Raw genomic sequence first — 57,457 nt, 5'->3', positions numbered from 1 at the left:
AGACTGTTAGAGCAAAGTTATCAATCTAATACGCGGCCTTTCAAAGAGGTTATTGATGCCTACATCCATGAGCAGAACCTGACTTTAGAATATCAACAACTGTATTTCGATGGCCTGAAAAGCCTGTCTAACATCCGTTATTTCCAGGCCCTTTAATAGGAAAATATTATGCGTTACTTTTTAGTTTTAATGGTTGGTTTAGTGGTGGGGATTGTCGCGGCCAATAATCAGCAAATCAATAGCTTGTTTACTACAACAGAAAAAACAGCAGAGCCGGATATTTTGTATTGGGTTGCCCCGATGGATGCCAATTATCAGCGAGACAAACCGGGAAAATCACCGATGGGCATGGATTTAGTGCCTGTTTATGCACAAAAAAGTGCCCAAGCTGAAAAAGCCGAACCTAAAATTTTATATTGGGTGGCGCCGATGGATGCCAATTATCAACGTGACAAACCGGGTAAATCGCCAATGGGCATGGATTTAGTCGCTGTTTATGAGGAAGTCGGTGGCGAGTCTGAAACGGGCGTAGTTAAAATCTCACCGACGGTTGAAAATAATCTTGGCGTGCGTACCGGAAAGGTGGTTAATGCGCCATTAAATATTGCAATTAAGACATTAGGCACAGTACAGGCCAATGAGAATGCGCTGTGGCAAATCAATAGCCGCGTATCGGGATGGATTGAAAAACTATATGTTAAATCCGTGGGCGTTGAAGTTAAAAAAGGGCAGCCACTGTTTGATCTTTATTCCCCGGAGTTGGTCAAAGCACAGGAATCATTATTTAATGCGATTAGCTTAAATCGCAGCAATTTAATTAGTTCGTCAAAAGCGCGTTTACAGGCATTAGGAGTAAGTAAGGATCAAATTGAAAATATCATAAAAAATAAAAAAGTATTACAAAATATCACCGTCTTCGCGCCGCAAAAAGGCACTATTTCCGAGCTTAAATTAAATGAAGGCGCGTTTATTTCGCCTTCTACCGTGGTGATCACCGCGGTTAATTTAGATACAGTTTGGGTGGACGTTGAAGTGTTTGCCGGACAAGTATCATTAGTTAAGCTCGGCGATTTAGCCTTCATGACCTTAGATTATTTTCCGGGGCAGAAATGGGAGGGGCAGGTTGATTTTATCTACCCGGAAATGAACGCCAGTAATCGTACCCTGCGGGTTCGTCTGCAATTTGATAATCCCACTGCGTTATTAAAACCGAATATGTTTGCCAGTGTCACGCTGATCCCGCAAATGAAGCAAAGCACACTGCAGATTCCTCGGGAAGCGGTCATTTATGCCGGTAACATGAATCGCGTCGTATTAGCCTTAGGTGAGGGTAAGTTTAAATCTGTGCTGGTTAATTTAGGGCTGGAAAACAAAAAATCGGTGGAAGTTTTGTCGGGTTTAAGTGAAGGGCAGGAAATAGTCACCTCGGCGCAATTTTTATTGGATTCTGAGTCCAGCATCAGTGCCGATTTTGGGCGTATGTTAGAGATTGATAAAAACAAACAGGCACAGCCTGAGTTAGATTCGAGCAACGAAGATGAGGATCTGGATTGGCTCGATTTGAGTGACCAGTCTGATTTCGGCTTGCCGGGACAAAATGCTTCAGGACCCGCTGCTAGTAAGGTGACCTTATGATTGCAAAAGTGATAAATTGGTCAATTAAAAACCGTATTCTGGTTTTGTTGATAACCTTTGTGATTGTCGCTTACGGAGTGTTCTCTGTTCAGAAAACACCGATTGACGCCATTCCGGATCTCAGTGATGTGCAGGTTATTATTAAAACCAGCTATCCCGGACAAGCGCCACAGGTGGTTGAGGATCAGGTCACTTACCCCTTAACCACTGCGATGTTATCGGTGCCGGGCGCAAAAACCGTGCGTGGTTATTCGTTTTTTGGTGACTCCTACGTGTATATCATCTTTGATGATAATACCGACATGTATTGGGCGCGTTCCCGTGTTTTGGAATATTTATCGCAAGTTGCCCCAGATTTACCCGAGGCGGCACGCTCGGCGTTAGGGCCCGATGCAACGGGCGTAGGCTGGATCTTTAGTTACGCACTGGTGGACAAAAGCGGAAAACATGATTTAAGTGAACTAACCAGTTTACAGAATTGGTTTTTAAAGTTTGAACTGCAGACTGTCCCGGGAGTCTCGGAAGTGGCGACCGTCGGTGGTATGGTCAAGCAGTATCAAGTGCGTGTTGATCCTAACAAATTACGTGCTTATAACCTGCCACTTAACAAAATCACTAATGCCATTCAACAAGCCAATCAGGAGAGTGGCGCCAGCGTGATTGAGATGGGGGAAGCTGAGTATATGGTGCGCACTTCCGGTTATATTTCATCCATTGCTGATCTCAAAGCTATTCCATTACAAGTCAATGCACAAGGTACACCGCTTTTATTAGGGGATGTGGCGACCATCAATTTAGGTCCGCAAATGCGCCGCGGTATTACCGAGCTGAACGGTGAAGGTGAAGTGGTCAGTGGCGTGATCGTAATGCGCTTTGGCGAGAATGCACAGGGCGTCATTGCGGCGGTGAAAGACAAACTGAAAACGCTGCAAAAAAGTTTGCCGGATGGGGTGGAAATCATTCCGACCTATGATCGCTCTGAATTAATTAACAGTGCCGTGAAGAACCTTTATTATAAATTACTCGAAGAGTTTATTGTGGTGATTTTGGTCTGTGCTGCTTTTCTGTTTCACTTTCGTTCATCATTAGTGGTGCTGTTAAGCCTGCCCGTGGGTATCTTTGTCGCCTTTATTATTATGTCGTGGCAGGGTATTAATGCCAATATCATGTCATTAGGGGGAATCGCGATTGCCATTGGCGCAATGGTGGATGGTGCGATAGTGATGATCGAAAACGTCCATAAACACATGGAAAAAACCGAGCTTACCGATCAAAATCGCTGGCAGGTGATAAGCAAAGCAACGCTTGAGGTTGGCCCTGCGCTGTTTTTCTCATTGCTGATTATTACTTTCAGTTTCTTACCGGTTTTTGCCCTGGAGGGACAGTCGGGCAAGATGTTTTCACCGCTGGCATTCACCAAAACCTATGCGATGGCGGCTTCTGCGGGGCTGGCAATCACATTAATTCCGGTTTTAATGGGCTATTTTATTCGCGGTAAAGTATTACCTGAGCATAAAAACCCCTTAAACCGTTTTCTGGTGGCTTTATATAAACCTGTGCTGGCCTTTAGTTTACGCTTTCCAATATTAGCCATCAGCTTTGCCTTTCTGGTGTTAGTGGTTGGCTTTTATCCGGTGAGTAAAATCGGCAGCGAGTTTATTCCACCGCTGGATGAAGGCGATTTAATGTATATGCCGACCACTTATCCGGGCATTTCTATCGGTAAAGCGCGCGAGTTATTACAGCAAACCAATAAACTGATAAAAACCTTGCCGGAAGTGAAAACCGTGTGGGGAAAAATAGGACGCGCGGAAACCGCGACCGATCCGGCACCCTTAACCATGATTGAAACGACTATCCAATTTATACCTAAGGATCAATGGCGCGCGGGTTTTACCAAAAAAATGCTGATTGATGAACTCGATAATCTGATTCAATTCCCAGGACTCACTAATGCCTGGGTGATGCCAATTAAAACGCGAATCGATATGCTGGCAACGGGCATTAAAACGCCTATTGGTATCAAAATAGCCGGTGCGGATTTAGGTGAAATTGAAAAAATCGGCAAGCAGATTGAGACCATTCTAAAAGATGTCGAGGGTACTGCATCGGTGTACGCAGAGCGGGTAACGGGCGGCCGTTATGTAAAAGTCGATATCGACCGTCAAAAGGCCGGGCGTTATGGGCTTAATATTGCTGAAATACAGCAGCTGGTTGCCGTGGCGATTGGCGGTAAAAATATCACCGAAACCATTGAAGGATTAGAGCGTTATCCGGTCAACTTACGTTATCCGAATGATTATCGCGATTCGGTCAGTGCACTAAAACGTCTGCCGATTGTGACCCCAAGCAAAATGAATATCAGTTTAAGTGATGTGGCTGATGTTTATATTGAAGCGGGCGCTCCGATGATAAAAACAGAAAACGCGCGTCTTAATGGTTGGATTTATGTGGATATCGAAAACGTTGATTTGGGATCCTACGTTAAAGATGCACAGCGGATTGTGAATGAGCAAATAATCTTACCAGGCGGATATTCACTGGTCTGGTCCGGGCAATATGAATATATGGAAAAAGCCAATGCACGTTTGGCAAAAGTGATTCCGGTGACCTTGGTTATTATCGTTATTCTGCTGTATTTAGCCTTCCGCCGAGTGGGAGAAGTCTTGCTGATTTTATCCACACTGCCCTTTGCATTAATGGGGGGGATTTGGTTGATGTTCTTGCTTGATTTTCACTTCTCGGTTGCCGTCGGGGTCGGTTTTATCGCACTGGCAGGGGTGTCGATAGAAATTGGCGTGATAATGCTTTTGTATTTAAACCAATCATTAGAAGCTAAAAAAAATCTGCGTCTTGAGCATTTTAATGTCAATGATTTAAAAGAAGCGGTAATAGAAGGTGCCGGGTTACGTGTACGGCCTGTGATGATGACCGTGGCCGTTGTGGTGATGGGCTTAGTTCCTATTATGTATGGCGATGGTACGGGATCATCGGTTATGCAGCGCATCGCGACACCGATGATAGGCGGTATGGTCAGTGCTGTTATTTTGACCCTGCTTATTTTACCTGCGGTGTATTTTCAATGGAAAAAAATCAGTCTGCGTAAGCAATTTAATATGAAATAACAGCAACATGTTGAATCATCTTTTATCAAAAAGGATGATTCATCTTATTAATCGTTAACACAACTAAATGATTTAAAAGGAAAGTAAATATGAACATTAAAAAAAGCAAAATAGCATTAGCACTGGGTGCTTTATTATTTTTATCTGCGCCGCTTTCAAGCGCATTTGCTGATCAAAAGCACAATGACGTTGAAATGGCGGAGATGGGGGACACTATGGCGTTTATTAAAAGTGAACTGCGCGGTTATGTCCAAGGGGTTAAAAGTGATGATGCGCAGAGAATGCAGCAGCACCTTAATAAGCTATTAAGCTTAAGTGCGATGCCAGCTAATCAACCAGCAGCTAGTATGGGTCATGAGCAGATGGGAATGTCTGAAGTGGAGCATGCAAATATGGAGCAGGATGATATGGCCATGGATCACAGCGGCATGTCTAATGGCGATATGGAGATAGATAGTGCAGATCATGATATATCGACAATGGAAGGCATGAGTTCTGCAGAACATCAGCATATGCTTTATATGCAGGGTATTACCGGGCTTAATGATCTGTTTAAGCAGTTAGATAAAGCGCAGGACAAAACTGAAATAAAATTTATTTTGGGTGAAATTAAAGCGCAGCTTAAAAAGAATCAGTAATTATTCGGTTGAGAATGTAATTAATTTGGCAAAGTATCTATTTAAGCGCTGCTTTTTATTTCGCTCGCTCTTATCAAAAAGTTTAAGTGAATGAGATATAAAAGCAGTTATGCAAAAGCAAAGACAATGAAATACACAAAGCTCTGGCGTTCCGCGCCTGGCTTTAACTAACACCAAAAGAACTAAAAGGGTGATCACCTAATTAATCCTTTTGGTATAAAAAAGAAATGAGGTAAAAATGAAATTTTTTAAAATTGCAGCAATATTAACTTTGGCTTTAATAAGTAATTTAGCGAACGCTCATTCGGGGCTGAAACATTCAATGCCGAAAAATGGCGCGATGATAAATATGCCTCCTGAAGACTTGATGCTTGAATTCACTATGCCAGTAAAATTGGTCAAAGTGCAACTAACGGATCAGTCTGGAGAAGCGATTAAAGTGATTAATAAACCCAGTAAAAACTTTGAAATTTCCTTTAATCTCGCCTTGCCTATGCTTGATGCAGGCAGTTATAAAGTTAAGTGGATAGCAATGGGCAAAGATGCGCATAAAATGAAAGGTGACTTTACCTTCATGGTGCATGCCTCTGAGATGCAAAAAATGCCCGACAGTTCGAATGGCCCTAATCATAGTAATGATTAGTTGAGGTGCTTATGATGGAAATGACGCTTTGGGGCTACATTTGGGATTATTGCAATATGGCCTCCAAATTATTGATTTATTTGGGAGTCGCCGCGGCGATTGGTGGCCCTTTTATAGCCGCTTTGATAAGTCCTTCGGTGAATAAGAAGCCGATTATTCATTATATTGTGATCAATAGTACTTTAGGTTTTATCGCGGTCATTGTTAACTTTTTCATTCGAGTGGGTGCTTTTTCTGAAACCGGATTATCAGGTATGTTTGATCCTGATATGGTCAATTTTCTTTGGCAAAGTACGGTGGGTGATTCTGTTTTATGGCGTTTGCTCGCATTTACGCTTTTAGGTTTTGCCTTAATTTTTGGCAATCTTAATGTACGCTATGAAAAGTTTAGTTTAAAACATGCAATATTTATATTCTTGTATCTAACGGCGACCTTTAGCTTTGCCTATTCATTTACCTTTGTTGGCCATAGTGCTGATATTGGCGGGGTGGCTAAGTGGTTGGTCGGTTTTCACGTTGTGGCGATGGCTTGGTGGATAGGTGCGCTATATCCTCTATGGATTAGTTGTAAGTTATTGCAACCCCCCAGTCTGTGTAAGTTAATGGAATTATTTGGTAAAATTGCGATGTTTATGGTCGGCTTATTAATCGCTTGTGGAATAGGTTTGTTATTTTTATTTTTTGCCAATCCGCTAGAATTATTCAGCACCCAATATGGCCAAGCCATAGTGCTCAAACTCATCTTTGTCGTTAGTCTTTTATTGATTGCCGCTTACCATAAGTATCATCTTGTAGAAGAAGTACAAGAAGAAGCATGTTGCCACAAACTACAAAAATCAATCAGGAATGAAATGCTCATTGCAGTAATAATTTTAGCCATTACCGCTCTGCTATCCTATGCTTTAGGGCCAGTGTCCTTAAGTTAAATTAAAAATAGGCAATATTATGAATAAATTTAAAATACTTATTATCACTGTTTCTCTCTTTGCAGGCAGTGCACTTGCAGCGGGAATGACCTTATACAAATCGCCCTATTGCGGTTGCTGTAAAGCCTGGGCTAAACATGTAGAACAAGCCGGTTTTGAGGTGACAATAATAGAGCAAGCCAATAATAATCAGCTGCACAAAGAAAATGGAATTACACAAAATCTTGCATCTTGTCATAGCGCAATAATAGAAGGTTATGTGATAGAAGGGCATGTCCCGGTTGCTGATATCCAACGTTTATTAAAAGAGAAGCCTGCCATTACAGGTTTAGCTGTTCCGGGAATGCCTGCTTCATCTCCTGGCATGGACGTACCTGGCAATACGGATCCCTATCAAGTAATTGCTTTTAGTAAAGACGGGGGGAAATCTGTGTATAGCGAATATAACTTTCCCGTGGAAGAGTGATTTTTGAACTGCTTCTTTTATAATACCGCGCTTAGTGCGCTATTTTTATAAAATAAAGTTGTCACTCTAAAATCGGAGTCTATTGCATTCTATGTCGCGCTTAATTTACAAATTCATCAATAATGGGACAATTTGGCTGTTCATCTCCACAACATTTTAGGGTGATGTTTTTTAAACTTTCCAGTAGTGCTTGTTCTCTATTTATTTTTGTTTGTAATTCTTCTATTTTTTGAGAGAGAAGTGCTTTTACATAGGCACTTCTTCTATCACTATTTTCAGCTAATACTAATAATTTTTTACTTTCTTTTAAACTAAAGCCTGCGTCTTTGGTTTTTTTTATAAAATGTAGTCGTTTGATTAAAGCACTTGGATAATAGCGGTAATCATTTTCACCACGAGGGGGTGGATTGGTTAAACCTATCTGTTCGTAATAACGGATAGATTTTACAGATAAACCCGTTACTTGGGCTGCTTGGCTGATAGTTAGCATGACTAAAGCTCCTTTGTATTTTTTAAATACTTATTTTGAGACTTTAACAAAATACAATTAATCTATTCACTATTCACTATTCACTATTCACTATTTGTGTTTGGTGCTTCTAGGCGGTGGTCGACTGCAACAAGATGGCTTATGTTTGATATTGTCCAGCATATTTTGCTCAACGAATTTATAATAACCTTCTTTAAAATGGTTCCACCAACCCCCTGATAGTTCTGCACCGTGCTTAACGACAACGAGTTTGATGGCATCTAAATTTATATGAGTTACATCATAAGCTATGTGTAGTAGGCCGTTTTTATTATCAAGAGTTACGTTATCAATGCCAACAGCTTGATCTATTTCTGAGATGATTTTAGCCCGATTAAATTCCGTTAGCCCTTTTAGTTGAAGTTTTCTAATAACTAAATTAACTTCAGTAACACCTACTCGGTGCTTGGGATTGTCCATGATTTCCTCCTCAATATTTATGTTGGCCGCACTTTTAAAACTTAACATTGGCAATATATTTACTCAACGACGAGATAACCTTTGTACATTTGCATTTGACAGTGAAATACATATTTCCCTTTTTCCATTATGGGGAGTGCAATTTCAATGGTTTTGTTTAAGGGTAATTCTTCACTTATTTCAAAATCAGGAAAGATTACCGTTGCCGCACAGGGGCTGGGATCTTTACGTGTAAATTTAAGTGTCGTGCCAGTGAGCGTGCTTAGTGCTATTGTTGATGGTTGATAAACACCATCCTGCACAATAATACTTATCTCTCCATTGCTTTTATTTGCTGACATTTTTCGCTCGTTCTTCGCAGTGTAAAGCCAAAACCACCAGACAATTAAAAAAATCAAAGCGATTCCAACCAAGTTAATAATCAACATCATATTCTCCTAGTGATCTTGTGGTTTAAAAAAACGTAAACGGTTAGCATTACTGACCACGGTTAAAGATGAAAATGCCATTGCCGCGCCTGCAATAACAGGATTAAGTAACAGTCCAAAGAAGGGGAATAAAATTCCCGCGGCGAGCGGTACACCTGCCGCGTTATAAATAAAGGCACCCACTAGATTTTGTTTAATATTACGCAAGGTGGCTTTACTCACGGATATTGCATCGGCAAGACCATGCAAAGAGCCGCGCATTAATGTTATATCTGCACTTTCTATCGCCACATCGGTCCCTGTCCCAATTGCAAAACCAACATTGGCCAGCGCAAGCGCCGGCGCATCGTTAATGCCGTCGCCTGTCATACCGACTATTTCACCTTGAGCCTGTAATTCAGCTACTTTTTTTGATTTGTCTGCGGGAGCTACTTCAGCAAAATAATCTGTTATACCTACTTTTTGTGCCACCGCTTTTGCCGTCGCCTGATTATCACCGGTGAGCATGACTACCCTAATACCCTCTTTTTGTAAGCGTTTGATAGCCGAAATAGAATCTTCTTTTATCGGATCGGCAACGGCGATAAGCGCGGCTAAATCACCGTCAATAGCGAAAAACATGGGGGTTTTAGCCTCGCCTGCCATTTTCAGGCTCACATCCTGAGCTTCTTTATTAATACTGATGCCTTGCTCAAGCATTAGTTTTTGATTGCCAAAAAATAAACCTTTATCGCCAACGGTCCCCTCTACGCCTTGGCCTGCAATAGCGTTAAAATGTTCGACTTTATCTGTTTTTAAGCCTCGTTCATTTGCGGATTCTACAATAGCTTGTGCCAGTGGATGTTCAGAGCCAATTTCTAAACTTGCGGCTAATTGCAAGATCTGATCTTCGTCCATTGAATTAACGCGATAAATATCAGTTACTTTAGGCTCACCTAAGGTAATAGTGCCGGTTTTATCCAGAACCATAGTAGTTATTTTTGAAGCGTTTTGCAGGGCTTCGCCATTGCGAATAAGGATGCCAGCTTCCGCCGCTTTACCCACACCAACCATCACCGACATTGGTGTTGCCAAGCCTAATGCGCATGGGCAGGCAATAATAAGTACGGTTGTTGCCGATACAACGGCAAATGCAATGCTGGGTTCCGGGCCAAAGTTTAACCAGACCAAGGCACTGGTAATTGAAATAATCATAATAACGGGGACAAAATAAGAAGCGATAATATCAGCTAATCGTCCGATCGGAGGTTTAGAGTTTTGTGCTCGTTTAACCATCTTAATTATTTGTGCGAGCGCGGTATCTTTGCCGACGCGAGTCGCTTTAAAAATAATGGATCCACTTTTATTGATCGAGCCGGCAACAATCTCATCACCTGGTGATTTTTTTACCGGCATCGGCTCGCCAGTTAGCATCGACTCATCAATGGTTGTTTTTCCTTCGTTAACTATGCCATCAACAGGGATACATTCACCGGGACGAACGCGAACCAGATCATCTAATAAGACTTGTTCAATGGTTATATCAATATCTTTGCCATCACGAATAACGCGTGCGGTTTTCGGCTGTAAGCCAATTAATCTTTGTATCGCTTCGCTAGTACGACCACGCGCTTTGACTTCAAGCGCTAGGCCTAAATTAATTAAACCAATGATCATTGCGGTCGCTTCAAAATAGACATGTCTTGCCATTTCAGGTAAAGCCAGCGGATAAATAACGACAATCATTGAATATAACCATGCAGTGCCAGTCCCTAATGCAATTAAAGTATCCATATTTGCATTGTGATTAACAAAAGATTTCCATGCACCGATATAAAAATGTTTACCTGCAAAATACATGACGGCCGCACAGATAAGGCCTATGACCAACCAAACACCCCGTTCTATGGGGGAATTAACGGTCATCGGTCCACCCAAAAGACCATATGCCATTAACGGGACACCTAAGCCTAAACCGATCCACACTTGCAATATTAGTTTCCGATAATACTTTTGATCCGCTTTCTCTTTTTCATCGAGTAGCTTCTCGTCACTGGCATTGTCTGTACTTTTAGCATTATACCCAGCCGCTTCAATGGTTTTTATTAGCGTTTCTGTATCAACATCACCGGTAATAGAAGCGGTTCTGAGAGCAAAATTTATTTGCGCTTGTTGAACATCAGGTAGCGCATTTAAGGCTTTTTCTATCTTACCGACGCAGCTTGCGCAGGTCACTCCCTCTAAAAGTAACTCTTGTGTTTTTGCTTGGGAGTCATGAGGAGCTTTAATTGTCGGAGAGGGGGGAGCCACTGACTGACCGTTATTCAATGCATCGTCTTCGAGTGGTAACGCTGTTTTGTAGCCTTTTTGTTCAATTAAAATCAGAATAGATTTTACCGTATCATCATAATCTACACTATCATCAATAGTGAATTCTGCACTCTTAGCTGCAAAACTGACATCAGCATTAATTCCTTCTATTGCATTTAGTGCTGTTTGTAATCGACTCGCACAACCCGTGCAGGCCATACCATCTATAGGTAATTTTAAGCTTGCGGATAAAGACATACAACCTCCTTAATTGAGTTTTGACTGTAACCTTAAGAACAAGCTTAGTCATTACTCTAAGGGGAGGGTCAAGCTGAGAGGGAGATATATTTAAATTATTTATAACGTTTTTTAAATTTATCTAAATGGCAAAATTTTTCTAAAAATAAATTCACAGAGCCGCTTATCTCGTTATTGTTTGGACTTGACCAGAATAATTCAGATACAAGACACAACATTAATGACTTTATTTCGCATTATAGTGATATTAGTAATTGAAATACTGTAGATTTATGCGCTTATCATCGCGTTTCATCAGAACCAGTTGATAAATTTGACTATCATTTCCCGTGTTTCTTAATTGGTTAATTGGTTAAAACGGTTATAACAGTTCCCCTCAAGCTGAGTGTTGGCTTTTAAAGGATAAATATGAGAATTTCAGTAAAACAATTAAAAGATTACCCCTGGATACTACGGCCTTTCTTTTGGAATCAAAAAAGAAAATATGGGGCAATCCTTCAGCCAGGCCTACTTTGGGCAAGAGTACCTAAGTTGTTTGCAGCAGTCGCTGTGCTTTATGGCACTCTGGACAGAAAAAACTCCCCGCTGAGTCCCGTTTTACGTTCATTGGTGACAGTAAGAGTGTCGCAAATCAATTGGTGCCGTTTCTGCGTTGATATCAATTCTGCTACTCTGGCCAAACGCTCAGGCTCTATGGAAAAAGTAGAAAAACTTGCGCAATGGAAAGAAAGCGATATCTTCGACGAGAAAGAGAAGGTAGTTCTTGAATATACGGACGCTATTACTTATTCAGATCAACAAGTGACAGGCGAATTGATGCAGAGGTTAAAGGAGCTCTTTAAGGAAGACATTATTGTGGAATTAACTGGGCTGATTGCTTTTCAAAATTTATCCAGCAAATTCAACGGCGCGTTAGATGTTCCCCCTCAAGGTTTCTGTGAGCTTCCCGCTGATAATTCCGATAATCATGGTTAACAATCACATGCAACGGGCAGCTGTAGTTGCTCCGTTCGGACTTTATTAGTGTGCTTTCCCTTAGGTTTTTTATCATTTAGGGTTCAAAAACAGTCAGGGGCATTTGCGAGTAGCAAATTTAATGGGCCCGGTTTCCCAAGTAAGACTTTAGTTACCTTGGGAAAATAGTTAGGTTTGGACACAAAATAAATTTGCACAACGTATCTAAAAATTGAGATTCAAAGATAAAGTATCAGCTTATTATAAAAATAGACAACAGGCTGGCATAACCGCGACTCGGATAACTTCCTTACTAATCATAAAACCGAAAAAAATCACCTTTATTTCAGGTGATCACCCTTTATAAATTCACTTAAGAAAATCAAGTAATATTGAGCATTAGATAACTCGTAAAATATAAGCTGGCAAGGAAAGTTAGCAGCAAAACTAATCTGCCGAATAAAACTTAAAAACCATTGATTGACCCTCCCCCTTGGTAATGGCCTATTATATTTTCACTTAAAAAATGACGGCCTTTACACCTCTATTCGAAAATGAAATATCTTCAATGGTGGATTGTCCAATGTTTATAGGTTTAAATTAATCAGCAAGGAAAAATAGTCTGAACTAGTAGCCGTTGTGCACTTAGGTTATGAGTTTGGCCTGCAATTTATGCCATATACTGGCGTGTTATAGAAAATAGAAAAATACTATTGGGAAAAGTGCCGATCTACGCCGAGTTGGAAGACAGAATACACAGAGAAATCGATGGTAAATTGAAATAACATACTGATTTTAATCAATAAGATAACCATTCAACAAGGGATGTTAATATGAAAAAGACAATTCTATTATTACTATTGAGCCTATTGCCAAGCCTAAGTTTTGCAGGGGATCATCACGACGACGGCGATCATCATGACAGTGCTATGAGTGTCGGGATACCTGGTCATTCTGCCGATGTTAACCGAACTATCGTGGTAGAAATGGGCGATAATATGCGTTTTTCTCCGAGTCAGATTAAAGTTGAAGTAGGGGAAACGATCCGTTTTTCTGTTAAAAACACAGGTCAATTGCAACATGAATTAGTCATCGGTAATACTGAAGAACTTAAAGAACACGCAGAGAAGATGCGTAAAACATCTGCTATGCAACATCAAGAGCCTAATATGGTCAGTCTTAAAGGTGGGAAAACAGGCGATCTTATATGGAAATTCAGTCAAGCCGGTAGCGTTGATTTTGCTTGTTTACAACCGGGGCATTTTGAAGCCGGAATGAAGGGCAAGGTTGAAGTAAAGTAATTTAACGCGCTATCAAGCTGAATTATACCGAGCAGATAAATCCAGAAAAATTGGCAAGTATTAGAACATCGGACTTGGCTTAGCGATAACACCATCTATCGCCAAAGTGCATAGTCGGAGTGAATGGAATTTGCTCTGCAAATAACCGAAGCATTTTTTCATTTACGATAAATATAAATAAAGTTAAAGGTGATTACAGTCTTCACCTTTAACTTTTATACTTATCACATTGAATTAAGAGATAAAATAAGGGAATAGGTTAAAAAACCAAGAGCCGTCATTTGAGCTGCTGATGCGCCGATAAATAAAATAAAGATGTAATTAGGTACGATTTTACCTTTTACTACCTCGACTGAGATGCTAGTACCTAGACTGAGATGCAGTTCGAAATTAAAGCTGTAAATTATGCATTGCAAAGTATGTTTTTTATAACCTTAGCAAAAAGCATGTAATTGCCCTTTTAAGCAGTCGGTTAGCTTCTCCATAATCTAAGAAAATGGGGGCAGTTAACCATAAAAATATTAGTCAGGATGGATTGTGTACAGACGTTAATACTTCCATTAATAATTAACTAAGGGAGCGTCACAGTGCAGGTTATCAGGACGGAGATTTGTGTTGCCGGGCGGCGTATTAATATTTCAGGTGTTATTGTTTTTGAGCAATATAAAATAAGGAATTCAATGGTGATAAAAAAAATCTTCATTTTTTTTAGTCTTATCTCTTTAGCTACTTTCAATGTGTTAGGGGAACCTTATCAAGGCAATGCTAGTTTAGGCCCGCTTAAGACACCAAGTTGCGGTTTTTGTCATGGTATGGACGGCATTGCTACCATGCCAAGCTATCCCAACTTACGAGGTCAAAATGAGCAGTATTTATTTAGTTCAATGAAAGCCTACCAAAATGGTAATCGAAAAGGAGATTTTGCTGAAATGATGCGTACTCAGCTTTCTGCATTAAATAATCAAGATCTGGCTGATATTGCTGCTTTTTATGCAACTATGAAAGACAAATAATACAATATAGAGGGATTTTTATGCATCCCTATGGGAATTAGGAAGGACACTGGTTTGGGGGGAATGATGGTATTATTTTATGTAATGCTGGTTTTTCTTCTGGTCTACCTTTTCAGGCACCTGATTGGAAAGGGTTTTAAGAAAGAGACTGCTCTTGATATTTTGAACAAGAGATATGCATCAGATGAAATAACCAAAGAGCAATTGGATGAGATGAAGAAAAATATTTTATCATGACCTCTTCACTGTCAAAAAATTATCGAACAAAACGCTTCACTTGACGTATTGACGTATTGACGTATTGACGTATTGACGTATTGACGTCTGCGGCCTAACGGGTGAGTTTATGACGGCTCTGAATACTAACGTCTCACAGAAACGATTTGCGTTGGTATGAGGGGGATCGTTATTCTGCCATTATAAAAATAAAAAATTCGTTAGTTGAGAAAACAGCAAGCTTCAAATATAAAGCTTGCTGTTTATTGCCTGAGTGACAATCTGCATATCTAGTGGCGCTGTAAATAATTCGAAGGTGTAAAAAGCATTTTGTTACTTCGCATTCATCCTGTTATTTTGCATGCCCATTGCTTGTTCTTTTTGCTGATCATCCAATAGTTGAAAGATTTGATGCTGCGTTTTTAACATTTCCAGCATTCTTTCATCCATCTGTGAATGATGCTCTGCCATGATGGTTTTAGCTTTATTTTCATCAAAAACCGCATCGCTTAGTAATGCTTGCATTTCAGCATGATGTACCTGCATATTCCCCATGTTTTGATGATTGCCATTGTTCGAAGCTGCCGTGATAGCTTGTATCTCTTGTTTCTGCTGGTCAGTCAGGTTTAACTGTGAAAAATTCATCGGCATATTGCCCATACCTATTCCCCCCATCCCCATCTGGCCCATTCCCATTTGCCCGGTACCCATATGCTCCGTACTCATGTGCCCCGTGCCCATATTGCCAGTACCCATGCCCATTAAAGCGTCTTCGGAGGCCTGTTGTGCATGTGCAGCAACATAAGATGTGCCGGTAAATGAAACGGTTAGCACGAGTAGCATTGTTTTAATTGTTTTATTTTTCATGATCTTCTCCAGATTGATTAAAATAAGTGTAATGTATGCTGTTTGTTTATAAATTTTTCTTTATGTTGTTAAATTGCTCTTCATCTATTTCACCTTGAGCGTACCGGTTTTTTGCAATGTCTATACTGCTTTCCTTGTCGCTGCGATAGGGTAGATAATTCATTATCAACATAAATAAACCAACCCAAAATAACATCATAAGAATGTGCCCCCAAAAAGGCATAAAGTGCCAAGAATACATCATAATAATCTCCTTTTAATAACTAACTTGTGTTCGTTGTATGTGTATATTTAAGCACTGAGTTATGTCAGAAGTTTGTCTGAAAATAGGAAGTTTGTAATAGTTTGTGGCGAAAAGGCGCTTTGACATACTTTGATACAATTAATATAAAAAAATAACGTAATCTCTTATTTGATCATTAAGTTAAAGGAATCAGCATGGAACAGCCCCATCTATTAATTGTCGATGACCACCATGAAATTCGTGAATTATTACAACGTTTTTTTGTACAACATAACTATCGTGTCACTGTTGCCAAAGATGGCAAAGAGATGAAACGTTGTTTAAGCCTTTCAAAAATAGACTTAATAGTGTTGGATTTAATGCTGCCGGGTGAAGATGGTTTAAGTTTATGCCGAGGATTACGTGTCTCATCTAATATCCCCATTGTGATGCTCACGGCAATGAGTGATGAAATGGATAAAATTATAGGTCTTGAGATGGGTGCGGATGATTATCTGGCCAAACCTTTTAATCCTCGCGAGTTATTAGCGCGTATTAAAGCCGTATTACGCCGTGTAAACACCTTAAATGCCCCCGTCTCAGACATTGAATTCTATTATTTTTCACACTGGACTATTGATGTTTATAAGCGTGAATTAACAGACAAAGAAGGCGTAATGGTAGTCTTAAGCAGTGCTGAATTTGATCTGTTACGGGTGTTTATTGCCCATCCTCAAAGAGTACTAAGCCGTGACCAATTGTTAGATTTAAGCAAAGGACGTGATGGGGGAGTATATGATCGATCCATTGATACGCTTATTAGTCGCTTACGTAAAAAATTAGAGCTAGATGCAAAACACCCTGAAATAATTATCACCATTTGGGGAGGGGGATATCAATTTACCTGTGGGGTCACACATGATTAGGAAAATATTACCTAAAAGCTTAGTCTCTCAGATCTGCCTGATTATGTTAATTGGGTTAAGTTTAGTGCTGTCGCTTTCTCTACAAATTTATTCCGATGAACGCGAACAAGTACTTAATTATGTTTCTAGTGACAGCACACTGGATCGCCTTAGCTCTTTGATTTTTATTTTAAATAAAACTCCCTTCGATTTACATGAAGATATTATCAGCGCCAGCCAAGGTTTGGGATTTTATTTATCACTGGATCGCAAGCCGATAGTGACCGAAAATAATGGATCTCTTTTAGCAAAGAAACTGCACGACTTGATTGCACCGACTCAAATAAAAGATATTCGTATTGTATCGGTTAAAAGTGAACGGCTAGATACAGGCATGGCAGACATGGGTAAAATGCATTCAATGGTCAGTAGCACTTTGATGCATGAAAAAATGAAAAACAGCTACAACTTACAATTAACCGGCTCTATTTTATTAGCTAATCAACACTGGTTAAATTTTAATTCTGCAATTGATGAAAAGATAGTACAGCTGCCGTTAAAAGCAGTTATTTTAGTGTTTGTTTTTACTCTTTTAATTCTGATCAGTATGACCTGGACGGTAAAGCGCGCATTAAGGCCGATTGCCGAATTAGCCGTTGCTGCCAACAAAGTGGGCAGCGAACGAGATTTTAAAGCTCTTCCCGTTATTGGGCCGAGTGAAGTGATACCTACTATTGTTGCGTTTAACCAAATGCAATCGAACCTCTCTAAATTCATTAATGATCGCACCAAAATGCTGTCTGCAATATCACATGACTTGAGAACCCCTTTGACCAGTTTGCGTTTACGACTTGAGTTTATAGAACAATGCGAGGATCAGGCTCGAATGCTTGATACGGTTGAGCAGATGGAAGCCATGCTGAAAGCAACGCTAGAGTTTTCAAAAAGTAATTGGCAGAGAGAGAAAAAACAGGAGACGGAAATAGTGAGTTTATTAACCACCATTTGTGACGATTATCGTGATCGCGGCGTAAATATTAAATTAAAGAGCAATAACAAATTGGTTTTCCGTTTATGGCCAAGCACATTTCGCCGAGTGATTGAAAATTTAGTTAATAACAGTATTGCTCACGGGAAAGACGTTCAAGGTAACCTGTCTATCTCTATTGAAGCCTTTTTGAGCAGCGGGATCTTGACGGTTTATGTAAGAGATACTGGCCGGGGAATAGATGAAAGTCAGTTTGAAGAGGTCATTAAACCCTTTGTTCGTTTAGATAAAGCGCGTGTTATCCAAGACTCGAGTGTTGGTTTAGGGCTGGCAATTACCCACAGTATTATACAGGAACATGGCGGTAAATTAACCTTTAGCAATCAACAGACGGGTGGTTTGGAAGTTAAGATTTCATTGTCTGAGAAGTAAGATCATTTAGGAGGACTCATGTCACTGAATATTTTACTTTTACCTTTGACATTCCCCTAGGGGGAGGAACTATCATTTGTGTATATAACCTAATGTTGCGAATTTATGAAACGAACTTTAAGTAGTCTCTTAATATTACCATTAATTTTTATCGCAGTTTTTTCAGTGCAGGCTGAACGGGCAACTGAGCATTCGATGTCGAAAATTGAAAGTTGCTTGTGCAGTGATATCGCTGATAATAGTGCGAATAACCCGTGCTCAACAGCCTCTGTTTTATTTTTCCCCTTTGAACGATTAAATTTTTCAAATGAAACACTCTTTTTTGAGCGTTTAGCCTTTGTTGACCATAAAAGTTACATACTTAGTCAACATAACGCGCGTCTCTTTCGACCTCCAATTGCCCATATTCTGAGTTTGTAATTTACGACAGTAACGACTTATTATAAAAATTAAAAATGGACAATATTATGAATAAATTTAAAATACTTTTTATTACCCTTTCTCTCTTCGCGAGCAGTGCATTTGCAACCGAAATGACCTTATACAAATCACCCTATTGCGGTTGTTGTAAAGCCTGGGCCAAACAAGTTGAAAAAGCGGGTTTTGAAATAACAGTTATCGAGCAAGCCAATAATAATGAACAGCACAAAGCTTATGGAATCACATCCGATCTTGCAGCTTGTCATACCGCAACAGTAGACGGGTATGTGCTGGAAGGGCACGTTCCGCTTGCTGATATCCAACGCTTATTAAAAGAGAGACCTGCAGTGACAGGAATAGCTGTTCCGGGTATGCCAGCTTCATCACTTGGAATGGATGTACCTGGTAATACCGACCCGTATCAAGTGATCGCTTTTAGAAAAGACGGAAAAACGATGGTGTATAACGAATATCATGTTTCCAATAAATAATAGTGGTTGAACCGGTTATTTCATAAAAACAGCGCTCAGTGCGCTGTTTTCATTGATAGGTGATTAAACATGAGTATTGAGTTTATTGAGGACTGAAGAGGATGACCTTTAACTGATTGAAATTATTTAATAAAATATAAAGACTCCAATCCGATCAAACTGGCAGTGTCAGGTTATATGCAAAGATCATCGTCTATACCACTAGGGGAAGGTCAAAAGGAAAGGGATAAATTGTCGTTAGCTGTTGTTGCAGATGTGCTTATTCTGCATAAGCAGGTGATAAGTAAAAGTGCGCACAATGACGGATTTTCATATTTATTTGAAATTGTCCTACGCCGTATATCAGCATATCTGCTTATAAATAGGCTTCTCTTCTCAGGCTTTGCTCTGTCCCCTTTTTGGTTGAATGGTATTTATCCTGTCGAGATAAACAGCCTTTAATAATGTGAAAATATTTATTAAAATAAAGCATTTTTAATCTACCGCTTATATTTTTTTGGAGTATGCTTAGCGCGTGGCAGAAGGGAATAAAGCTCTGCTGACTAGTTACACTTTAAGTGTGATGAAATAGATCCAGTCAATATATCTAACGGTAATAAAGGATAAAATCATGGCTAAAGGACAAGATTCACAAAAATCGGCGAAGAAGAAATCTGAAAAAACGCTGAAAGAAAAACGCAATGAAAAACGGGATAAAAAGGCGGATAAAGGCAAAATTTAATCCTCCAATAAATGCGTTTTTTAAATAGATAAGGCCAGTTAGTGATTTGCTAATTGGCTTTGATTTTTATAGAATGTTTTTAGTTTTCTATTGTTGAACATTTGAGCCTATTACCTGCAATAACCTTCTTCACTGATCTATGTAGTGATAAAACCTTCTGACATTATTCGAGTATTCTATGCGGAAAAATTTAGTTCCCTCTGTTTGTATTGACGCTGTTTTTAGCGGTAAATCCTTTGATCAGGCTTGTGCGTTAGTGAAAGAAGCTAGTATCAGTCATATCGAATTTTGGGGCTGGTGGGACAAAGATCTTAATAGCTTGCAGGCCGCGCAGCATAAATATGGTTTAACCATAGCGGCTTGTTGTACCAAATTTATCAGTCTAGTTGATCCCGCACTGCGTGATGAGTATTTACAGGGATTGCGGGAGTCAATTCAAGTGGCGCAGAGACTCGGCTGTAAGCGACTCATATCACAGGTCGGTGATCTTATTGAATCCATACCTCGAGCTGAGCAGCAGCAATCAATTATTGACGGTTTAAAAGCCGCCGCGCCTTTATTAGAAGCTACAGATATCACTCTGGTGATCGAGCCACTTAATGAGCTGGTTGATCATGGCGGTTATTTTCTTGTGCGCAGTGAGCAGGCTTTTGATATTGTGAAACAAGTCGCGAGCCCTAAGGTAAAAGTACTGTTTGATATTTATCATCAGCAGATAAGCGAAGGTAATGTTATTCGCAATATTACCGATAATATTGATTATATCGGCCACTTCCATGCGGCCGGTAACCCTGGTCGCAATGAACTGCAACGCGGCGAAATTAATTATCCGCAGGTATTTGCAGCCATTCAAAAAACAAACTTTATCGGGCATGTCGGCCTTGAATATTGGCCAACAGAAAAACAGCCGGTGACCGCGCTGCAGGACGTTGCCGGCTGGTTAGCTTAATCCATTGATAATAAGGTTCTACCACCATAGTGCGCATTTAAGATTGATCTTAAATGCGTCTCACAGATGGGGGCAGCCTTATTTATCACTGTTTTGATGATTTTTTTCCCGAGTGATTTTAATCGGGAAAGGCTCGGTGGCACTGCCTGCATAAAGGCTAATGTGTGGAAAAGGGATTTCGATTTCTTCTTTATCAAAAGCGATTTTTATCTGCTCGTAAATTGAGTTTTTTAATTCTAGAAAATTTTCCCGTTTTGCCCAGACTGAAAACTGCAGACTCAAGCATGAATCCTCAAACCCTTGGAAAATATAAACAGGTTTGGGCTCCTCCAGCGATAACGGATTATCCGATGCCACCTGCTGCAAAATCGTTTTCACCTTCTCAATATTTTCTTTATAGGCGATGCCGATCTTCAGATCCAGTCGGCGAATAGGAAATTTAGTTAGAGTGGTCACTTCGGATTTAATTAAGGTTTCATTAGGCAGGCGAACAAATAAGTTATCAAAGGTGCGCAACTTGACTGAAAGCAGGTCAATGGATAAAACTTCGCCCACCGTAGTGCCCACTCGAATCACATCACCCACGCTAAATGAGCGTTCCGCCATCAGAAAAATACCGCTGATAAAATTGGACGCTGAAGTTTGTGAAGCAAAACCTATCGCCACGGTCAATACGCTGGCAGCGCCGAGCAGGACGTTGAGATTAAAACCCATCTCTAACAGCGCGGAAAAAACAAACAGTATAAAAATAAAATGATAGACCAGTCGCTTGATCAGAAAGGCGGTCTGTAGAGTAAATACTTTTTCGCTAAAGCGGGTACTGTAATAACTGATCAGCTTGGCAAAGATAAAGCCTAATATTAATAATAAACCGGCACGCAGCAGTTTAGCGAGGTATTCGATATTAAAAATATCGGTGAGGTAATGCCATATCTCATTCATTTTATATCCTTACTGAAAAATCGCACTGAACGCGCGGATTAGCTGACCGTGTCCTGCATTTTCTCTTGGTCCATTGACAAGTAATGTGTTCGGGGGGGCCTTACCTAATTTCAGCTGTGTAAAATCACCATCATCTTCCCGGGTCAGAGTGATATTTTGCGTCCATAATTGTCCGTTTTTAGCGGCATAAAGTGATAACAGAGGAGCGGGTAAGGCAACTCTTTCAAACAGTAAATTGTCATCGGCATTATTTTGTATCATCAGCGCGGTGGTCGCCCGCAGGATGCGATAGGGTAATTTTTGTAAATCTAAACGGCCACTGGTGATGCTGGCATAGCATAACTCACCACTGCGGGTTGATGGACCAAACCAGGTGTCGGAAAGTCGCTGAGTAGCCAGTTCCTGCAATAAGGTGGTTTTGTGGTTAACTAAACTGATCTTCACATAAATAGGAGTACTGACATATAAAATCACACTGGCGCCCGCTTCAAGGTTGATTGGCGAAACCGGCCGACAAACCACTGGTCTGTCGGCTAATGCGGGTAATAATTGAAGAGAATTATTACTGCTGTTGACGATATATCGTGCAACGTCCGAATAATGACAGGGCGAGAATTGACCGATTATTTTTTGCAGTCGATTATCGTCAGTATCGATCTCTTTTTCCCGTTGAGAATGGATCCGCCATTCATAATCACTGTGCTCTATCGCCACGGATAAAGGACCAATATCCAGCCGCAGACAACTGTCTTTATTCAGATTAACTTCTCCCCACCAGGGAATATTATTATTCATAATTGTTATACTCTATCGCCACAGAGAAAGGGCCAATATCCAGCTGCAGACAACTGTCCTTATTCAGATTAACTTTCCCCCACCAGGGAATATTATTATTCATATCTTATCCGCTCTTTAGTGATTTTAGGTTGATTTTTGCGCGCCTAAACAGACTGATTAATTAGGAGGAGTGGTATTGCTCTCATTTTCATCCGTTTCCTCAGACGCCATGATCTGACTTAACTCCTCTTCAAGTTTGATAAAGAGCTGCTGGTAATTGCTGTCAAATTTATTTTCCGAGGTATTTTCCTGCCATATTTTATATAAAGAACGTTTACCTTTTGCTTCTGCATCCATGAATTTATGGCGCAGCGTAGTCACTTTATCTTCTGCAAAGCCTAAATCTATCAGAGCTTGTGTTCCAAGCTCTAAAGCGGACAGGTATGTTTCACTGATAATATAGTCGGCCCCGGCATGCTGAAGCGAAAAATAATGACCGCGGTCATAAGCTCGAGCGAGAATTTTCACCTGCGGATTGGTGTGTTTTATATAAGCCACTAACTCAGTGGCACGTATTTTATCGTCGATCGCAACAATTAATAATTTGGCCTGCTCAATGCCTGCGGTATGCAGGAGATCCGGGCGTGTTACATCACCATAATAACTTTTTATATTAACCTGCCGTAAACGATCGACCATACTTGACTCATGGTCGATCACCACCGTCGGCACTTTATTGGCAACCAGTAAGCGATTAACTACCTGTCCGAAGCGACCCGCTCCGGCAATAATCACATAACCCGTTTCATCAATATGATCCTGTTCTCGTAGATTACTGGTCTGCTGATAGCGTGGTAAAATCACCTTATCAAAGAAAATAAACAGGGCGGGTGTGAGGAACATTGACAGGGTAATGACCAGTGATAAAGGCGCTGCTATTTCCGGGGGTAAAACATGCTGTTGTACCGTAAAGCTTAACAAAACAAAACCAAACTCACCCGCTTGAGCGAGGCTTAAGGCAAATAACCAACGGTCACTGTGCTTGATTTTAAATATCACCGCCAGAAAAAATAAAACCGCGGCTTTTAATAAGATTACTCCCAAGGTTAACGCGATGATCACCCAAAACTGCGAATATAAAATATAAAAATCTATTCCTGCGCCAACAGTAATAAAAAACAAACCCAGTAAAAGACCTTTAAAGGGCTCAATATTAGACTCTAATTCATGACGAAATTCTGAGTTTGCTAAGACGACACCCGCTAAAAAAGTGCCCAGAGCGGGTGATAAACCCACCAAACTCATTAATGCCGCGATACCGATCACCAGCATCAATGCCGAAGCGGTAAAAATTTCTCGTAATTCCGAGCTGGCGACAAATTTGAATAAAGGGCGGCTTAAATAATGTCCGCCAGAGACGACTCCCCCGATGGAGGTGACAACAACAATGGCGTAAGCCCAGCTCGGTAAACCTGCCACTAAACTCCAGTTGTCGTTGTGCTGTGCTGCGCTGGATGCTAACTGTTGTGCTTTTTCGATAAGTTCGGGCAGGGCCATTAATGGAATTAATGCAAGCATCGGGATAACGGCTATATCCTGAAAGAGCAAAACTGAAAAAGCATTTTTGCCGCCGATGGTTTTGCTTAAGCCTTTTTCATTAAAGGTCTGCAGTACAATCGCCGTTGACGAAAGGGAAAAAATTAAACCGATAGTTAAGGCCGTTGTCCAATCTTCAACAAAATAGGATGCAATCCACATCCCTAATAGAGTGCTTAATATAACCTGCAGTCCGCCTAATCCGAGCAGCCGGTTACGCATTTTCCAAAGCATTTTGGGTTCGAGTTCCAGGCCCACCAAAAACAGCATAAGGACCACTCCAAATTCAGCAAAGTGCTGAATATTGCTGGTCTCATCACCGACTAAACCAATGATCGGGCCGATCACTACGCCGGCCATTAAATACCCGAGCACCGAGCCCAGTCCGCAGCGTTTGGCAATAGGGACGGCTATTACCGCAGCGGCTAAATAAATAAAGGCATAAACAAAATATTCAGTCATAATATTTCTTATTTTCGCTTGGTTATAGCAAAAGAATTAATGAAGTGATTAATGATTGCGAAGGAAAAATCAGCACTAATAAGGCGTGAGTTACATTCGATCATTGTTCTCCTTCACAAAATCGACTGGAACGATTTTGAACAGCTTTAACTGACCACTAAGTGGTGAAGAACAGGATGTTTTGAATAAAACTCACAACGCAGTTAGGGATAATTTTAACCAGCAAGAGTGATCATTTTTTTAGTTCTTTTGGTATTAATCCATAAACAGGGTTAATAGCTCATTAAGGTAACGATGGCCCAATGGAGTGACTTGCCAATGACTACCATGTGCAACTAACAGACTCTTTGCAATTGCAGTTTGAATGGGCTGCTTAATGGAGTCTAGACTCAATCCGGTAAAATCTTCAAATTCATTAAAGGGAATGTCTTCAAATAAACGCAGGCGATTGATCATGTATTCAAAAGCCAACTCACTTTTTTCAACGGTATTGAGTTGATCCAGGTAGGCGCGGCTTGGATCTAAATAACCTTTGGGATGTTTAATTTTAGTGGTGCGTAATATTTTATTCTGCAGGGGCAGGGTCAACTTGCCATGGGCGCCACAGCCGATACCGATATAATCACCAAATTTCCAGTAGTTTAAATTATGTAAACATTCAAAACCGACTTTACTATAAGCTGAAATTTCGTATTGAACATAACCATTTTCAGCCAGTAACTGTTGTCCTCTTTCTTGAATATCCCATAATAAATCCTCTTCCGGTAATTTTGGCGGATGGGAAAAATATTGGGTATTGGGCTCAATGGTAAGTTGATACCAGGAAAGATGAGTAGGGTTAAGATCTATCGCTGTTTGCAAATCACTTAATGCATCCGCAAGGCTTTGATTCGGTAAACCATGCATTAAATCTAAATTAAAGGTTTTCATGCCCACGTGATGGGCTTGTCTTGCTGCTGTTTTTGCTTCCTCCACCCCGTGAATACGGCCCAGTTTTGTCAGTTTATCCTGTTGAAAACTTTGTACACCAAAGGAGAAACGATTAATGCCGACAGCTTTAAAATCCGCTATTTTTTGATTTTCAATCGCCCCCGGGTTGGCTTCCAGGGTGATCTCTATATTTTCTTTAAAAGGAATTTTTTTCTCTATTTCCCTCAATAACCAGCCGATACCGAAGGCTGATAATAAACTTGGCGTGCCGCCGCCAATAAAGATAGTTTCTAAGACTCTACCCTGTACATAAACCAAATCATTACTTAAATCTTCCAATAAAGCGTGTAGGTAATCCTGTTCAGGAATCTCTCCGCGTAATTTGTGTGAATTAAAATCACAGTATGGACATTTTTCAATGCACCAGGGAATATGGATATAAAGGCTTATCGGAGGAAGTTTTAACATGAAATACTCGAAATTGTTGGGAGAAGAACGCAGCTTATACACTGCGTTTATTGTTGCTTTAATTTAACCTGATTTTTGTTTAATTTAACCTAATTGTTGTTTAAGTAATTCAACTAATTTGGCCAGGGCTTGGCCGCGGTGACTGAGTTCAGCTTTACGTTGTTTGCTTAATTGTGCTGAAGTTAATTGTTCACTCTCAACCCAAAACACCGGATCGTAACCAAAGCCATTTTCGCCCTGCAGTGATTCTGTGATAATACCATTCCAGGTACCTTGACAAATGATTGGCGTAGGATCTAATGCATGGCGTAAATAAACTAAGACACACTGGAAACGTGCACTGCGCTGCGCGCTGCCGATACCTTCTAATTTACTTAATAAAAGCTCAATATTTTCCCGGTCTGTTGCGTTTTCGCCGGCGAAACGTGCAGAATAAATGCCCGGTTGACCATTTAAAAAATCAACTTCTAACCCGGAATCATCGGCAATGGCGGGTAACCCTGTTACTTTCGCGGCGTGACGTGCTTTTATAATGGCATTTTCCACAAAGGTTGTGCCGGTTTCAGCAACATCTGAGACTTCAAACTGGCTTTGCGGCAGTACTTCAATAGAAAAACTGTTCAGCAGCTCGCTCATTTCTTTTACTTTACCTTTATTGCCGGTGGCGAGTACCCATTTTTTTTTCATTTTATTATTGATCCTTTATGCTCTTTACTTAACTTAATCGGTATAAAACTTATGTTGAAATTTTAATATATTGGTTTTGTTTGAGGTTTTAATCATAATATTAAAATTAACAATTTCTTCATTAGTAAAAGGGTAGTTTGCAATATAATAGATACTATCTCCCTCTTTAATTTCTGTAAAGCTTAGGCTGCTGCTTTGTCCTAAAAGGTTTCTTCCTGCGCCGCTCAGCTTTGCTGAAACGGCCTTGTTCTGATTGTTTTTATCCAGCACCGAGATATTAATAAGGCCATTATATCTGCTGCGTTTAATATTGTACTTTTTGGCAATGTCGGGTTGCAAAAAAGTGCTGGACAGGGCGATGTAATGCACTTCTAGATTATCAAAATCTTGGAATTGTGCGGCAACACTTGGTTGGGTAAAGCAAAATAGAGCGGCAATGAATAAGACCTTATAACATTGTTTTATTTTAAGCATGATGACTCCTTTAGGTTTTACTTATCCCTTGTTGGAAAAACTCAGGTATCTTTTTTGGCGCACGGATACGAACCAGTTTATGACGATTTAATAATCCTTTTTCTACGCTGACCGCGCCTTTTGCCACTTTAAACTGCTTGCTTAAAAATTTAATCAAGTGCGCATTTGCTTTACCGTCTACGGGCGGTGCTGTAATGGCTATTTTAAGCTCATCTCCCAGTAGTCCGACGAATTGATTGCGGCTGGATTTCGGTTGTAAAACAAGGCGAAGCAAAAGATCTTCGCCTTCATATTGTAGACTCGATGCCGGCATTAAAATAATTTAGTCAATAAGTTATTGACCAGCATTTCTAAAAACTGCAATCCGATTAAGACCACTAACATCGAAAGATCCAGCCCTCCCATCTGCGGCATAAAACGACGAATGGGTGCTAAGAGAGGCTCCGTAAGTTGGATCATCACCGCTTCAATAGGATTATTACCACGGCTTACCCAGCTTAAAATTGCGCGTAATATCAATACCCAAAAAAGTATTTTAAAGACCGCCTGTGTTAAAATAATCAAACCTGAAATGAGGATCACCAAGGGATTGATTGCCGCACCCAGGATTAAAGATAAAGTCGTTACTTTCAAACAGGCAACAGCAAAAGCAAATAAAATAGTGGCAAGATCCCAGCCACCAAGTCCTGGAATTATTTTGCGTAATGGTCCTACAACAGGTTGTGTCGCTTTAATGACAAATTGGCTGAAAGGGTTGTAAAAATCGGCTCTCGCAACCTGTAACCAGATACGTAATAATACGATCATGATATAAAGATCAAACAGGGTATTCACTAAAAAATTTACTGCATTCATTATACGCTCTCTCTATTTGATGAACTTAAGCTTAGAATAATTTTTCCATTTCTTCACCACGATCAGCTGCTGCCTGCATAGCTTTAGCGACAATCTCAGTTAACTGTAATTCATTAAAAGTATCAAGGGCTTTTGCGGTTGATCCTGCTTTAGAAGTGACATTTTCACGAAGCTTACCAATAGAGATATCGGGGTTTTTCTTAACCATTTCAACGCTGCCAAGTGCGGCCTGCGAGACTAATAAACGGGCTTGTTCCTGATCAAACCCCATTTCCATGGCTTTTTTCTGCATGGCTTCCATAAACAAAAAGAAATACGCAGGTGAAGATCCCGATGCGGCTATTACTGCATTGATCATACTTTCTTCTTTTACCCAGACAATCTCGCCGACAGCCGCCATTAGATCGGCCGCAAAGGTTTTATATTCCTGGCTTACCTGCTCAGATGCAAATAACCCGGTCATGCCTTTTTGTAATAGGCTCGGAGTATTAGGCATCGTACGAATAATTTGGGTTTTCTCACCAAATAAAGACTGCAGACGCTGTACCGAGATACCCGCTGCGATGGAGATAACCAATTTATTGCTAAAATCTGCACCCTTATCAACCATTGCCTGACAAACGTCTGCCATCATTTGCGGTTTAACGCCTAACACAATAACCTCGGCCCACTCTACAGAAGTCACATTGTCCTGGCTGGCGTTAATTGCAAATTGGTCTGCTAATTTTTGCGTATTATTGGCACTGGGTGCACTTGCACAAATTAAATCCGCTGGGTAGCCGGATTTAACTAATCCGCTGATGATACTGCCAGCCATGTTTCCAGCACCAATAAAGGTGATTTTTTTATGTAACATTGTATTTCTCCTAGGCCCTTTACGACACGAGTGCAAGGGGGTGTTTTTAAGTAAGATCTAGTCTATAGGCTAATATATTGTGATTTAATCGACCTGATAATATCTTCATTTTATGCTTGCTTTTTATCTGATTTTTTTGAAATGTGCTCAAAATTAGGCGCATTTAAAGGTCGCGCTAGCTTCTTGAACCAAAAATATCGGTTCCGATTCGGACCATAGTACTACCGCAGGCAATCGCCTTCTCTAAATCTCCACTCATGCCCATCGACAGAGTATCAACTTGCGGGTATAACTGTTGCAGTTGCAGGTAAATGTTATGGAGTTCATTGAACTGCTTTTCAAGTCGCGGCTGATCATCGGTTTTTTCAGGTATCGCCATAATACCACGCAGCTTTAAGTGCGGTAGATTGTTAACTTGTGAAGCCAGTTCAATAACTTGCAATAAAGTAGTACCCGACTTGCTCTGTTCTCCGCTAATATTAACCTGTAAACAAATATTCAGTTTGGGTAAATGGGCAGGGCGTTGATCATTTAAGCGCTGCGCTATTTTTAGTCGCTCGACACTTTGTACCCAATCGAAGTTTTCGGCTACGGGGCGTGTTTTATTAGATTGCAGCGGGCCTATAAAATACCAAAAAACGGGTTGCTCAAAATCAGCATCAAGTTTAATCTGCTGAATTTTTTCGATGCTCTCTTGCACATAGTTTTCACCAAAATGACGTAAGCCTGCCTGGTAAGCTTCTTTTATAAGAGACACAGGTTTAGTTTTACTGACAGCGAGTAATTGAATTTGATCGGCATTTCGACCGACTCGCTGAGCTGCATTAACTATTTTTTGTGCTACATTGGTAATATTTTCAGATATTTTAGTCATAAATAAGGTTTAATTATATGGATATAACAGAATTATTGGCTTTTAGTGTAAAGCATAATGCATCAGATCTACACCTTTCTTCAGGAGTTCCTCCAATGATTAGGGTAGATGGAGAAGTGCGTAAATTAAATGTGCCCGCTTTAGATTATAAAGAGGTACATAGTCTTATCTACGACATCATGAATGATAAACAACGTAAAGATTTTGAAGAGGAGTTAGAAACCGACTTTTCCTTTGAGATTCCAGAATTAGCGCGTTTCCGTGTTAATGCTTTTAACCACCAACGTGGTGCGGGTGCTGTCTTTCGGACTATTCCAAGTAAAGTACTAACATTAGAGCAACTGGGGGCGCCTGCCATTTTTAAAAAAATATCCGATTATCCTCGTGGTTTAGTATTAGTCACGGGACCAACGGGCTCCGGCAAGTCAACTACCTTAGCTGCCATGATTGATTATATCAACGACAGTCGTCATGAGCACATTTTAACCATCGAAGATCCGGTCGAGTTTGTCCATCAATCGAAAAAAGCGCTGATTAACCAGCGTGAAGTTTATAAAGATACCTTAAGTTTTGAACGGGCACTAAAAAGCGCATTACGCGAAGATCCCGATGTTATTTTAGTCGGTGAAATGCGTGATTTAGAAACCATACGTTTAGCATTAACAGCAGCAGAAACGGGTCACCTGGTCTTTGGTACCCTGCATACAACTTCGGCGGCTAAAACCATTAACCGTGTTATTGATGTCTTTCCTGCGGCAGAGAAAAGCATGGTACGTTCAATGTTGTCGGAATCATTACAAGCCGTTATTTCGCAAACTTTACTGAAAAAAACCAGCGGCGGACGAGTTGCTGCCCATGAAATCATGTTGGGTATTCCTGCTATTCGAAATTTGATTCGTGAGGATAAGGTTGCGCAAATGTACTCTGTCATTCAAACCGGAATGGTACACGGCATGCAAACGCTGGATCAAAGTTTACGTAATTTAGTTGCCGAAGGTGTGGTTTCACTCCCTGATGCTACGCAAAAAGCTTCTGATCCAAAAACATTTTAAGGTCAATTTATTATGTTAGATAAGCTATTAATTAAGGTCGATGAATTAAAAGCATCTGATTTATATATTTCAGTTGGTTTACCGGCAACAATGAAATTAAATGGAAAATTCTCCGCGATTGGTGAACAAAAGTTTACTAGCGAAGACGTTTATGCACTTTTAAAAGAGGCCATGGATGAAACTCGTTTTGCAGAATTTATGGCCATTAAAGAATCCAATTTTGCCTACCACGCCAACAATGGTGGACGTTTTAGGATCAGTGCTTTTATGCAAAAAGAGCAACCTGGAATGGTGCTTCGCCGTATAGAAGTTAAAATACCTGGTTTTGCTGAGCTAAATTTACCGGAACGCTTAAAAGATGTCTGTCTGGTAAAAAAAGGATTAATTTTATTTGTAGGTTCGACGGGATCGGGTAAATCAACCACGCAAGCGGCAATGATTGGTTATATCAATCAAAATTCATCCAGTCATATCCTGACCATTGAAGATCCCATTGAGTTTATTCACGAACACGGCAAATCAGTGGTAACCCAACGCGAAGTCGGTATTGATACCTCATCATTTGATGAGGCGCTGAAAAATTCATTACGGCAAGCGGCTGATGTTATTTTAATCGGTGAAATACGAACACGGAAAACCATGGAATTCGCTCTGTCATATGCTGAGACCGGGCATTTATGCATGGCCACAATGCATGCGAACAATGCCAATCAGGCTTTAGATCGTATTCTGCATTTAGTGCCGCAGGAGAGCCATCGCCAGTTTCTATTTGATCTGTCGGTTAATTTGCGTGCCATCGTTGCCCAGCAGTTAATTCCAACAAAAGATGGAAAAGGGCGGCGAGCTGCCTTTGAAATTTTATATAATACACCGACCATGGCTGAAGCTATTCGTACCGGAGAGCTGCATACTCTTAAGCAGATTATGAAATCATCCACTCAACAGGGAATGCAAACCTTTGACCAGGCGCTGTTTGATTTATATGAAAGTGGTGTTATCGGTTATACTGAAGCATTGGCTTATTCGGATTCAGCCAATGATGTGAGATTGATGATCAAGCTGCAATCAACTGAAGGTCGTAAAAATTTAAACAACGGTAAGCTTTCCGATGTTACATTAGACTTTTAATTCATACCCAAACTACTTGAAAATACTGATTCCTGCATCTTCAAATAATTTGGGTATAGAATCGATGAGTCACCGCCCCGAGTAATTATTTTAATAAAAAGCGACATCAGTCGCTTTTTTATTGACCCGTTATTAATAGGAATACCGATGCTAGTTGTTCTCTCCCCGGCCAAAACCTTAGATGTTGAAACACCCGCACCCGTCGCTGTCTTTTCAGAGGCAGATTTACTGGATGAAAGTCAGTTATTGATAAATCGTTGTAATCAATTGTCCATGCAGGATATTGCATCCTTGATGAAAGTGAGTGATAAAATCGCCGGATTAAATGTCGCGCGCTTTAGTCAGTGGCACAGGCCCTTTGCTTTAAATAATGCTAAACAAGCGTTATTTGCGTTTCAGGGCGATGTTTATACGGGGTTGCAGGCTGAATCATTAAGTTCCGAAGCACTCAATTATGCGCAAATCCATTTACGTATTTTATCGGGATTATACGGTTTATTAAGGCCACTGGATCTGATGCAGGCATATCGTTTAGAAATGGGAACTAAATTAGATAATCTGCGTGGCGTCAATTTATACCAATTTTGGGGCAGTTTAATTACTCAAAGCTTAAATAAAGCATTACAGGCGCAGGGTGATGATTTATTGATTAACCTCGCTTCAAATGAGTATTTTAAAGCGGTGAACAAAAAACAGTTAAATGGCAAAATTATCACTCCAGTATTTAAAGATCAAAAAAATGGCCAGTATAAGGTGATTAGTTTCTATGCCAAAAAGGCACGTGGTTTAATGGCCCGTTATATTGTTGAACAACAGGTTACCGGGTTAGATAAGTTAACCGAGTTTGATAGTGCCGGATATTATTTTGTTGAATCGGCATCTAGTGCCACAGAGTTGATTTTTTATCGCGATGAAATGTAAATATCAGCCGTCAGCCGTCAGCCGTCAGTTGATAACTGATAACTGATAACTGATAACTGATAACTGATAGCTATTCTTCAGTGGTTTTTTCTGTTTTACCTTTTCCAGCCCAGCTGGGTTTGCCTTTCGCCTTAACATTACGGTGGCGCTGTTTGCCCATATCTTCTTTTTTCTTAAGACGCTTGGCTTTTTGCTCTTTCTTCAACTCTTCTTCACGATGTTTACTTTTTTTATTGACGTTGTTTTTTGCTTTACGCTGGCTGAGTTGTGCTTCTTTATGCGCCGGACGCAGGGTTTTAATCACTCGGCGTTTGATGACCTGATCCGTGTAACGCTCAACTTTTGCAAGCATATCAACGTCATGTGCTTCAATTAATGAAATCGCGATACCTTTTTTACCGCCACGCGCAGTACGGCCGATGCGGTGCACGTAAATATCGGCACTGCGCGGCATATCATAGTTAATAACATGAGTAATATCAGGGACATCAATACCACGGGCGGCCACGTCGGTTGCAATCAGAATATTAATTTTACCGGCTCTGAACTGGTTTAAAGCCAGATTGCGTTTTTCTTGATCCATTTCACCACGCAGGTAGGTACAGGGGATTTGTAATTCAGCAAGCTGTGCGACCAGTTCGGTTAAACGCTCGCGTGTTTTTACAAACACTATTACTTTTTGTTGCTGTTCCTCTTCTTTTACTTGCTGTTGTAAAAGTGCCGCCAATAGCTGTAGCTTATGCTCAGGGCTGTCTGCAAGATGAACCCACTGTAAAATTTTACCACTTTCACGACGCGAAACTTCAGCCGTTAATTGTGCTGGATTTTTTAATATATCACGACAGAATTCACTCAGACCTTTACCTTCCAGTGTTGCCGAGAAAAGGGCGGTATGTTTGCGCCAGCGTGTTTCACCGACAATCCTGTCCATCGCACTGATAAAGCCCATATCCAACATGCGGTCAGCTTCATCAAGAATAAGGGTTTCGACTTCCCGACAATCAAAGGCTTCAGAATCGATATATTCCATTAAACGCCCGGGTGTTGCGATCACTATATCAACACTGTCAGTAATCACTTCTTCCTGTTCCTGGTAGGAAACGCCGCCGATAATATTACCCACAACCAGATCTGTTCCGGCAACAAGCTCAGAAGCAACACCACTGATTTGCATTGCCAATTCGCGTGTTGGTGTTAATACTAAAATTCGAGCAGAGCCGCCTCTGCGACGCGGAAAATCAATCAAACGCTGTACTGCGGGCAGCAAAAATGCCAATGTTTTACCCGTGCCGGTGGGGGCACTTGCCATAATGTCACGTTCTTCCATCGCGAGCGGAATAGCTAAGGTTTGAATGCTTGTTGGGCGGGTATGCCCCATTTTAGCAATGGCGTTTAATAAATGTTGGTCGAGCTCAAGCGCTTCAAAAGACATGCGTGTTTCCAGTTCCGATAGGTAATAATGGGCATTATAAAGCAAAGATTGTAATAGTGTTCAAAATTGATAAAAAAAGCAAAAAAGTTAAATAACTTGTCTTTAAACGGAAAAAACCAATTTCAAAAAAATTGGTTTTTATTAAGGATTTTTGTTCAGGAAAATTTTTATCTGAAGCGCGGTTTATTCAGCGCATTGTAATATAAATGCTCATAATGTTTAGCGGTATCCGACCAGGAGAAGCGTGAGTGCATCGCTTTTGTTTTCAAGCGTAACATCTCTTCGGGGTGCTCAATATAAAGTAATAATGCTCGTCGCAGTATATTAAGCAGTTGATTTGCATTCGGATCTGCGAACACAAAACCATTGGCACTGTCCGGATCCTGATCATAATCCAAGACCGTATCTTTTAACCCGCCGACACCGCGGACAATCGGTAGCGTACCGTAAGCTAAACTGTACAATTGGTTTAAACCGCATGGTTCAAAGATTGATGGCATTAAAAAGAAGTCTGCGCCCGCTTCAACCATATGTGCCAGTTGATCGCTGTAAACGTTTATAAACTTAAAATTATCAGGAAAGTGAGCGGCAATGGCGTTAAGTTCGCCGGTCACGGAAGGATCGCCAGATCCGACGATCACAACTTGCACATTATGCTTAAGAAAACGCTCTAACATTGGAATGATCAGACCAAAGCCTTTCTGATCCGTTATTCGGCAGACCATGCTGAAAATAGGATTATCGCTTACCGGCAGACCAACTTCCTTTTGCAGGGCTTTTTTGCAGATTGTTTTACCGCTGATATCCTCTGCGCTGAAATTCGCCGGAATATAGGGATCCGTTTCAGGATTCCAGTCGTTGTAATCACAACCATTTAAAATGCCTTCAAAGTCTTGAATACGCGCAATAAACAGGTGTGACATGCCATGCGAGCCCAGCGGAGTAAGCAGCTCGCTTGCATAGTTGGGACTGACCGTGTTGATTTTATCGCTATAGGTTAATCCAACTTTCAAGTAGTTGATATAGCTGTAATTATCCAGGACACGATCATCCATGCATGAACCCACTTCAGGAATAATATTTAATTGAGATTTGTCAAAAACCCCCTGGTAACAGGCATTATGGGTGGTGAATACGGTTTTGGTATTGGCAAAACGGAGATGATCTGCGAAACGGGTTTTCAGAAGATAAGGAACCAATCCGGTATGCCAATCATTACAATGGATAATATCAGGGGTAAAATCGGCCGCATCACACGCTTTTATAGCCGCTAAGGAGAAAAATGCAAAACGCTCACCATTATCCTGATAAGGGCGATTATCTTCTCCGTATAATCCGTTACGGTCAAAATAATGCGCATTATCTATGGTTAAAACGGGAATTCCATTCAAATCCAGCTGCTGCACTTGAAAATGAATATCGGGTCTGGAATAGTCTGTTTTGAGTACTAAATTAAAAAGTTGCTTAGCATCTTCGCTATGATTAATAACCCGATAGAAAGGGGTGATAATTTTAACTTGGTGGCCCAGATTACGTAATTCAATGGGCAATGACTTGGCAACATCAGCTAATCCGCCCGTCTTTGAGAAACCTTCAACTTCTGATGAGATAAAAAGAATTTTTAATTTTTTTTCCAATGGAGAACTCCTTCGGCAGTTTTGCCATTACATGTTAGATTAACAATCTGCACAACTATTGAATATCAAATCCATTAATTTTCTGCTTATTATTTGAATCTAAGTGCGGGTTAAATCACCCGTTAGCTTCATTATTTATTTCATTATTAATACAAGCATTTACTGTAGTCTGCAGCTGCTTTTACATATTTTACCGCGTCTGAAAAGATTCACTAATTAGCCCTATGGGGCGAATCTCTCTGCTTTGTTAAGATAAAAAAAGGGGACTGTTGTTATTAACAATAGCAAATTATTGTGTAATTAAAGGCTCTTTTTTGATTTTTACCCGGGGATTTCTAGGTAATATAAACCCAGCGGGATAAAAGCAAGAAGCCACAATTAAATGTGGCTTCCGGGTATTTTGCTTATTGAGTTTCGGCAATTATCCCGGCTTAAATTAAAAGCCGATTCTTGCACCCTTAGGGATAACAACTATGCCTTCGTCGGAAACGGTAAAACGTCTTTTGTCTTCCTCTAAATTAACACCTATCTGGACATTATCTGCAATCTTAACGTCTTTATCGATGATAGTTTTAAGGATTTTACAATTTTTCCCTATTGTTGACTCACCCAGCATTACTGACTCGTGAATCTCAGTATCTTGACCGACAATACACTTAAATCCTAAAACAGATTTTTTAATTAATGCACCGGTAATATAACAACCATCTGAGATCAAACATTTTCTGATATGACAAACCGATGTATTATTGTCCCCATTTCTAAAATTCGCCGGCGGCAGTGCAGGGTAGTAGGTATGCATTGGCCATTTTCGGTTATACAGAGAAATAAGCGGTGTTGATTTAATTAAATCCATATTAGCTTCCCAATAGGACTCAATGGTACCTACATCACGCCAGTAGGCATTATGATCTTCACCGGGAATCGTATTGGTTGTAAAATCGTAAACAAACACTTTACCCTGCGGATAAAGATGCGGAATAATATCTTTACCAAAGTCATGGCTTGAATCTTCGACTGCGGCATCGCGGCTTAACTCTGCCTGCAATGCTTTAGAATCAAAAACATAGTTACCCATAGAGGCTAATACATGATCCGGATCACCGGGAATAGTTTTAGCATCTTTGACTGCAGGTTTTTCATCAAAACCTATCATACGTCCTTCTGAATCGACTTCAATAATACCAAAGTGGTAAGCCTGCTCTTTAGGCAATCTGATTGCTGATACCGTCAGTACTGCACCTTTTTCCTGATGAAAGTCTATCTTTTGACGAATATCCATTTTATAAATATGGTCACTACCAAAAATACAGATAAGTTCAGCTTCATCGGATTCAATAAATTGAATATTTTGGTAAATAGCATCGGCTGTACCTGAATACCAATGTTTGCCCATGCGCATTTGCGCTGGAATCGCATCGATAAAGGTATCGGTAATATTATTAAGCTCCCACGCCTGGCTCAGATGTTGGTTGAGTGACTGAGATTTAAATTGGGTTAATACGTAAATGCGTAATAAGTCTGAATTTACAAAATTGTTGAGTGCGAAATCCACTAAACGATAACTACCACCAAAGGGTACAGAAGGTTTAGTGCGAGATTGGGTTAATGGGTAAAGGCGAGAACCTTCCCCCCCCGCTAAAATCATTGATAGAACTTTTGCCATCTTAGAAACCTATTTATTTAGAATAAAAATTGATCAGGGTAATATAATTTTATTACCCACTGAAAAGTATCATTAAAAACCGATTCTACTGCCCTTGGCGATAGCGATGACACCTTGATCGGACACAATGAAGTTCTTACGGTCTTCTTCCAAGTTTTCTCCGATAATAGTATTCGGAGCAATTTCTACATCTTTGTCAAGAATGACTTTGGTTAGGCGCGATCCTGAACCTATTTTTGCATTACCCAGAAAAATTGAATCTTTAATAATGACGTCCTGGCAGACATGACTGCGGAATCCTAAAATAGAATTATCAATGGTAGCACCGTTTATATATGAACCCGCACCAATCAATGATTGCGCAATTGCGGTTTCCGAACCTTCTGGATCACGGAAAGTTGCCGGTGGTAATGGCGGATGATAAGTATGCAGAGGCCAATCTTTATTATAAAGAGAGAAGGGGGCATGAGGTTTGAGCATATCCATATGGGCTTCCCAGTAAGAGTCGAGCGTACCTACATCACGCCAATAAGCCATTGCTGGTTCGCCGGGAATAAAGTTGTCACTCAATCGATATACAAAAACATTACCGGTAGGGTAAAGTTTTGGAATGATATCGTTACCGAAGTCATGTTGTGATGTGCTATTAGCTGCATCTTCGTATAACTCCTTCAGTAATACTTTTGACTCGAAAATATAGTTACCCATTGAAGCTAATACATGGTCAGGATCACCGGGAATTGTTTTAGCATCTTCAACGGCAGGTTTTTCAGCAAAACCTATCATTCGGCCTTCATCATCTACTTCTATAATACCAAAATGATAAGCTTGTGATTTTTCAACTCGAATGGCAGAAACGGTGAGTACGCCCCCTTTTTGTTTATGATGTTCAACCATTTGTTGGACATCCATTTTATAGATATGGTCACTACCAAAAACACACACATGCTCGGCATCATTTTTCTCTATGAAACGTGCATTTTGATAAATTGCATCAGCGGTGCCTGAATACCAGTTTTTATTAACACGTTGCTGTGCAGGAATTGCTTCAATAAAACGGTTTGCCTTGCCGATACCGGACAAACGCCATGCTTTTCGTAAATGAATATTTAATGATTGAGATTTAAATTGCGTTAATACATAGATTTTCATTAAATCTGCGTTAACAAAGTTGTTCAGTGCAAAATCGACTAAACGATAGTTCCCCCCAAATGGTACCGCAGGTTTTGTTCTTGTTTGAGTTAAAGGGAAAAGGCGAGAACCTTCTCCTCCCGCAAGAATCATAGCAAGAATTCCAGCCATAAATGTCTCCAGATAAAAGTAAGATGAACGCTATGCATAGTACATAACGGGCTAATTTTCCAAGGTTAATTCTATACTTCCTTCAGTATACCAATATCGGGTCGGTTTTTTATTATTTATGAATTTTTTGTGATACAACTCAACACTTTAAATTTATTGTTTTGTTGATCTATTGTTAGGTTTGAAAAGGCCTTAGAAAGCAAAGGTTCGTAGTTCAAAAATTTATTCGCCACAAGAGATAATTTACCGTTTAACTTGAGGTGATTGGTTGATTGATTGATAAAGCTTTCTGCAGCGGTATAGTCAGTATTTTTTCCTGAATGGAAAGGCGGGTTGGAAAGCAGTAGGTTATATTTTTCGGTGACCTCTGAAAATACATTTGAGGGGAAGACGTTGCCTTGCAGCTGATTACTTTGCAGTGATAATTTTGCACTGGCTAAAGCAAAGGCGCTAATATCCACCAGATCAACCTTAAGCTGCGGGTGTTTTTTTAAAATATAACAGGCAATCACTCCCGCGCCACAGCCAAAATCAAGCACTCTGCCTTCGATGTTATCGGGTAAGCTTTGTAATAATAACTCGCTGCCTTTATCTAATTCTCCATAGCTAAATACACCCGGTAAAGAACAGATCTGCAACTCAGTATTATTGACGTTTATGTGATAAGTTTTTATCCATTGTGACTGCTTGAAGGTTTTGACTTGTTGATCTAATTGAGCATGGAGAACACTGCAGTGACGGGCTGAATCAATCATATTTATTCTGCTGGAATAGGAAGCTAATAATGATTCTGCGCTCTTGATGCCGCATTTTTTTTCACCCACTAGAATAATACTCGCGCCCGGTTGTAAATGAGGGGTGAGGTTAGCTAATAAGTACAAGGTTTCCTGCTTTGCTTTAGGTAAAAAAATCAGTAACAGGTCAAATTTGGTTTCACCCTGATAGTTATCGGTAAAGTGTACCTTCGATGTCTTTAATTTGTCTTTTATCGCACTATAATAACGATAATCACTGAAGCAAAAAGTCGATGAATTGGCTAATGTCTGTAACTGCAGAGGATACTCATCATCAATGTTACCCGCAACGAGAATATTCTTGTTTATAAAAAGAGACTCATTGCGTTGCAATACTCGGCTGGGATTTGAAAATGTGTTATTCGCAAGTGACATTGTATATTCCTGTTTTTAACTATACTCAAGACCGGAGTAAGTTGATAAGTTCATAATAATTGGTAAGCGCATTATATTGTTATTTGTATACTTCTCACTAGTAGAATTACATTTTTAATAGTTAAGGGGTTAAATGAAATTTACGGATAAATTTACATTTAAAACAGCGATGATTGTTTTTACCTGTGTTGCATTGATTTTGGTTGGCGGATTAATCAGTCTAAAATTTTTAACCGTGCGCTACCATCAGCAGCGCATAGACACTATTGTTAAGGTTATCGAATATCAACTTGATAAGAAGGTCACGGCAAAACAACTGCAGCAGTGGTTACCCGATCTGCTTGATGCCAGCGACATTGTTGGCCTGCAAATAAAATATGGAGATAGTGTTTTTTTCAACAAGGCGCTTGAAAATAACCCTTTTTATTCGAATAATTTATTAATAAGCTACGAATACCAATTAAAAAAATCTCCGAAGATAGAGCTGATCCTGCAAACTCTGCCATCGGACTCTGTGATATTTTTTCCAATCGTGACGTTAATCGCTATAGCTAGTGTGGTTTTACTTACTATTCTGATCCTGATTATCACCCTGTTTTGGATCAAAAAACAACTTGTTGGCGCCGATCTGCTGGAAAATAGAGCGAAACATTTATTGCAGAATAATCCCACGGCACGATTCAGTCAATCGGGCGAATGGCCATTATCGGCGAGTAAGGCGTTGGATCTTTTATCCGAGCAATTAGAGCAGAGTAGAGAGATTAGCAGTACTTTTGATCAATATATTCGTGAACAGGCTTTTTTAGATAAAACCACCGGATTAGGAAACAGCCTGGCGTTTGATAATGCTTTAGATCTCCTCCTGCAGGATCGAAATGTCTTATCGAGTGCCATATTAATGATTAATTTTAATGAATTAGAATCGATAGCGCATAAACTAGGTGGGACTATTTGTGACGAAATGTTATTGCAGATAGCTGAATTATTAACCCATTTCGCAGCGCGTTATCCCGATCATTTTATCGGCCGTATTAGCAACTCTCAGTTTGTATTAATTATTCCGCAGATGACTTACCAGGAAACTGAAGTGCTTGCCAAGCAGTTGACTAAATCCGTCTTTCAGTTATTTCTACCAAAACCCTTTTTAATTGATGATTTTTTCCATATTGGGGTAGTGAGTTTTAATTACGGAACAAAAAAAACAGTTCTTCTCGATGATTTAAAGCGTGCGTTAATTGTGGCGACGCATCAAAAAGTAAGTGGCTGGTTTATGGCCGATGATTTGTCTGATCAAGTCTCTTTTTACAAAGGAACTGTTCATTGGCGCGCATTGCTTGGCAACATATTAGCTAAAGACAGGTTGTTGCTTTATCGGCAAAGGGTCCTTCAAAGAGATGGTGTAAGCGAACTTTATTCCGAAATCTGGCCGCGTATTAAAGATCATCAGCAACAGATCATTAGTGCCGGTGTATTCCTGCCAATGGCAGAAAAATGCGGGTTACATCAAAAATATGATCGCCAAATTTTAGAAAAAACCCTGATATTAATGACCGCCAGAGGCGAAAAAGCAAAGCCTATTGCAGTTAATCTGGGAGCACAAATTATAACCGATAAGAGCACTCAAAAATGGCTGTTCTATGAGCTCCTGCAGCTGCCCCGACGTTTGCGTCATCATTTGATTATAGAAATCTCTGAAACGTTATTACAGGACAATTATCCCGCACTGCGTAGCGCATTGATTGCAATTCAAAAGATGGGCTGTCAAATTGCAGTTGATAATGTCGGGAAAAAGCTCGCCAATACTAAATATATTATCGATTTTAACCTCGATTATTTAAAACTCTATGCAGGTTTGATACGCAATATACACCTCCGTAAAACAAACCAGGTGGCCGTACAAAGTTTAGTGGCCAGTTGTTTAAACAGTCATACTAAAATTATTGCCGTCGGGGTTGAAAGTGAGGAGGAGTGGCAATGTCTTCTCAAGCTGGGTATTTATGCGGGGCAGGGGGACTTCTTTTCACCTGTTGTGCCCCTTTGTATGTCCAAATTAGATTAAGACATAGCGCGATACCTTCAACTCAGGCCTGAGTTGATGGGTGCTTTTGATTTCTCTCTTTTAACCCGTTCAACCCCTGCAGACCCCCGGTGTGCAGAGCAACGATATTTTCCCCTCTGTTAAAATAACCCTGCTCGATTAGTTTAAATAAGCCATAAAACATTTTGCCAGTATAAATGGGTTCAACGGGAATCCCCGTTTGCCGGCTAAACTGCTCACAAAAATGCTTTAATTCAACCGGTACCTTGGCATAACCTCCATGGTGAAACTCTGTTTGTAAACACCAGTTATCATTTTGGTTGACCTTGGCCTGCTGTAATAATGAGGCTATTTCCTGATTAAGATAGTGTGCATTTTTTAATACCGCAATACCTGTTACTTGGGTTTTTAATTGTGATTGCGATTGTGCTATACCTGCAACAAGTCCCGTTAAAGTGCCGCCACTTCCCGTGGCCGTTATGACATGATCAACAGGTCTATGCGCTTGTTGCTCAATCTCCTGTATTGCTTCCATTACTCCGCGGATGGCAAATCGGTTGCTGCCCCCCTCGGGCACAATAAAAGCGTTCGGATACGCGCTTTGCAAAGATTGCAGGTAGGCAGTTTGTGCTTTTTGTTTATATTCCAGGCGACTCACAAATTGCAATTCCATGCCCCACGCTATAGCTTGCTTTAACGTGGGATTATTTGCGTAACAACTCTCTCCGCGTATTATTGCAGCTGTTTTGAAGCCGAAATGAAATCCTGCAGCAGCAAGCGCATGAATATGGTTTGAATAAGCACCGCCAAAACTAAGAATTTGATCAACTTGTTGGCTGCGCGCTTCCAATAAGTTGTACTTTAATTTACGCCATTTATTGCCGGATATTTCCGAGTGTAAAAGATCATCTCTTTTAACAAAAAGTGTTAATTGCCAAAGATCTAACAAGGGATGTTCGATTTTCTGTAATGGGGAGGGGGAAATGATGTTTTGCATGGTTTTTTCAAGTTGCTGTGAGTCAGCGCTTGTTTGATCTTGTGACGGATGCTGTGATGGCTGCAATATTTTCTTGCCTCAATAAATGACGATCTGTTTTTGTCTTATGCTCAAGGTGCTAAAAGGGCGCCGTATATAACAGGAAAAGCGCATTTAATACGCTTTTCCCGGTGGCGTGGAATATTTTATTTCACTTCCTGGCCAGATGCTTGTAAATCTGCATGGTACGAGGAGCGGACTAAGGGGCCGCAGGCCGCGTGATCAAATCCCATTGCTTTGGCTTTTACGCCCAATTCATCAAATTCTGAGGGTGGCACATAACGCTGCACCGCTAAATGATCCAGACTAGGTTGCAGGTATTGTCCGAGAGTTAACATATTGACATCATGCGCTCTAAGGTCAGTAAGTACTTGCTCTATTTCTTCGTTGGTTTCACCCAGTCCGACCATTAACCCTGATTTTGTCGGAATATGCGGATGTTTCTCTTTAAATTTCTGAAGCAGTTTTAAAGACCATTTATAATCAGCGCCGGGTCGAACCTGCTTATATAAATGCGGAGCTGTTTCAAGGTTATGATTAAAGACATCGGGCAGATCCTGCTCAAAACAGGCTAGAGCTTGTTGCATACGACCTTTAAAATCAGGCACTAAAATTTCGATTTTAATAACCGGATTTAATAAGCGAATTTCACGAATACAATCGGCAAAATGTTGTGCTCCTCCATCTCGAAGATCATCGCGATCCACCGAGGTGATAACCACATATTTTAATTTCATATCTCTAATGGTTTCAGCCAGTTTTTTAGGTTCATCGGCATCAACGGCCAACGGTTTACCATGGCCAACATCGCAAAAAGGACAACGACGCGTGCAAATATCACCTAAAATCATAAAGGTTGCGGTGCCGTGATTGAAACATTCGTTAAGGTTCGGGCACGAGGCTTCTTCACACACTGAATGAAGTTTGTTTTTACGTAAGGCGGCTTTTATTTCATTAACGCGGGTATTGTCAGAAGAAATTTTTATTTTCATCCAGGCTGGTTTTTTTAACAGCGTTGCTTTGTCCGAAGGAATAACTTTAATCGGAATATGCGAAAGTTTATCGGCATCGCGTAATTTTTTACCTGCAGTTAATTGACTTGGTTTATTACTCATAGTGAAAACTCTCGATATGTGAATAGTCTAATTTTTGATTCATTTTTGCAATCAATAACGGTGCGAGTTGGTCAACTGAAAGTGTGATCCCCTCAGCCTTACATTGGGTCATTTCCAGCCCCGCATAACCGCAGGGATTAATTTGCAAAAAAGGGGATAAATCCATATCAACATTTAATGCCAAACCATGGAAAGAGCAGCCTTTACGAATTTTCAGTCCCAGTGATGCTATTTTTTTACCATCAACATAAACACCCGGTGCATCGGGTTTAGCCACTGCAATAACATTATAATCTGCTAAAAGATTAATAATACTTTCTTCCATAATAGTGACTAATGAGCGCACATTAAATGCCTTGCGGCGAAGGTTGATCAGTAAGTATACAATCAGCTGACCGGGAGCATGAAAGGTAATTTGCCCACCGCGATCGCTTTGTACTACAGGAATGTCACTGTGTTGTAAGAGGTGCTCTGCTTTGCCTGCCAGGCCTTGAGTAAAGACCGCAGGGTGCTCGACTAACCATATTTCATCGACAGTGTTTTCATCACGTTGATTGGTGAAGTCGCTCATTGCCTGCCATGAGCTTAGGTAATCTTGTTTACCTAAGTAGCGTAATTTCAGCTGTGTATCCAGTGTGTTCATTCACTAACCATTAGTGTTAAAGAATATGACGAACAAGCTCAAGTTCGCTCACTTTAGTGTAAATCATTTCGATGTGTTCTTTGCTGGTGACCGTCACCGGGATGCTCAAAGCACAATAATTGCCCTTTGAACTGGGTTTTATGGTTGGCGCATAATCTCCGGGAGCGTGCTCTTGGATCACCGCAAGCACTTGTTCCATAAATTCTGCTTTAGCAACACCCATCACTTTAAAGGTAAATAAGCAGGGGAACTCTAAGAGGGTATCAAAGGTGGTATTTAACGCCATTTTAAACTCCAGAAGGCAATATTAATAAACAAAAAAGCGACTTTAGTGATGCGCTATGGCAAACCCGTTCAAAGAATCTCTTCTGAGCGGGTTCGTTTATTATTATGATTAGCTAAACCAACCGATAAATAATAATTTAACATAATCCATCATACGACTGAATAAACCACCTTCCTCTACGGTTTCTAAGGCGATCAGATCATATGTGGCAACGGGTTCGTCAGCATCTGTTTCTTGGCCTTTAACTGAATAGTTTACCTTACCGACAACATCACCCTTTTGGATCGGTGCGCGTAATTCATTTTCAATAATAAAATTAGCGGTTAAATTTTTGGCTTCGCCTCGTGGCAGCGTAATAGGCGTATCATCTTTAACACCTAATCGAATCATTGCCTGGCTACCCATCCAAATTCTTTCATTAGCTAACTGGTCGCCGGCATTATAAGGAGTAAGCGTTTCAAAAAAGCGGAACCCCCAGTTGAGTAATTTTTTACTTTCGGTTAGACGCGCTGTATTTGAATGGGTGCCCATTACCACACTGATAAGGCGCATGCCGTCTTTGGTTGCTGATGAAATCAGGCTGTAACCCGCTTCGTTGGTATGACCTGTTTTGATACCATCTACGTTTAAACTTTTATCCCATAATAAAGCGTTACGGTTGGGTTGATCAATACCATTAAATTTGAATGATTTTTGACTGTATAAAAGGTATTCATTAGGTACATCATTAATTAATGCTTTTGCTAAAAGAGCCATATCATGCGGAGTTGTGTAATGACCTTCAGCTGATAAACCATGGCTATTTTTAAATTGGGTATGATTCATTCCTAACTGGGCTGCCCAAGAATTCATTAAATCTGCAAAGGCACCTTCACTGCCGGCGATATATTCGGCCATCGCCACACAGGCATCATTGCCGGATTGTATAATAATTCCGCGGTTTAAGTCAGCGACGCTCACTTCCTTACCCACTTCAATAAACATTTTAGAAGACTCTGGGAAATTTTTTGACCACGCCTTTTCGGAAATGGTTACTTTATCATCAGGTGATAAGTTACCGGATTTGATTTCCTGGCCAATGATATAACTGGTCATCATTTTTGTAAGGCTGGCGGGAGCAAGTTTGACATCGCTATTGTTTTCGGAAAGCACTTTCCCTGAATTAAAATCAATAAGCAGGTAGCCTTTTGCGCCAATTTCCGGTGCGCTTGGCGTTATTGTCGGGTTTGCAAATAGGTTAAAGCTGAAAAGGAGCGCGGTAACCAGAAGGCTTATTTTTTTCATGAAAGGTACCTGTGAATGATTAGAATAAAAAATAGTGGTGCATTATAGCAGATCAACCTTTATTTGCTAAGGGTTGAAGAAGGATTTATACAGATAAAGGCAGGTTTAAAATCAGCCTCTCAGATCCCCCCCTTAATTTACTTAACTTGATCAACTGCAAAAGGGATTGCTCTCAAGGTAAATCGCTTACTTCTTCTCGTGCCCAAAGGTGTGATGCTCGCACCTTTTTGGTGCGCACTTGATGTTGGATACATTGATGAACAAGGTTAACTTGTTGTATATTAAGGTTTTTAATTTTTGGCACGTTGTTTGCTTATGTTTAGGAAAGGAAAAAATAGTTAGCTCTTTATTTTTACCACTAATTGAAATTATCTTACATTAAGAAGGAAATGCTAATGAAAATGTTAACTGCAATAATTAAACCATTTAAATTAGATGAGGTAAGAGAAGCGATTATGAATGCCGGTATTGCTGGCGTAACCGTTTCCGAAGTAAAAGGTTTTGGCCGTCAAAAAGGCCATACAGAACTTTATCGTGGTGCCGAGTATCAGGTGGACTTTTTACCAAAAGTTAAACTTGAAATTGCCATCAAAAAAGAAGACGTAGAACGCTTAATAGAAGCTATTTCTGCAGCTGCTAATACCGGCAAAGTAGGTGACGGTAAAATATTTATTCAACCCCTTGAGCAGGTCGTGCGTATTCGTACCGGCGAGCTTGATGAAGAAGCGCTTTAAACTAATTTAAGTGATTTTTAAGAAAAGGAATTATTATGGAAAACACAGTAACAGAACTTAGGTTTGCACTAGATACCTTTTATTTTTTAATCTCAGGTGTGCTAGTGATGTGGATGGCGGCAGGTTTTGCGATGTTAGAAGCAGGGCTTGTTCGATCTAAAAATACCACTGAAATTTTAACTAAAAACGTCGTCCTATACGCTATCGCCTGTACCATGTTCCTGCTGGTTGGTTATAACATTATGTATGTTGATAATGCCGGAGGTGGTTGGTTACCTTCTTTTGGTAGCCTGATAGGTATTCAGGCAGAAGGCGCTGATCATTCTCTTGAATCAGATTTCTTCTTCCAGGTGGTATTCGTTGCAACGGCCATGTCAGTCGTATCTGGTGCGGTTGCTGAGCGGATGAAACTTTTTTCATTCTTAATCTTCGCCGTTGTTTTTACATCGGTTATTTATCCATTAGAAGGTTACTGGACTTGGGGCGGTGGTTTCCTTTCAGAAGCTGGTTTTAGTGACTTTGCAGGCTCTGGTATTGTCCATATGGCTGGTGCTTCCGCTGCATTAGCTGCAGTTATCTTACTGGGGGCGCGTAAAGGTAAATTTGGGAAAGACGGTTCAGTTCACCCTATTCCGGGTTCGAACATGCCGCTTGCGACATTAGGTACACTTATCCTATGGATGGGCTGGTTTGGTTTTAATGGTGGATCACAATTGGCACTGTCAAATGCAGAAAATGCAAGTGCGGTTGGTTTGATTTTTGTTAATACTAATGCCGCTGCCGCAACCGGTGCCATTGCAGCCATGTTGGTAAGTAAACTTAAATGGGGTAAAGCTGATTTAACCATGATTTTAAATGGTGCATTAGCGGGTTTAGTCGCCATTACTGCGGATCCTTTATCGCCGACTCCACTCTTTTCCGCTGCCATCGGTGCGGTTGCGGGTATCATAGTCGTTTACAGCATCATCGCTTTTGATAAAATAAAGTTAGATGATCCGGTTGGTGCTTTATCGGTGCATGGTGTATGTGGTTTATTTGGTCTGTTGATTGTACCTCTGAATAACGACGGTGCTACTTTTGCAAGCCAGCTATACGGCGCAGCAGTTATCTTCGGTTTTGTCTTTGTTGCATCATGGATTGTCTGGGGGATCATTAAGGTCACCATGGGTATTCGTGTGACAGCGGAAGAAGAAGAAACGGGTATGGATTTACATGATTGTGGTGTAGAAGCTTACCCTGAGTTTACCGTTAGATAACAAACTCAAAAAGTATTTTAAAAAGCCCTGACTTATTTATAATTCAGGGCTTTTTTGGCTTTAATTAAAGCACAACTGCTTCAACTAAAAGCGATTGTCGAATATAGCCAACTCACACTCATATTAATCAAGCATCTTTATTACTTCATATAATCTTCTGTGTTAGCATTCAAATACCCCCTTAATGATTCTCTTTTACGTATATTATCTTTAAATTTATTAGGTTAAGACCATGCTGCACTGCAAAATGCTTACTGTTGTCCGTGAGGATCGTATTTTATTCAAAGATCTGAGCTTTATCCTTAAACCGGGTGAAATAGTGCAGGTGGAAGGACCTAATGGCGTGGGTAAAACAAGCCTTTTTCGAGTGTTAATAGGCTTGTCTGCTGCCTATTCAGGCGAGGTTTTTTGGCGTGGCGCTTCGATAAATGAGGATCGTGAATCTTTTTATCAGGAGCTTTTATATCTAGGTCATAAAACCGGTATAAAACCGGAGTTAACCGCTTTAGAAAATTTACAGTTTTTTCAGAAATTACATGCAGCGAAGCAGGACATTGATTTGTGGTTTGTTTTAGCACAGGTGGGCTTGGCAGGTTATGAAGATGTGACCACGGCTCAGCTTTCTGCGGGGCAACAGCGGCGGGTGGCTTTAGCCCGGTTATGGCTCAATAATTGCCCGTTATGGGTGTTAGATGAGCCTTTTACTGCCATTGATAAGTCAGGTATTACGGTGTTGGAGTCTTTATTTGTAAAACATGCCGAGAATGGTGGTATTGTGCTGCTCACCTCGCATCAGGATATGATGCTAGAGAGTTCATTACTGCGGAAAATTGAATTAAGGGTTACTGACGGTGAAGACTATGTTTAAGGCATTGTTTAGGACATTGTTCAGCGCTTTTTTTCAGGTTGTTGCTAAAGAGTTACAAGGTGCATTTCGTCACCGCAGTGATATTTTAAATCCTGTGTGGTTTTTCATTATCGTTGTGACGCTCTTCCCCTTAGGTATTGGCACTGATCCCGCTTTGCTGCAGCGTATCGCACCGGGTATTATATGGGTTGCTGCGCTATTGGCGGCTTTATTGTCCTTTGAGCGTTTATTTAAAGATGATTTTATTGACGGCTCCTTAGAGCAGTTGATGCTGTCGCCTTTTCCGCTGGCGTGGCTGGTCAGCGCTAAGGTATTTGCCCACTGGTTATTAACGGGATTGCCTATTTTATTGGTTTCCCCTCTTTTAGCGACTTTTTTAGCCGTTGATATTGATACCTATTTTGCATTGTTTTTAACGCTTTTGATCGGTACCCCCATTTTAAGCTTATTTGGTGCGATTGGTGTCGCACTGACGGTCGGTTTAAGAAAAGGCGGTATACTGCTGAGTTTAATCATGCTGCCGCTGAGTATTCCAATTTTGATTTTTTCGACCATGGCGATTGACGCTGCATCCTACGGGCAATCCTATCTGGGGCTGCTCGCTTTATTAGGGGCAATGTTAATTTGCGCCATTATTTTAGCGCCTTTTGCGATTGCGGCATCATTGCGTGTCAGCGTCAGTTGACAAGATGCAGATATTATTTGAATCTCATTATTAATAAAAACAGATAGAGACAGATTATGTGGAAATGGCTGCATCCTTATGCAAAACCTGAACGAAGTTATCAATTAGCCGGTAAACTATTACCCTGGTTTGTTGTATTAACAATAATTACATTTATCATTGGTCTGGTGTGGGGATTGTTATTTGCCCCCGCGGATTACCAGCAGGGTGATAGTTTTCGCATCATTTATATCCATGTTCCCGCCGCGATGATGGCGATGGGGGCGTATTCAAGCATGGCTATTGCGGCCTTTGTGGCTTTAGTGTGGCAAATAAGACTCGCAGAAATGACCGTTGCGGCAATGGCTCCCGTGGGCGCCGTATTTACTTTTATCGCCCTGTTTACCGGCGCTGCATGGGGAAAACCTATGTGGGGGGCATGGTGGGTTTGGGATGCACGTTTGACCTCTGAGCTGATCTTACTGTTTGTATATTTAGGTATTATTGCCTTGTATAATGCCTTTTCTGATAAATTATTAGCCGGCAGAGCCGCTTCAATTTTAACCTTAGTGGGCGTGATTAACTTACCCATTATTCATTACTCTGTAGTTTGGTGGAATACCTTGCATCAGGGGGCAACTATCAGTAAATTTGACAAGCCATCAATGGCGGTGGAAATGTTATGGCCATTATTGATTATGATTGCCGCTTTTGCGACTTTATTAGGGGCGTTAACTTTGATGCGCTTTCGCAACGAAATTTTAACACGTGAAAGTCATCGCCCCTGGGTAAGGCAATTAGTGTTAAATAATACGAAGATGACGGAGAAAAATTAAAATGGCATTTAATTCATTGGCAGATTTTTTTGCAATGGGAGGCTACGGTTTTTATGTATGGCTGGCTTACGGTATCTCTTTTTTAGGACTGCTTGTTTTAATCATCAATACCCTGACAACAAGAAAAAAAATATTAGAAGCTGTTAATCAGCGTATTGCACGTGAAGAGCGTATAAAAAAAGCACAAAATATGGAAGGAACGTTATGAATCCGAGACGTAAAAAACGTTTGTTAATCACCTCATTATTGGGGGTTGCCTTATCACTGGCAGTGGGGCTGGTACTGTTTGCTTTGCAGCAAAATATCGATCTTTTTTATACGCCGACGGAAATAATTCAAGGTAAAAACGAAACCGGTATAAAACCTGAAGTCGGACAACGCTTGCGCATTGGCGGCATGGTCGTAGTGGGATCAGTAGAGCGGAATTCAGAGAGTTTAAAGGTTAGCTTTGATTTAGTGGATAATGGTGGTGGTATTGTGACTGTCTTTTTTGATGGTATTTTACCGGATCTGTTCCGTGAAGGGCAGGGTATTGTCGCACAGGGTGAATTGCTTAATGCCACGCAAATTAACGCCTTTGAAGTGCTCGCTAAACATGACGAAGAATATATGCCTCCTGAAGTTGCAGAGGCGCTGGTCGGCATGGACCATTTAAAAGCCAATAACAAATAACTATAAGGACATTTCATGTTACCTGAAATTGGTCAATTTGCGCTTGCAATAGCCTGTATGCTTTCATTATTACAAACTGTTTATCCACTTTACGGGATATATTCTCGACAGCAAAGTGCCATTGAATCCGCTAAAATTTTCACCATTTTACAATTTGTTTTTGTAACATTATCATTTGTTATTCTAGCTTATCTGTTTCTTGTGAATGATTTTACGGTGGCTTATATTGCCACCAATTCTAACTCGGCTATGCCCTGGTATTACCGCTTATCTGCTGTTTGGGGCGCACATGAAGGCTCCTTACTGTTATGGGTGTTCTTATTGTCAATCTGGAGCACAGCGGTTGCGTTGATGAGTAAACGCTTACCTGTTGAGTCCGTTGCTCGAGTGTTAGCGGTCTTAGGTTTATTATCATTTGGTTTTTATTTGTTTGTTTTATTAACCTCTAATCCTTTTTTACGTACTCTGCCTTTTTTCCCCGTTGATGGCCGGGATCTTAACCCGCTACTACAGGATATTGGTCTGATTTTTCATCCGCCAATCCTGTATATGGGGTATGTTGGTTTTTCAGTGGCTTTTGCTTTTGCCATTGCCGCATTAATGGAAGGGCGTTTAGACAGTGCCTGGGCTAAATGGTCGCGTCCCTGGACGATGGCTGCCTGGACCTTTTTAACCTTAGGTATCGCATTGGGAAGCTGGTGGGCTTATTACGAATTGGGTTGGGGCGGATGGTGGTTTTGGGATCCCGTTGAAAATGCTTCTTTTATGCCCTGGCTTGCCGGTACGGCTTTGATCCATTCATTAGCGGTTAGTGAAAAACGCGCGGTGTTTAAATCCTGGACTGTTTTACTTGCTATCAGCGCCTTTTCCTTAAGCTTGCTGGGCACTTTTTTGGTGCGCTCGGGGGTGTTGGTTTCGGTGCACGCCTTTGCCAATGATCCTGCTCGTGGCCTGTTTATCTTAACCTTCCTGATTCTAGTGATTGGGGGCTCTTTATTACTTTATGCGGTACAGGCATCAAAGGTAAAAAGTCGCGGTCGTTATAGTTTCATCTCCCGTGAAACCATGTTGCTCACTAATAATATTTTATTAATCGCAGCGTTAATTGTGGTTTTACTCGGTACCCTGTTACCGCTTGTCCATAAAGAGATGGGCTTAGGCAGTATTTCCATTGGTGAACCCTTCTTTAACCGTATGTTTACGGTTTTGATTGTGCCCTTTGCCCTGTTTTTGGGGGTTGGCTCTTTAGTGCGCTGGCAACGTCAGAATTTAAGCGATTTGTTTAAACCGATGGTGAGCTTATTAGCTATCAGTACTTTGCTGACGCTAGTCTTTCTCTTGGCTTTTGCATCCCATTTTACCTGGCTTGCACTATTAGGCGTGTTTCTTGGTATGTGGATATTGGCCGGAACGGCGGTGGAAATTTACCTGCGTTCGACACACCGTTTTAGTCTGTGGACAGGAATACGCAAATTAGGCAACAGTCATTGGGCAATGACCGTCGGCCATGCCGGACTTGCGGTGATGGTGATAGGTATCACTATGACCCAAAATTTCTCTATTGAACGAGATGTTAAATTAAGCATCGGAGAAAGTGTCAGCTTTGAACGTTACGACTTTCATTTTGATGCGGTCAATGAGCTCAAGGGCAAAAACTACAGCGGCATTGCCGGGAAATTTACGGTTAAACACGACCAGAAAAGCATCGCCATCATGCAGCCTGAAAAAAGAATTTACACGGTGCAGAGAATGCCGATGACCGAAGCCGCCATTGATCCGGGCTTCACCCGTGATCTGTATATCGCCATGGGCGAAGTATTACCCGACGGTGCCTGGGCTGTTCGTATTTATTATAAACCTTTCATACGCTGGATCTGGTTTGGTCCGGTGATGATGGCATTTGCTGGTATTTTGATGATCTTTGATCGCCGCTACCGGGTAAAAAAAGTTTCTAAATCAACAGCGGAGATTATCTGAAGATGGCTAATAGCAGGAAAATACTGACTCTTTCAATTCCTTTAGTGATCTTTTTGATTGCTTGTTATTTCCTCTTTAAAGGGCTGTATTCTGATCCTCGCAAACTTGATTCCGCTTTAATCGGTCAAACTGTTCCGGAGTTTACCCTGCAGGATATTTATGACCCGGAAAATCAATACCATGCTTCTATTTTTAAAGGCCGAAAATTATTACTGAATGTCTGGGCCACCTGGTGCCCAACCTGTTATGCCGAGCATAAATTTTTAAATACGTTAGCCGGGCAGGGCATGTATATTGTAGGTATGAACTACAAAGACAATCGTATTAAAGCGATTAAGTGGTTAACGGATCTGCACGATCCCTATGCAATCAGTCTGTTTGATAAAGACGGTATGCTGGGGCTTGATTTAGGCGTTTATGGTGCACCTGAAACCTTCTTTATTGATAGCAAAGGGATCATCCAGTATCGTCATGTCGGCGATTTAAATGCCCGTATTTGGCAAGATAAATTATCTGCCATCTTTGATAATATGGAGTAACCGATGCAATTAACTTCATTACATCTGGATTTTCAAAATAGCCGTTTTAAAAGGGTTAATACCAGCTGTTATCTGTTTTGTCTGATGTTTTTTTTTAGCTCATTGGCTTTTAGTGCGATTGATACTTTTGAATTTGATAACGCACAACAAGAGCAGACTTTTCACGAGTTAACAAAAAAGTTACGTTGCCCTAAATGTCAGAATCAGAATATTGCCGATTCCAATGCACAGCTTGCCAAAGATTTACGCAATAAAACCTATCAACTGGTGAAAGAAGGTAAAAGTGAGGATCAAGTTGTTGACTATATGGTTGCCCGTTTTGGTAACTTTGTACGTTACGATCCACCAATGACACCTGCGACTATTTTCCTGTGGCTTGGCCCCTTGTTATTTGTTTTGGGTGGGTTTTATTTTTTATATACTCAGGTAAAACGACAGAAAACACAGCAGGATGATTTGGATCCTGATGAGGAAAAAAGATTGAAAAAAATTCTTGGTGGTAAAAAATCCTCAGATAAAAAGGGTAATAAGTAATGATTATACAGTTTTGGTTGGCCAGTATTTTACTTGTGATCATCGCCAGTGTTCTGCTCACGCTCCCCTTTATACGCAGCTATACAAATCGCCAGCAGGGGGACCGCCGTAATCAATTAAATCGCGCATTATATGAGATTCGTTTAACCGAGCTTGAAAGTGATGAAGCACAGGATCTTATTGTTGATAAAGAAACCTTACGCACTGAGTTACAACATAATCTGCTCGATGATGTGATCGATAAAGAGACGCCTGCGGATTACAAAAAAAGTAAAATGTTATGGTTGCCGGCTGTCCTCATTTTGATTTTTGGCAGTTATGGACTATACAGCTCGGTGGGTGCCTATCAGCAAGTTGAGCAATGGCAATCGGTCATGGAGCGCTACCCGGATTTGCAAAACAAACTTTTCAATGATCAGGAGAGCCGCCCCAGTGAACAAGATTTACGTGATTTAAAATTAGGTTTGCGCACTCAACTGAGCCAAAACCCTAATGATGCCGATGGCTGGTTATTGTATAGCCGCCTGGCAATGGTATTTAAGGAAGGTGAGGTCGCTTTAGATGCGATTAAAAAAGCCTATTTGTTGAATCCTAAATCACTTAATATTCGCCTTGTTTATATCCAGTTGAAAATGCAGACCGGCGATCCGGCTTTACAAAATCAAGCCGAATATTTATTAACCGAGCTGATAAAAGAATATCCCAATGAGCTGGAAGCATGGTCTATGTTCGCATTCATGGCACTTGAAAAGCAGGATTATGCAACTGCCATCCAACGTTGGGAAAAAATGTTAACCTTGATTGATGATAATTCGCAGCAGGCTGGCACATTGCGTGACAGTATTAGCTACGCAAAGCAGCAAATGAAAGAGGCGAAAACAGCAAATAATAGTGACAGCGTTATCGATAATGACTCTGCCTCAGTGACCAATCCCGATAGCCGTATTGAAACGTTACCTGCTGCCATTGGCGTGACTTATCGGGTTGATATTTCTGTTGCTGATAATGTTATCGTGCCAAAAAACGGCTTTTTATTTGTTTATGCCCAAGCCGTTGGTGGTCCGCCAATGCCGATTGCCGCGCTCAAAATCAAACTGCCTGGTTTTCCTGCAAGCATTGAGTTCTCCGATGCTAATTCCATGATTGAAGGTGTAAAACTCAGTGATTTCCCTAATTTCATTATTAAAGCGCGTATTTCAGTCGATGGTAATGCAAGTAATAGTGCCGGGCAGTGGCAGGGACAAAGTGCTGCAATTGCTGCAGGGCAAAAACCGAATATCAAAGTCAATGTTTCTGAGCTTGTAAAATAAGGTTCCAAGCAGCTAAAGATGCCTATTTCTGCGTCTTTAGCGACTTTGCATGCTGCTGTTTCCCTGCTATAAATTTAGTCTCTATATAAAAAATGAGTATTCCAATATGCCAAAACTATTTTTATTTGTTTTTTTGCTGTTTTCAAATGTATCCTTTGCCCAAACCGTTAATGGCGATAGTCAATACCAGATGAGTGATCCCATTGAACCTGTTAACCGTCTTGTTTGGGATTTTAACTATAAGGTGCTGGACACTTTTATATACCGGCCGGTAACACAAAGTTACGTTGATTGGGTGCCAACGGGTGGACGTAAGGCAATTAATAATTTTGTATTAAATCTTGAAGAACCATCAACTGCGCTAAATAATTTACTTGAACTTGAGTTTAAGCATTCATTTAATGCATTAATGAGGTTTACTCTGAATTCTACTTTTGGCATCTTCGGGTTGCTGGATGTAGGCAGTTCAATCGGTATTGAACGACGCCGAGAAAGCTTTGGTAATGTCCTTGGAAGATGGTCGGTTCCAAATGGTCCGTATTTAATGGTACCGGTGATCGGACCTCGCAGCACCCGGAAATTGGTCGGGCAGGTGGTTGATAGTTTATATTTCCCAAGCAGTTACATGAGTCTTTGGCAAACTGTCACAGTATACGGGCTTGATGGTTTGGGCGCACGCGAGAGCTTGCTAGGGCAGGAGGCGCTTCTTGAGCAATCGCTGGATCCCTATCTATTTGTTAAAGAAGCCTACATCCAGTATGAAGCCTTTCAGTTTTACTCTAACAGCACAGATCCTGAGAAGTTTATAAATAAAAACACACAAGATAAGAAACAAACAGAGCAAAACCTCGATGATTTTATGGATGAGATAGATTGATTCTTATTGTCTTAAGGAAGATTGCATTATTAATGCGGTGATTATCAGTAATCAAAATAACCACTTTTAAATATTATTTTAAACGACTCTAGGAGTTTATGTGTCTAACATTAATTTGGTCACTATTGATGGCCCAAGCGGCTCAGGAAAAGGCACCGTATGCCATATCATCGCAGCAAAACTAAATTGGCATCTGCTTGATAGCGGGGCCCTGTATAGAATTTTAGCTTTTGCCGCATTACAAAATAATATAAGTTTGGATGATCAAAAAAGTTTGGCGGATTTGGCCTTAAATCTGAATGTTTCTTTTCAATCTAATGGTCTCGGGGTTGATACATTATTGGCCGGTGAGAATGTCGGTGATAAATTAAGAACCGAAACCGTCGCCCAGGCAGCCTCTCAGATTGCTGCATTGCAAATTGTTCGTGATGCTTTATTAGCCCGCCAAAAAGCCTTTTACCAGGCACCTGGTTTGATTGCCGACGGACGAGACATGGGCACCGTGGTATTTCCCGAGGCACCGGTTAAAATATTCCTTGATGCGAGCGCAGAGGAGCGTGCTTTACGGCGTTTTAATCAGTTGCAAGATAAAGGCTTTGATGTTAGTATCGCGCAAATTTTAAGCGAAATCAAAGAACGTGATTTTCGAGACCGAAATCGTCCTGTTGCGCCTTTAAAACCCGCAGAAGATGCTTTGGTGATCGATTCAACCTCATTAACTAT

Annotated in this window: 59 protein-coding genes (1 of these 59 cut by a window edge); 33 read left to right on the top strand and 26 right to left on the bottom strand. The window is 40.6% G+C overall.

The window, feature by feature from the left end; genetic code table 11:
- The 7 genes from ACJAZP_RS10970 to ACJAZP_RS10940 form a co-directional block, all read left to right on the top strand.
- Positions 1-156 carry the final stretch of a TolC family protein gene (locus ACJAZP_RS10970; protein ID WP_415230783.1) on the top strand. It extends 1,155 nt beyond the left edge of the window, so the window shows 156 of its 1,311 coding nt (coding positions 1,156-1,311); the start codon falls outside the window, past its left edge; it ends in the stop codon at positions 154-156.
- Positions 157-168: 12 nt separating this feature from the next.
- Complete coding sequence (locus tag ACJAZP_RS10965) at positions 169-1,635, top strand: efflux RND transporter periplasmic adaptor subunit (protein ID WP_415230782.1); 1,467 nt, start codon at positions 169-171, stop codon at positions 1,633-1,635.
- A complete protein-coding gene (locus ACJAZP_RS10960) occupies positions 1,632-4,760 on the top strand; it encodes an efflux RND transporter permease subunit (protein WP_415230781.1) in 3,129 nt (1,042 codons plus the stop codon). The genes ACJAZP_RS10965 and ACJAZP_RS10960 overlap by 4 nt, the downstream gene beginning before the upstream one ends.
- Positions 4,761-4,849: 89 nt before the next feature.
- Positions 4,850-5,398: a hypothetical protein gene (locus ACJAZP_RS10955; protein ID WP_415230780.1), complete on the top strand. Its 549-nt coding sequence runs from the start codon at positions 4,850-4,852 to the stop codon at positions 5,396-5,398.
- Positions 5,399-5,636: 238 nt separating this feature from the next.
- A complete protein-coding gene (locus ACJAZP_RS10950; RefSeq protein ID WP_415230779.1) occupies positions 5,637-6,041 on the top strand; it encodes a copper resistance CopC family protein in 405 nt (134 codons plus the stop codon).
- Positions 6,042-6,097: 56 nt separating this feature from the next.
- Positions 6,098-6,967 (top strand): copper resistance D family protein, encoded by an 870-nt coding sequence (locus tag ACJAZP_RS10945; RefSeq protein WP_415230778.1) that lies wholly within the window; start codon positions 6,098-6,100, stop codon positions 6,965-6,967.
- A gap of 19 nt (positions 6,968-6,986) precedes the next feature.
- Positions 6,987-7,433, top strand: coding sequence for a DUF411 domain-containing protein (locus ACJAZP_RS10940; protein ID WP_415230777.1), 447 nt, complete (start codon positions 6,987-6,989; stop codon positions 7,431-7,433).
- 100 nt (positions 7,434-7,533) lie between these two features.
- Here ACJAZP_RS10940 and ACJAZP_RS10935 read toward each other — a convergent pair whose 3' ends face one another.
- The 4 genes from ACJAZP_RS10935 to ACJAZP_RS10920 form a co-directional block, all read right to left on the bottom strand.
- Positions 7,534-7,923 (bottom strand): MerR family transcriptional regulator, encoded by a 390-nt coding sequence (locus tag ACJAZP_RS10935; protein WP_415230776.1) that lies wholly within the window; start codon positions 7,921-7,923, stop codon positions 7,534-7,536.
- Between the two features lie 90 nt (positions 7,924-8,013).
- Positions 8,014-8,382, bottom strand: coding sequence for a cation transporter (locus ACJAZP_RS10930; RefSeq protein WP_415230775.1), 369 nt, complete (start codon positions 8,380-8,382; stop codon positions 8,014-8,016).
- A 59-nt stretch (positions 8,383-8,441) separates the two neighbouring features.
- A complete protein-coding gene (locus tag ACJAZP_RS10925; protein WP_415230812.1) occupies positions 8,442-8,810 on the bottom strand; it encodes a cupredoxin domain-containing protein in 369 nt (122 codons plus the stop codon).
- Positions 8,811-8,819: 9 nt separating this feature from the next.
- On the bottom strand, positions 8,820-11,357 hold the full coding sequence (locus ACJAZP_RS10920; protein ID WP_415230774.1) for a heavy metal translocating P-type ATPase: 2,538 nt from the start codon (positions 11,355-11,357) through the stop codon (positions 8,820-8,822).
- Positions 11,358-11,765: 408 nt separating this feature from the next.
- On the opposite strand from ACJAZP_RS10920, the gene ACJAZP_RS10915 reads away from it, so the two are divergent.
- The 4 genes from ACJAZP_RS10915 (at position 11,766) to ACJAZP_RS10900 (ending at position 14,862) form a co-directional block, all read left to right on the top strand.
- The gene (locus ACJAZP_RS10915) at positions 11,766-12,332 is read left to right on the top strand and encodes a carboxymuconolactone decarboxylase family protein (protein ID WP_415230773.1); all 567 of its coding nucleotides are present in this window, start codon (positions 11,766-11,768) and stop codon (positions 12,330-12,332) included.
- 812 nt (positions 12,333-13,144) lie between these two features.
- Positions 13,145-13,612 (top strand): plastocyanin/azurin family copper-binding protein, encoded by a 468-nt coding sequence (locus ACJAZP_RS10910; protein ID WP_415230772.1) that lies wholly within the window; start codon positions 13,145-13,147, stop codon positions 13,610-13,612.
- A 680-nt stretch (positions 13,613-14,292) separates the two neighbouring features.
- The gene (locus tag ACJAZP_RS10905; protein ID WP_415230771.1) at positions 14,293-14,625 is read left to right on the top strand and encodes a c-type cytochrome; all 333 of its coding nucleotides are present in this window, start codon (positions 14,293-14,295) and stop codon (positions 14,623-14,625) included.
- A gap of 54 nt (positions 14,626-14,679) precedes the next feature.
- Entirely contained in the window at positions 14,680-14,862 is a 183-nt protein-coding gene (locus ACJAZP_RS10900; protein WP_415230770.1) for an SHOCT domain-containing protein, read from the top strand.
- A 312-nt stretch (positions 14,863-15,174) separates the two neighbouring features.
- Here the strand turns inward: ACJAZP_RS10900 and ACJAZP_RS10895 are convergent, their stop codons facing one another.
- A complete protein-coding gene (locus ACJAZP_RS10895) occupies positions 15,175-15,708 on the bottom strand; it encodes a Spy/CpxP family protein refolding chaperone (RefSeq protein ID WP_415230769.1) in 534 nt (177 codons plus the stop codon).
- 46 nt (positions 15,709-15,754) lie between these two features.
- Positions 15,755-15,952 (bottom strand): SHOCT domain-containing protein, encoded by a 198-nt coding sequence (locus tag ACJAZP_RS10890; protein WP_415230768.1) that lies wholly within the window; start codon positions 15,950-15,952, stop codon positions 15,755-15,757.
- 194 nt (positions 15,953-16,146) lie between these two features.
- Between ACJAZP_RS10890 and ACJAZP_RS10885 the strand changes: the two genes are divergently transcribed.
- From ACJAZP_RS10885 to ACJAZP_RS10865, 5 genes are all read left to right on the top strand, one after another.
- Positions 16,147-16,857, top strand: coding sequence for a response regulator (locus tag ACJAZP_RS10885; RefSeq protein ID WP_415230767.1), 711 nt, complete (start codon positions 16,147-16,149; stop codon positions 16,855-16,857).
- On the top strand, positions 16,850-18,256 hold the full coding sequence (locus ACJAZP_RS10880) for a sensor histidine kinase (RefSeq protein ID WP_415230766.1): 1,407 nt from the start codon (positions 16,850-16,852) through the stop codon (positions 18,254-18,256). Before ACJAZP_RS10885 ends, ACJAZP_RS10880 begins: the two co-directional genes overlap by 8 nt.
- A gap of 105 nt (positions 18,257-18,361) precedes the next feature.
- A complete protein-coding gene (locus ACJAZP_RS10875) occupies positions 18,362-18,676 on the top strand; it encodes a hypothetical protein (RefSeq protein WP_415230765.1) in 315 nt (104 codons plus the stop codon).
- A gap of 47 nt (positions 18,677-18,723) precedes the next feature.
- On the top strand, positions 18,724-19,167 hold the full coding sequence (locus ACJAZP_RS10870) for a DUF411 domain-containing protein (protein ID WP_415230764.1): 444 nt from the start codon (positions 18,724-18,726) through the stop codon (positions 19,165-19,167).
- Between the two features lie 899 nt (positions 19,168-20,066).
- Entirely contained in the window at positions 20,067-20,837 is a 771-nt protein-coding gene (locus ACJAZP_RS10865) for a hydroxypyruvate isomerase family protein (protein WP_415230763.1), read from the top strand.
- Between the two features lie 78 nt (positions 20,838-20,915).
- On the opposite strand, the gene ACJAZP_RS10860 is transcribed toward ACJAZP_RS10865, so the two are convergent.
- The 10 genes from ACJAZP_RS10860 to ACJAZP_RS10815 all read right to left on the bottom strand — a co-directional run bounded on the left by ACJAZP_RS10860 (position 20,916) and on the right by ACJAZP_RS10815 (position 29,758).
- Positions 20,916-21,779 (bottom strand): mechanosensitive ion channel family protein, encoded by an 864-nt coding sequence (locus ACJAZP_RS10860; protein WP_415230762.1) that lies wholly within the window; start codon positions 21,777-21,779, stop codon positions 20,916-20,918.
- A 9-nt stretch (positions 21,780-21,788) separates the two neighbouring features.
- Positions 21,789-22,574 (bottom strand): hypothetical protein, encoded by a 786-nt coding sequence (locus tag ACJAZP_RS10855; protein ID WP_415230761.1) that lies wholly within the window; start codon positions 22,572-22,574, stop codon positions 21,789-21,791.
- Positions 22,575-22,733: 159 nt separating this feature from the next.
- Positions 22,734-24,614 (bottom strand): monovalent cation:proton antiporter-2 (CPA2) family protein, encoded by a 1,881-nt coding sequence (locus tag ACJAZP_RS10850; RefSeq protein WP_415230760.1) that lies wholly within the window; start codon positions 24,612-24,614, stop codon positions 22,734-22,736.
- A gap of 255 nt (positions 24,615-24,869) precedes the next feature.
- Positions 24,870-26,012, bottom strand: a complete 1,143-nt coding sequence (hemW, locus tag ACJAZP_RS10845) for a radical SAM family heme chaperone HemW (protein ID WP_415230759.1) — start codon at positions 26,010-26,012, stop codon at positions 24,870-24,872.
- Positions 26,013-26,096: 84 nt separating this feature from the next.
- Positions 26,097-26,699, bottom strand: a complete 603-nt coding sequence (locus tag ACJAZP_RS10840) for an XTP/dITP diphosphatase (RefSeq protein WP_415230758.1) — start codon at positions 26,697-26,699, stop codon at positions 26,097-26,099.
- Positions 26,700-26,732: 33 nt separating this feature from the next.
- On the bottom strand, positions 26,733-27,173 hold the full coding sequence (locus ACJAZP_RS10835; RefSeq protein ID WP_415230757.1) for a DUF4426 domain-containing protein: 441 nt from the start codon (positions 27,171-27,173) through the stop codon (positions 26,733-26,735).
- Between the two features lie 10 nt (positions 27,174-27,183).
- Entirely contained in the window at positions 27,184-27,486 is a 303-nt protein-coding gene (yggU, locus tag ACJAZP_RS10830; protein WP_415230756.1) for a DUF167 family protein YggU, read from the bottom strand.
- Positions 27,486-28,028 carry a YggT family protein gene (locus ACJAZP_RS10825; protein WP_415230755.1) on the bottom strand — a complete coding sequence of 181 codons (543 nt, stop codon included), beginning with the start codon at positions 28,026-28,028 and terminating at the stop codon, positions 27,486-27,488. The genes yggU and ACJAZP_RS10825 overlap by 1 nt, the downstream gene beginning before the upstream one ends.
- A 31-nt stretch (positions 28,029-28,059) precedes the next feature.
- Entirely contained in the window at positions 28,060-28,884 is an 825-nt protein-coding gene (proC, locus tag ACJAZP_RS10820; protein ID WP_415230754.1) for a pyrroline-5-carboxylate reductase, read from the bottom strand.
- 175 nt (positions 28,885-29,059) lie between these two features.
- Entirely contained in the window at positions 29,060-29,758 is a 699-nt protein-coding gene (locus ACJAZP_RS10815; protein ID WP_415230753.1) for a YggS family pyridoxal phosphate-dependent enzyme, read from the bottom strand.
- Between the two features lie 17 nt (positions 29,759-29,775).
- Here ACJAZP_RS10815 and ACJAZP_RS10810 point away from each other — a divergent pair, with 17 nt between their 5' ends.
- From ACJAZP_RS10810 to yaaA, 3 genes are all read left to right on the top strand, one after another.
- A complete protein-coding gene (locus tag ACJAZP_RS10810; RefSeq protein ID WP_415230752.1) occupies positions 29,776-30,810 on the top strand; it encodes a type IV pilus twitching motility protein PilT in 1,035 nt (344 codons plus the stop codon).
- Positions 30,811-30,822: 12 nt separating this feature from the next.
- The gene (locus tag ACJAZP_RS10805; RefSeq protein WP_415230751.1) at positions 30,823-31,938 is read left to right on the top strand and encodes a PilT/PilU family type 4a pilus ATPase; all 1,116 of its coding nucleotides are present in this window, start codon (positions 30,823-30,825) and stop codon (positions 31,936-31,938) included.
- A gap of 147 nt (positions 31,939-32,085) precedes the next feature.
- Positions 32,086-32,859: a peroxide stress protein YaaA gene (gene yaaA / locus ACJAZP_RS10800; protein WP_415230750.1), complete on the top strand. Its 774-nt coding sequence runs from the start codon at positions 32,086-32,088 to the stop codon at positions 32,857-32,859.
- A gap of 70 nt (positions 32,860-32,929) precedes the next feature.
- On the opposite strand, the gene srmB is transcribed toward yaaA, so the two are convergent.
- The 5 genes from srmB to rsmC all read right to left on the bottom strand — a co-directional run bounded on the left by srmB (position 32,930) and on the right by rsmC (position 40,065).
- Positions 32,930-34,291, bottom strand: coding sequence for an ATP-dependent RNA helicase SrmB (gene srmB, locus ACJAZP_RS10795; protein ID WP_415230749.1), 1,362 nt, complete (start codon positions 34,289-34,291; stop codon positions 32,930-32,932).
- 167 nt (positions 34,292-34,458) lie between these two features.
- Positions 34,459-35,928, bottom strand: a complete 1,470-nt coding sequence (gene glgA / locus ACJAZP_RS10790; RefSeq protein ID WP_415230748.1) for a glycogen synthase GlgA — start codon at positions 35,926-35,928, stop codon at positions 34,459-34,461.
- A 436-nt stretch (positions 35,929-36,364) separates the two neighbouring features.
- Positions 36,365-37,594, bottom strand: coding sequence for a glucose-1-phosphate adenylyltransferase (gene glgC, locus ACJAZP_RS10785; RefSeq protein WP_415230747.1), 1,230 nt, complete (start codon positions 37,592-37,594; stop codon positions 36,365-36,367).
- 72 nt (positions 37,595-37,666) lie between these two features.
- Positions 37,667-38,896: a glucose-1-phosphate adenylyltransferase gene (gene glgC / locus ACJAZP_RS10780; protein WP_415230746.1), complete on the bottom strand. Its 1,230-nt coding sequence runs from the start codon at positions 38,894-38,896 to the stop codon at positions 37,667-37,669.
- 116 nt (positions 38,897-39,012) lie between these two features.
- A complete protein-coding gene (gene rsmC / locus ACJAZP_RS10775; RefSeq protein ID WP_415230745.1) occupies positions 39,013-40,065 on the bottom strand; it encodes a 16S rRNA (guanine(1207)-N(2))-methyltransferase RsmC in 1,053 nt (350 codons plus the stop codon).
- A gap of 133 nt (positions 40,066-40,198) precedes the next feature.
- Between rsmC and ACJAZP_RS10770 the strand changes: the two genes are divergently transcribed.
- Positions 40,199-42,124 carry an EAL domain-containing protein gene (locus ACJAZP_RS10770; RefSeq protein WP_415230744.1) on the top strand — a complete coding sequence of 642 codons (1,926 nt, stop codon included), beginning with the start codon at positions 40,199-40,201 and terminating at the stop codon, positions 42,122-42,124.
- Between the two features lie 22 nt (positions 42,125-42,146).
- On the opposite strand, the gene ACJAZP_RS10765 is transcribed toward ACJAZP_RS10770, so the two are convergent.
- The 5 genes from ACJAZP_RS10765 to ACJAZP_RS10745 form a co-directional block, all read right to left on the bottom strand.
- Positions 42,147-43,100 carry a 1-aminocyclopropane-1-carboxylate deaminase/D-cysteine desulfhydrase gene (locus ACJAZP_RS10765; protein ID WP_415230811.1) on the bottom strand — a complete coding sequence of 318 codons (954 nt, stop codon included), beginning with the start codon at positions 43,098-43,100 and terminating at the stop codon, positions 42,147-42,149.
- 185 nt (positions 43,101-43,285) lie between these two features.
- Entirely contained in the window at positions 43,286-44,254 is a 969-nt protein-coding gene (lipA, locus tag ACJAZP_RS10760; protein ID WP_415230743.1) for a lipoyl synthase, read from the bottom strand.
- Positions 44,247-44,897, bottom strand: a complete 651-nt coding sequence (gene lipB / locus ACJAZP_RS10755; protein WP_415230742.1) for a lipoyl(octanoyl) transferase LipB — start codon at positions 44,895-44,897, stop codon at positions 44,247-44,249. Before lipB ends, lipA begins: the two co-directional genes overlap by 8 nt.
- A gap of 16 nt (positions 44,898-44,913) precedes the next feature.
- Positions 44,914-45,183 carry a DUF493 family protein YbeD gene (gene ybeD / locus ACJAZP_RS10750; RefSeq protein WP_415230741.1) on the bottom strand — a complete coding sequence of 90 codons (270 nt, stop codon included), beginning with the start codon at positions 45,181-45,183 and terminating at the stop codon, positions 44,914-44,916.
- Positions 45,184-45,291: 108 nt separating this feature from the next.
- Positions 45,292-46,467: a serine hydrolase gene (locus ACJAZP_RS10745; RefSeq protein ID WP_415230740.1), complete on the bottom strand. Its 1,176-nt coding sequence runs from the start codon at positions 46,465-46,467 to the stop codon at positions 45,292-45,294.
- Positions 46,468-46,862: 395 nt separating this feature from the next.
- Between ACJAZP_RS10745 and ACJAZP_RS10740 the strand changes: the two genes are divergently transcribed.
- From ACJAZP_RS10740 to cmk, 13 genes are all read left to right on the top strand, one after another.
- The gene (locus tag ACJAZP_RS10740; RefSeq protein ID WP_415230739.1) at positions 46,863-47,201 is read left to right on the top strand and encodes a P-II family nitrogen regulator; all 339 of its coding nucleotides are present in this window, start codon (positions 46,863-46,865) and stop codon (positions 47,199-47,201) included.
- 35 nt (positions 47,202-47,236) lie between these two features.
- Complete coding sequence (locus ACJAZP_RS10735; RefSeq protein ID WP_415230738.1) at positions 47,237-48,457, top strand: ammonium transporter; 1,221 nt, start codon at positions 47,237-47,239, stop codon at positions 48,455-48,457.
- Between the two features lie 232 nt (positions 48,458-48,689).
- Complete coding sequence (ccmA, locus tag ACJAZP_RS10730; RefSeq protein WP_415230737.1) at positions 48,690-49,325, top strand: cytochrome c biogenesis heme-transporting ATPase CcmA; 636 nt, start codon at positions 48,690-48,692, stop codon at positions 49,323-49,325.
- Positions 49,318-50,010, top strand: coding sequence for a heme exporter protein CcmB (gene ccmB, locus ACJAZP_RS10725; protein ID WP_415230736.1), 693 nt, complete (start codon positions 49,318-49,320; stop codon positions 50,008-50,010). Before ccmA ends, ccmB begins: the two co-directional genes overlap by 8 nt.
- 56 nt (positions 50,011-50,066) lie before the next feature.
- Positions 50,067-50,825, top strand: coding sequence for a heme ABC transporter permease (locus ACJAZP_RS10720; RefSeq protein WP_415230735.1), 759 nt, complete (start codon positions 50,067-50,069; stop codon positions 50,823-50,825).
- Position 50,826: 1 nt separating this feature from the next.
- Positions 50,827-51,033 carry a heme exporter protein CcmD gene (gene ccmD, locus ACJAZP_RS10715; RefSeq protein WP_415230734.1) on the top strand — a complete coding sequence of 69 codons (207 nt, stop codon included), beginning with the start codon at positions 50,827-50,829 and terminating at the stop codon, positions 51,031-51,033.
- Positions 51,030-51,497, top strand: a complete 468-nt coding sequence (gene ccmE, locus ACJAZP_RS10710) for a cytochrome c maturation protein CcmE (protein WP_415230733.1) — start codon at positions 51,030-51,032, stop codon at positions 51,495-51,497. Before ccmD ends, ccmE begins: the two co-directional genes overlap by 4 nt.
- 15 nt (positions 51,498-51,512) lie before the next feature.
- Positions 51,513-53,474, top strand: a complete 1,962-nt coding sequence (locus ACJAZP_RS10705; RefSeq protein ID WP_415230732.1) for a heme lyase CcmF/NrfE family subunit — start codon at positions 51,513-51,515, stop codon at positions 53,472-53,474.
- Positions 53,475-53,476: 2 nt separating this feature from the next.
- On the top strand, positions 53,477-54,013 hold the full coding sequence (locus tag ACJAZP_RS10700) for a DsbE family thiol:disulfide interchange protein (RefSeq protein ID WP_415230731.1): 537 nt from the start codon (positions 53,477-53,479) through the stop codon (positions 54,011-54,013).
- A gap of 3 nt (positions 54,014-54,016) precedes the next feature.
- Complete coding sequence (locus tag ACJAZP_RS10695; RefSeq protein ID WP_415230730.1) at positions 54,017-54,547, top strand: cytochrome c-type biogenesis protein; 531 nt, start codon at positions 54,017-54,019, stop codon at positions 54,545-54,547.
- On the top strand, positions 54,547-55,857 hold the full coding sequence (gene ccmI, locus ACJAZP_RS10690; protein WP_415230729.1) for a c-type cytochrome biogenesis protein CcmI: 1,311 nt from the start codon (positions 54,547-54,549) through the stop codon (positions 55,855-55,857). The genes ACJAZP_RS10695 and ccmI overlap by 1 nt, the downstream gene beginning before the upstream one ends.
- Positions 55,858-55,963: 106 nt before the next feature.
- The gene (locus ACJAZP_RS10685) at positions 55,964-56,734 is read left to right on the top strand and encodes a VacJ family lipoprotein (RefSeq protein WP_415230728.1); all 771 of its coding nucleotides are present in this window, start codon (positions 55,964-55,966) and stop codon (positions 56,732-56,734) included.
- Between the two features lie 100 nt (positions 56,735-56,834).
- The coding region (cmk, locus tag ACJAZP_RS10680; protein ID WP_415230727.1) for a (d)CMP kinase at positions 56,835-57,457 on the top strand (623 nt) is incomplete at its 3' end.

The sequence above is a fragment of the Psychromonas sp. genome (assembly GCF_047632955.1).
Classification (GTDB): domain Bacteria; phylum Pseudomonadota; class Gammaproteobacteria; order Enterobacterales; family Psychromonadaceae; genus Psychromonas.
This window is presented reverse-complemented; position numbering and strand designations above follow the sequence as displayed.

Excerpts from the sequence above, each read along its gene's own strand:
- ACJAZP_RS10965 (WP_415230782.1), top strand. The coding sequence starts at position 169 with ATGCGTTACTTTTTAGTTTTAATGGTTGGTTTAGTGGTGGGGATTGTC.
- ACJAZP_RS10960 (WP_415230781.1), top strand. The coding sequence starts at position 1,632 with ATGATTGCAAAAGTGATAAATTGGTCAATTAAAAACCGTATTCTGGTT.
- ACJAZP_RS10955 (WP_415230780.1), top strand. The coding sequence starts at position 4,850 with ATGAACATTAAAAAAAGCAAAATAGCATTAGCACTGGGTGCTTTATTA.
- ACJAZP_RS10950 (WP_415230779.1), top strand. The coding sequence starts at position 5,637 with ATGAAATTTTTTAAAATTGCAGCAATATTAACTTTGGCTTTAATAAGT.
- ACJAZP_RS10945 (WP_415230778.1), top strand. The coding sequence starts at position 6,098 with ATGGCCTCCAAATTATTGATTTATTTGGGAGTCGCCGCGGCGATTGGT.
- ACJAZP_RS10940 (WP_415230777.1), top strand. The coding sequence starts at position 6,987 with ATGAATAAATTTAAAATACTTATTATCACTGTTTCTCTCTTTGCAGGC.
- ACJAZP_RS10935 (WP_415230776.1), bottom strand. The coding sequence starts at position 7,923 with ATGCTAACTATCAGCCAAGCAGCCCAAGTAACGGGTTTATCTGTAAAA.
- ACJAZP_RS10930 (WP_415230775.1), bottom strand. The coding sequence starts at position 8,382 with ATGGACAATCCCAAGCACCGAGTAGGTGTTACTGAAGTTAATTTAGTT.
- ACJAZP_RS10925 (WP_415230812.1), bottom strand. The coding sequence starts at position 8,810 with ATGTTGATTATTAACTTGGTTGGAATCGCTTTGATTTTTTTAATTGTC.
- ACJAZP_RS10920 (WP_415230774.1), bottom strand. The coding sequence starts at position 11,357 with ATGTCTTTATCCGCAAGCTTAAAATTACCTATAGATGGTATGGCCTGC.
- ACJAZP_RS10915 (WP_415230773.1), top strand. The coding sequence starts at position 11,766 with ATGAGAATTTCAGTAAAACAATTAAAAGATTACCCCTGGATACTACGG.
- ACJAZP_RS10910 (WP_415230772.1), top strand. The coding sequence starts at position 13,145 with ATGAAAAAGACAATTCTATTATTACTATTGAGCCTATTGCCAAGCCTA.
- ACJAZP_RS10905 (WP_415230771.1), top strand. The coding sequence starts at position 14,293 with ATGGTGATAAAAAAAATCTTCATTTTTTTTAGTCTTATCTCTTTAGCT.
- ACJAZP_RS10895 (WP_415230769.1), bottom strand. The coding sequence starts at position 15,708 with ATGAAAAATAAAACAATTAAAACAATGCTACTCGTGCTAACCGTTTCA.
- ACJAZP_RS10890 (WP_415230768.1), bottom strand. The coding sequence starts at position 15,952 with ATGATGTATTCTTGGCACTTTATGCCTTTTTGGGGGCACATTCTTATG.
- ACJAZP_RS10885 (WP_415230767.1), top strand. The coding sequence starts at position 16,147 with ATGGAACAGCCCCATCTATTAATTGTCGATGACCACCATGAAATTCGT.
- ACJAZP_RS10880 (WP_415230766.1), top strand. The coding sequence starts at position 16,850 with ATGATTAGGAAAATATTACCTAAAAGCTTAGTCTCTCAGATCTGCCTG.
- ACJAZP_RS10875 (WP_415230765.1), top strand. The coding sequence starts at position 18,362 with ATGAAACGAACTTTAAGTAGTCTCTTAATATTACCATTAATTTTTATC.
- ACJAZP_RS10870 (WP_415230764.1), top strand. The coding sequence starts at position 18,724 with ATGAATAAATTTAAAATACTTTTTATTACCCTTTCTCTCTTCGCGAGC.
- ACJAZP_RS10865 (WP_415230763.1), top strand. The coding sequence starts at position 20,067 with ATGCGGAAAAATTTAGTTCCCTCTGTTTGTATTGACGCTGTTTTTAGC.
- ACJAZP_RS10860 (WP_415230762.1), bottom strand. The coding sequence starts at position 21,779 with ATGAATGAGATATGGCATTACCTCACCGATATTTTTAATATCGAATAC.
- ACJAZP_RS10855 (WP_415230761.1), bottom strand. The coding sequence starts at position 22,574 with ATGAATAATAATATTCCCTGGTGGGGAGAAGTTAATCTGAATAAAGAC.
- ACJAZP_RS10850 (WP_415230760.1), bottom strand. The coding sequence starts at position 24,614 with ATGACTGAATATTTTGTTTATGCCTTTATTTATTTAGCCGCTGCGGTA.
- hemW (WP_415230759.1), bottom strand. The coding sequence starts at position 26,012 with ATGTTAAAACTTCCTCCGATAAGCCTTTATATCCATATTCCCTGGTGC.
- ACJAZP_RS10840 (WP_415230758.1), bottom strand. The coding sequence starts at position 26,699 with ATGAAAAAAAAATGGGTACTCGCCACCGGCAATAAAGGTAAAGTAAAA.
- ACJAZP_RS10835 (WP_415230757.1), bottom strand. The coding sequence starts at position 27,173 with ATGCTTAAAATAAAACAATGTTATAAGGTCTTATTCATTGCCGCTCTA.
- yggU (WP_415230756.1), bottom strand. The coding sequence starts at position 27,486 with ATGCCGGCATCGAGTCTACAATATGAAGGCGAAGATCTTTTGCTTCGC.
- ACJAZP_RS10825 (WP_415230755.1), bottom strand. The coding sequence starts at position 28,028 with ATGAATGCAGTAAATTTTTTAGTGAATACCCTGTTTGATCTTTATATC.
- proC (WP_415230754.1), bottom strand. The coding sequence starts at position 28,884 with ATGTTACATAAAAAAATCACCTTTATTGGTGCTGGAAACATGGCTGGC.
- ACJAZP_RS10815 (WP_415230753.1), bottom strand. The coding sequence starts at position 29,758 with ATGACTAAAATATCTGAAAATATTACCAATGTAGCACAAAAAATAGTT.
- ACJAZP_RS10810 (WP_415230752.1), top strand. The coding sequence starts at position 29,776 with ATGGATATAACAGAATTATTGGCTTTTAGTGTAAAGCATAATGCATCA.
- ACJAZP_RS10805 (WP_415230751.1), top strand. The coding sequence starts at position 30,823 with ATGTTAGATAAGCTATTAATTAAGGTCGATGAATTAAAAGCATCTGAT.
- yaaA (WP_415230750.1), top strand. The coding sequence starts at position 32,086 with ATGCTAGTTGTTCTCTCCCCGGCCAAAACCTTAGATGTTGAAACACCC.
- srmB (WP_415230749.1), bottom strand. The coding sequence starts at position 34,291 with ATGTCTTTTGAAGCGCTTGAGCTCGACCAACATTTATTAAACGCCATT.
- glgC (WP_415230747.1), bottom strand. The coding sequence starts at position 37,594 with ATGGCAAAAGTTCTATCAATGATTTTAGCGGGGGGGGAAGGTTCTCGC.
- glgC (WP_415230746.1), bottom strand. The coding sequence starts at position 38,896 with ATGGCTGGAATTCTTGCTATGATTCTTGCGGGAGGAGAAGGTTCTCGC.
- rsmC (WP_415230745.1), bottom strand. The coding sequence starts at position 40,065 with ATGTCACTTGCGAATAACACATTTTCAAATCCCAGCCGAGTATTGCAA.
- ACJAZP_RS10770 (WP_415230744.1), top strand. The coding sequence starts at position 40,199 with ATGAAATTTACGGATAAATTTACATTTAAAACAGCGATGATTGTTTTT.
- ACJAZP_RS10765 (WP_415230811.1), bottom strand. The coding sequence starts at position 43,100 with ATGCAAAACATCATTTCCCCCTCCCCATTACAGAAAATCGAACATCCC.
- lipA (WP_415230743.1), bottom strand. The coding sequence starts at position 44,254 with ATGAGTAATAAACCAAGTCAATTAACTGCAGGTAAAAAATTACGCGAT.
- lipB (WP_415230742.1), bottom strand. The coding sequence starts at position 44,897 with ATGAACACACTGGATACACAGCTGAAATTACGCTACTTAGGTAAACAA.
- ybeD (WP_415230741.1), bottom strand. The coding sequence starts at position 45,183 with ATGGCGTTAAATACCACCTTTGATACCCTCTTAGAGTTCCCCTGCTTA.
- ACJAZP_RS10745 (WP_415230740.1), bottom strand. The coding sequence starts at position 46,467 with ATGAAAAAAATAAGCCTTCTGGTTACCGCGCTCCTTTTCAGCTTTAAC.
- ACJAZP_RS10740 (WP_415230739.1), top strand. The coding sequence starts at position 46,863 with ATGAAAATGTTAACTGCAATAATTAAACCATTTAAATTAGATGAGGTA.
- ACJAZP_RS10735 (WP_415230738.1), top strand. The coding sequence starts at position 47,237 with ATGGAAAACACAGTAACAGAACTTAGGTTTGCACTAGATACCTTTTAT.
- ccmA (WP_415230737.1), top strand. The coding sequence starts at position 48,690 with ATGCTGCACTGCAAAATGCTTACTGTTGTCCGTGAGGATCGTATTTTA.
- ccmB (WP_415230736.1), top strand. The coding sequence starts at position 49,318 with ATGTTTAAGGCATTGTTTAGGACATTGTTCAGCGCTTTTTTTCAGGTT.
- ACJAZP_RS10720 (WP_415230735.1), top strand. The coding sequence starts at position 50,067 with ATGTGGAAATGGCTGCATCCTTATGCAAAACCTGAACGAAGTTATCAA.
- ccmD (WP_415230734.1), top strand. The coding sequence starts at position 50,827 with ATGGCATTTAATTCATTGGCAGATTTTTTTGCAATGGGAGGCTACGGT.
- ccmE (WP_415230733.1), top strand. The coding sequence starts at position 51,030 with ATGAATCCGAGACGTAAAAAACGTTTGTTAATCACCTCATTATTGGGG.
- ACJAZP_RS10705 (WP_415230732.1), top strand. The coding sequence starts at position 51,513 with ATGTTACCTGAAATTGGTCAATTTGCGCTTGCAATAGCCTGTATGCTT.
- ACJAZP_RS10700 (WP_415230731.1), top strand. The coding sequence starts at position 53,477 with ATGGCTAATAGCAGGAAAATACTGACTCTTTCAATTCCTTTAGTGATC.
- ACJAZP_RS10695 (WP_415230730.1), top strand. The coding sequence starts at position 54,017 with ATGCAATTAACTTCATTACATCTGGATTTTCAAAATAGCCGTTTTAAA.
- ccmI (WP_415230729.1), top strand. The coding sequence starts at position 54,547 with ATGATTATACAGTTTTGGTTGGCCAGTATTTTACTTGTGATCATCGCC.
- ACJAZP_RS10685 (WP_415230728.1), top strand. The coding sequence starts at position 55,964 with ATGCCAAAACTATTTTTATTTGTTTTTTTGCTGTTTTCAAATGTATCC.